Annotated in this window: 52 protein-coding genes (1 of these 52 running past the window's edge); 20 read left to right on the plus strand and 32 right to left on the minus strand. The window is 64.4% G+C overall.

The features are described 5' to 3' along the window. Positions 1-24: 24 nt before the first annotated feature. From E8E75_RS13615 to E8E75_RS13625, 3 genes are read left to right on the plus strand one after another with little or no spacing between them, the layout of a single operon-like run. Positions 25-870: a CheR family methyltransferase gene (locus E8E75_RS13615; RefSeq protein ID WP_120652568.1), complete on the plus strand. Its 846-nt coding sequence runs from the start codon at positions 25-27 to the stop codon at positions 868-870. Next, on the plus strand, positions 867-1478 hold the full coding sequence (locus tag E8E75_RS13620) for a chemotaxis protein CheD (protein ID WP_153921258.1): 612 nt from the start codon (positions 867-869) through the stop codon (positions 1476-1478). Before E8E75_RS13615 ends, E8E75_RS13620 begins: the two co-directional genes overlap by 4 nt. Positions 1479-1482: 4 nt before the next feature. Beyond that, on the plus strand, positions 1483-2529 hold the full coding sequence (locus E8E75_RS13625; protein WP_280359168.1) for a chemotaxis response regulator protein-glutamate methylesterase: 1047 nt from the start codon (positions 1483-1485) through the stop codon (positions 2527-2529). A 158-nt stretch (positions 2530-2687) separates the two neighbouring features. Here E8E75_RS13625 and dmpG read toward each other — a convergent pair whose 3' ends face one another. The 4 genes from dmpG to E8E75_RS13645 are packed head-to-tail and all read right to left on the minus strand — an operon-like array spanning position 2688 to position 6276. Then, entirely contained in the window at positions 2688-3722 is a 1035-nt protein-coding gene (gene dmpG, locus E8E75_RS13630) for a 4-hydroxy-2-oxovalerate aldolase (protein WP_153921260.1), read from the minus strand. A gap of 13 nt (positions 3723-3735) precedes the next feature. Next, complete coding sequence (locus E8E75_RS13635) at positions 3736-4644, minus strand: acetaldehyde dehydrogenase (acetylating) (RefSeq protein WP_120652575.1); 909 nt, start codon at positions 4642-4644, stop codon at positions 3736-3738. 16 nt (positions 4645-4660) lie between these two features. Further along, positions 4661-5452 carry a fumarylacetoacetate hydrolase family protein gene (locus tag E8E75_RS13640; RefSeq protein WP_120652576.1) on the minus strand — a complete coding sequence of 264 codons (792 nt, stop codon included), beginning with the start codon at positions 5450-5452 and terminating at the stop codon, positions 4661-4663. Beyond that, a complete protein-coding gene (locus tag E8E75_RS13645) occupies positions 5449-6276 on the minus strand; it encodes an alpha/beta fold hydrolase (RefSeq protein ID WP_120652577.1) in 828 nt (275 codons plus the stop codon). Before E8E75_RS13645 ends, E8E75_RS13640 begins: the two co-directional genes overlap by 4 nt. Positions 6277-6667: 391 nt before the next feature. Between E8E75_RS13645 and E8E75_RS13650 the strand changes: the two genes are divergently transcribed. After that, the gene (locus tag E8E75_RS13650; protein WP_153921263.1) at positions 6668-7441 is read left to right on the plus strand and encodes an SDR family oxidoreductase; all 774 of its coding nucleotides are present in this window, start codon (positions 6668-6670) and stop codon (positions 7439-7441) included. Positions 7442-7533: 92 nt separating this feature from the next. On the opposite strand, the gene E8E75_RS13655 is transcribed toward E8E75_RS13650, so the two are convergent. The 17 genes from E8E75_RS13655 to E8E75_RS13735 form a co-directional block, all read right to left on the minus strand. Then, on the minus strand, positions 7534-7980 hold the full coding sequence (locus E8E75_RS13655) for a nuclear transport factor 2 family protein (protein WP_153921265.1): 447 nt from the start codon (positions 7978-7980) through the stop codon (positions 7534-7536). Then, positions 7977-8366 (minus strand): nuclear transport factor 2 family protein, encoded by a 390-nt coding sequence (locus E8E75_RS13660; protein WP_120652580.1) that lies wholly within the window; start codon positions 8364-8366, stop codon positions 7977-7979. The genes E8E75_RS13655 and E8E75_RS13660 overlap by 4 nt, the downstream gene beginning before the upstream one ends. 10 nt (positions 8367-8376) lie before the next feature. Beyond that, positions 8377-9579 carry an acetyl-CoA C-acyltransferase gene (locus tag E8E75_RS13665; RefSeq protein ID WP_153921267.1) on the minus strand — a complete coding sequence of 401 codons (1203 nt, stop codon included), beginning with the start codon at positions 9577-9579 and terminating at the stop codon, positions 8377-8379. A 158-nt stretch (positions 9580-9737) separates the two neighbouring features. After that, positions 9738-10196: a MaoC family dehydratase gene (locus E8E75_RS13670; RefSeq protein WP_153921269.1), complete on the minus strand. Its 459-nt coding sequence runs from the start codon at positions 10194-10196 to the stop codon at positions 9738-9740. A 2-nt stretch (positions 10197-10198) separates the two neighbouring features. Then, positions 10199-10981, minus strand: coding sequence for an SDR family oxidoreductase (locus tag E8E75_RS13675; protein ID WP_153921271.1), 783 nt, complete (start codon positions 10979-10981; stop codon positions 10199-10201). A gap of 14 nt (positions 10982-10995) precedes the next feature. Next, a complete protein-coding gene (locus E8E75_RS13680; RefSeq protein ID WP_120652584.1) occupies positions 10996-12183 on the minus strand; it encodes an acyl-CoA dehydrogenase family protein in 1188 nt (395 codons plus the stop codon). Beyond that, complete coding sequence (locus tag E8E75_RS13685; protein ID WP_153921274.1) at positions 12180-13337, minus strand: acyl-CoA dehydrogenase family protein; 1158 nt, start codon at positions 13335-13337, stop codon at positions 12180-12182. Before E8E75_RS13685 ends, E8E75_RS13680 begins: the two co-directional genes overlap by 4 nt. Before the next feature lie 210 nt (positions 13338-13547). Beyond that, entirely contained in the window at positions 13548-14423 is an 876-nt protein-coding gene (locus E8E75_RS13690; protein WP_120652586.1) for an SDR family oxidoreductase, read from the minus strand. A gap of 158 nt (positions 14424-14581) precedes the next feature. Continuing rightward, a complete protein-coding gene (locus E8E75_RS13695; RefSeq protein ID WP_153921276.1) occupies positions 14582-15730 on the minus strand; it encodes an acetyl-CoA C-acetyltransferase in 1149 nt (382 codons plus the stop codon). Positions 15731-15878: 148 nt separating this feature from the next. After that, positions 15879-16931, minus strand: a complete 1053-nt coding sequence (locus tag E8E75_RS13700; RefSeq protein ID WP_120652588.1) for an acyl-CoA dehydrogenase family protein — start codon at positions 16929-16931, stop codon at positions 15879-15881. 10 nt (positions 16932-16941) lie between these two features. Further along, complete coding sequence (locus tag E8E75_RS13705) at positions 16942-18108, minus strand: acyl-CoA dehydrogenase family protein (protein WP_120652589.1); 1167 nt, start codon at positions 18106-18108, stop codon at positions 16942-16944. Between the two features lie 4 nt (positions 18109-18112). After that, positions 18113-18871: an enoyl-CoA hydratase family protein gene (locus tag E8E75_RS13710; protein WP_153921278.1), complete on the minus strand. Its 759-nt coding sequence runs from the start codon at positions 18869-18871 to the stop codon at positions 18113-18115. An 11-nt stretch (positions 18872-18882) separates the two neighbouring features. After that, the gene (locus tag E8E75_RS13715; RefSeq protein ID WP_153921280.1) at positions 18883-19965 is read right to left on the minus strand and encodes a nitronate monooxygenase; all 1083 of its coding nucleotides are present in this window, start codon (positions 19963-19965) and stop codon (positions 18883-18885) included. Then, positions 19965-20834 carry an enoyl-CoA hydratase gene (locus E8E75_RS13720; protein ID WP_120652592.1) on the minus strand — a complete coding sequence of 290 codons (870 nt, stop codon included), beginning with the start codon at positions 20832-20834 and terminating at the stop codon, positions 19965-19967. Before E8E75_RS13720 ends, E8E75_RS13715 begins: the two co-directional genes overlap by 1 nt. A 15-nt stretch (positions 20835-20849) precedes the next feature. Continuing rightward, entirely contained in the window at positions 20850-21662 is an 813-nt protein-coding gene (locus E8E75_RS13725; protein WP_153921282.1) for a ketoacid CoA transferase, read from the minus strand. Positions 21663-21672: 10 nt separating this feature from the next. Beyond that, positions 21673-22554, minus strand: coding sequence for a CoA-transferase (locus E8E75_RS13730; protein WP_153921284.1), 882 nt, complete (start codon positions 22552-22554; stop codon positions 21673-21675). 11 nt (positions 22555-22565) lie between these two features. Further along, entirely contained in the window at positions 22566-23459 is an 894-nt protein-coding gene (locus tag E8E75_RS13735; RefSeq protein ID WP_120652595.1) for a VOC family protein, read from the minus strand. Positions 23460-23968: 509 nt separating this feature from the next. Between E8E75_RS13735 and E8E75_RS13740 the strand changes: the two genes are divergently transcribed. The 3 genes from E8E75_RS13740 to E8E75_RS13750 all read left to right on the plus strand — a co-directional run bounded on the left by E8E75_RS13740 (position 23969) and on the right by E8E75_RS13750 (position 27214). Then, positions 23969-24259 (plus strand): hypothetical protein, encoded by a 291-nt coding sequence (locus tag E8E75_RS13740; protein ID WP_153921286.1) that lies wholly within the window; start codon positions 23969-23971, stop codon positions 24257-24259. 191 nt (positions 24260-24450) lie between these two features. Next, positions 24451-25488: a metal-dependent hydrolase gene (locus E8E75_RS13745; protein ID WP_280359178.1), complete on the plus strand. Its 1038-nt coding sequence runs from the start codon at positions 24451-24453 to the stop codon at positions 25486-25488. 118 nt (positions 25489-25606) lie between these two features. Then, the gene (locus E8E75_RS13750) at positions 25607-27214 is read left to right on the plus strand and encodes a methyl-accepting chemotaxis protein (protein WP_120652598.1); all 1608 of its coding nucleotides are present in this window, start codon (positions 25607-25609) and stop codon (positions 27212-27214) included. Between the two features lie 482 nt (positions 27215-27696). On the opposite strand, the gene E8E75_RS13755 is transcribed toward E8E75_RS13750, so the two are convergent. Together E8E75_RS13755 and maiA are read right to left on the minus strand one after the other, a co-directional pair. Then, positions 27697-29112 (minus strand): amino acid permease, encoded by a 1416-nt coding sequence (locus tag E8E75_RS13755; protein WP_120652599.1) that lies wholly within the window; start codon positions 29110-29112, stop codon positions 27697-27699. An 87-nt stretch (positions 29113-29199) separates the two neighbouring features. After that, positions 29200-29865, minus strand: coding sequence for a maleylacetoacetate isomerase (maiA, locus tag E8E75_RS13760; RefSeq protein WP_120652600.1), 666 nt, complete (start codon positions 29863-29865; stop codon positions 29200-29202). Positions 29866-30162: 297 nt separating this feature from the next. Between maiA and E8E75_RS13765 the strand changes: the two genes are divergently transcribed. Both E8E75_RS13765 and E8E75_RS13770 read left to right on the plus strand, forming a co-directional pair. Next, positions 30163-31260 carry a helix-turn-helix transcriptional regulator gene (locus tag E8E75_RS13765; RefSeq protein WP_153921292.1) on the plus strand — a complete coding sequence of 366 codons (1098 nt, stop codon included), beginning with the start codon at positions 30163-30165 and terminating at the stop codon, positions 31258-31260. Positions 31261-31413: 153 nt separating this feature from the next. Further along, on the plus strand, positions 31414-32310 hold the full coding sequence (locus tag E8E75_RS13770; RefSeq protein WP_280359183.1) for a class I SAM-dependent methyltransferase: 897 nt from the start codon (positions 31414-31416) through the stop codon (positions 32308-32310). 179 nt (positions 32311-32489) lie between these two features. On the opposite strand, the gene E8E75_RS13775 is transcribed toward E8E75_RS13770, so the two are convergent. The 5 genes from E8E75_RS13775 to E8E75_RS13795 all read right to left on the minus strand — a co-directional run bounded on the left by E8E75_RS13775 (position 32490) and on the right by E8E75_RS13795 (position 36881). Next, positions 32490-34271 carry an ABC transporter ATP-binding protein gene (locus E8E75_RS13775; RefSeq protein WP_120652603.1) on the minus strand — a complete coding sequence of 594 codons (1782 nt, stop codon included), beginning with the start codon at positions 34269-34271 and terminating at the stop codon, positions 32490-32492. Next, entirely contained in the window at positions 34264-34866 is a 603-nt protein-coding gene (locus E8E75_RS13780; protein ID WP_162945897.1) for a DsbA family protein, read from the minus strand. Before E8E75_RS13780 ends, E8E75_RS13775 begins: the two co-directional genes overlap by 8 nt. 38 nt (positions 34867-34904) lie before the next feature. Then, complete coding sequence (locus E8E75_RS13785) at positions 34905-35840, minus strand: rhodanese-related sulfurtransferase (protein WP_153921294.1); 936 nt, start codon at positions 35838-35840, stop codon at positions 34905-34907. A 212-nt stretch (positions 35841-36052) separates the two neighbouring features. Continuing rightward, positions 36053-36358, minus strand: coding sequence for a BolA family protein (locus tag E8E75_RS13790; protein WP_120652605.1), 306 nt, complete (start codon positions 36356-36358; stop codon positions 36053-36055). 13 nt (positions 36359-36371) lie between these two features. Continuing rightward, entirely contained in the window at positions 36372-36881 is a 510-nt protein-coding gene (locus E8E75_RS13795; protein WP_120652606.1) for a DUF2059 domain-containing protein, read from the minus strand. 342 nt (positions 36882-37223) lie between these two features. On the opposite strand from E8E75_RS13795, the gene E8E75_RS13800 reads away from it, so the two are divergent. The 3 genes from E8E75_RS13800 (at position 37224) to E8E75_RS13810 (ending at position 40314) form a co-directional block, all read left to right on the plus strand. Beyond that, positions 37224-38234, plus strand: coding sequence for a DUF2804 domain-containing protein (locus E8E75_RS13800; protein ID WP_120652607.1), 1011 nt, complete (start codon positions 37224-37226; stop codon positions 38232-38234). A gap of 72 nt (positions 38235-38306) precedes the next feature. Further along, the gene (locus E8E75_RS13805) at positions 38307-39701 is read left to right on the plus strand and encodes a class II fumarate hydratase (RefSeq protein ID WP_120652608.1); all 1395 of its coding nucleotides are present in this window, start codon (positions 38307-38309) and stop codon (positions 39699-39701) included. After that, a complete protein-coding gene (locus E8E75_RS13810) occupies positions 39694-40314 on the plus strand; it encodes an NAD(P)H-dependent oxidoreductase (protein ID WP_120652609.1) in 621 nt (206 codons plus the stop codon). Before E8E75_RS13805 ends, E8E75_RS13810 begins: the two co-directional genes overlap by 8 nt. Before the next feature lie 63 nt (positions 40315-40377). On the opposite strand, the gene E8E75_RS13815 is transcribed toward E8E75_RS13810, so the two are convergent. After that, positions 40378-41343: a DMT family transporter gene (locus tag E8E75_RS13815; protein WP_153921296.1), complete on the minus strand. Its 966-nt coding sequence runs from the start codon at positions 41341-41343 to the stop codon at positions 40378-40380. A 222-nt stretch (positions 41344-41565) separates the two neighbouring features. On the opposite strand from E8E75_RS13815, the gene E8E75_RS13820 reads away from it, so the two are divergent. Then, positions 41566-41775 carry a DUF6316 family protein gene (locus tag E8E75_RS13820; protein ID WP_256673232.1) on the plus strand — a complete coding sequence of 70 codons (210 nt, stop codon included), beginning with the start codon at positions 41566-41568 and terminating at the stop codon, positions 41773-41775. Positions 41776-41916: 141 nt separating this feature from the next. On the opposite strand, the gene E8E75_RS13825 is transcribed toward E8E75_RS13820, so the two are convergent. Further along, a complete protein-coding gene (locus E8E75_RS13825; protein WP_120652612.1) occupies positions 41917-43101 on the minus strand; it encodes a thiolase family protein in 1185 nt (394 codons plus the stop codon). A gap of 105 nt (positions 43102-43206) precedes the next feature. Further along, a complete protein-coding gene (gene pap, locus E8E75_RS13830) occupies positions 43207-44694 on the minus strand; it encodes a polyphosphate:AMP phosphotransferase (protein ID WP_120652613.1) in 1488 nt (495 codons plus the stop codon). 200 nt (positions 44695-44894) lie between these two features. On the opposite strand from pap, the gene mnmC reads away from it, so the two are divergent. The 7 genes from mnmC to E8E75_RS13865 all read left to right on the plus strand — a co-directional run bounded on the left by mnmC (position 44895) and on the right by E8E75_RS13865 (position 55747). Then, the gene (gene mnmC, locus E8E75_RS13835) at positions 44895-46865 is read left to right on the plus strand and encodes a bifunctional tRNA (5-methylaminomethyl-2-thiouridine)(34)-methyltransferase MnmD/FAD-dependent 5-carboxymethylaminomethyl-2-thiouridine(34) oxidoreductase MnmC (protein WP_153921298.1); all 1971 of its coding nucleotides are present in this window, start codon (positions 44895-44897) and stop codon (positions 46863-46865) included. 2 nt (positions 46866-46867) lie between these two features. Beyond that, a complete protein-coding gene (locus E8E75_RS13840; protein ID WP_120652614.1) occupies positions 46868-47617 on the plus strand; it encodes a sulfite exporter TauE/SafE family protein in 750 nt (249 codons plus the stop codon). A gap of 119 nt (positions 47618-47736) precedes the next feature. Next, the gene (locus E8E75_RS13845; protein WP_153921300.1) at positions 47737-49506 is read left to right on the plus strand and encodes an N-acetylglutaminylglutamine amidotransferase; all 1770 of its coding nucleotides are present in this window, start codon (positions 47737-47739) and stop codon (positions 49504-49506) included. A 4-nt stretch (positions 49507-49510) separates the two neighbouring features. Next, a complete protein-coding gene (ngg, locus tag E8E75_RS13850) occupies positions 49511-51256 on the plus strand; it encodes an N-acetylglutaminylglutamine synthetase (protein ID WP_153921302.1) in 1746 nt (581 codons plus the stop codon). 79 nt (positions 51257-51335) lie between these two features. Further along, on the plus strand, positions 51336-52529 hold the full coding sequence (locus E8E75_RS13855) for an osmoprotectant NAGGN system M42 family peptidase (RefSeq protein WP_153921304.1): 1194 nt from the start codon (positions 51336-51338) through the stop codon (positions 52527-52529). Positions 52530-52689: 160 nt separating this feature from the next. Next, positions 52690-55467, plus strand: coding sequence for a hybrid sensor histidine kinase/response regulator (locus E8E75_RS13860; RefSeq protein WP_153921306.1), 2778 nt, complete (start codon positions 52690-52692; stop codon positions 55465-55467). A gap of 49 nt (positions 55468-55516) precedes the next feature. After that, positions 55517-55747, plus strand: a complete 231-nt coding sequence (locus E8E75_RS13865; protein WP_120652619.1) for a YheU family protein — start codon at positions 55517-55519, stop codon at positions 55745-55747. 101 nt (positions 55748-55848) lie between these two features. Here E8E75_RS13865 and E8E75_RS13870 read toward each other — a convergent pair whose 3' ends face one another. Then, a protein-coding gene (locus tag E8E75_RS13870; RefSeq protein WP_153921308.1) for a multiheme c-type cytochrome crosses the window boundary here: on the minus strand, positions 55849-56149 show its 3' end. The gene runs 1169 nt beyond the window's last position; only the last 301 of its 1470 coding nucleotides appear in the window; its start codon lies off the right edge, out of view; its stop codon occupies positions 55849-55851.

Consider the following 56149-nt stretch of genomic DNA (forward strand, 5'->3'; position numbering starts at 1 on the left):
GCCGGGGGTCATTGAGGTAACGCAATGAATGCGCACGTCCTGGGCGAACACGAGTTCGGCTACAACGACCGCGATTTCGAGCAGGTGCGCGAGCGGCTCTATCGTCGTGCCGGCATCAGCTTGGCCACCAGCAAGCAGCAGATGGTCTACAGCCGACTGGCACGGCGCCTACGCCAACTCGAACTGCGCACCTTCTCCAGCTACCTGGCCTACCTCGACCATCATCCCGAGGAATGGCAGCCCTTCATCAATGCGCTGACCACCAACATCACCGCCTTCTTCCGTGAACGGCACCACTTCGACCAACTCGCTGCATTGGCCAAGGATCCCTCGCGCCGGAGCCGGCCGCTGCGCTTCTGGTCGGCCGCCTCCAGCACCGGGGAAGAGCCCTACTCCATGGCCATCGCCCTGCACCAGGCCCTGGGTGAGCGAGCGCAGGGCGTGCAGATCATCGCGTCGGACATCGACACCGGCGTACTGGAAACCGCACGGCGCGGCGTCTACCCGGTGGAGCGTCTCGAGCAACTGGACCCTGCCGTGAAGAAGCGTTACTTCCAGCGCGGCACTGGAGCCAATGCCGGTCTCGCGCGGGTAGTGCCCGAGCTGCGGCAGATGGTGGAATTCCGCCGCATCAACCTGCTGGATGCCGACTGGCATCTCAGCGGCGGACTGGACGCCATCTTCTGCCGCAACGTCATGATCTATTTCGACAAGCCCACCCAGGTACGGCTGCTGGAGCGAATGGTGCGACTGCTGCGGCCAGACGGCCTGTTCTTCGCCGGACATTCGGAAAGCTTCGTGCAGGCCAACCATGTGGTGAAACTGGTCAGCCGCACCGTCTACCAGCCTGTACCGGGAGCCTCATCATGAAAGGGGAAACTGCAGGCGCCATTGCCGCAACCCGCTACTTCGATCCCGATTTCCAGCTGCCGGCGGTCAAGGTGCTGCCTGGCGAGTTCTACGCCACCACCGAGGACCAGGTGCTGGTCTCAGTGCTTGGCAGTTGCGTCGCAGTGTGCCTCTTCGACCTGCAGCGCGGCGTCGGCGGCATGAACCAGTTCCTCCTGCCAGAACCCGGCCCTGGCAGCGGCCTGGCCAGCGCTGCCACCCACCACGGGGTGCGCATCATGGAGCAACTCAGCGAAGAGATGCTGCGCCAGGGCGCACGGCGGCATCAGTTGGCAGCCAAGGTATTTGGCGCCGGCAACCTGCCCAATGACTTGCTGCGCTTCGACGCCACACTGCGCACCGTGGAGTTCGTCCACAGCTACCTGGACACCGAAGGCATTCCCCTGCTGGCCGAGGACGTGATGGGAGCCGAAGCGCGCAAGGTCTACATCTTCCCCTCTAGCGGCAAGGTGCTGGTGAAGAAGCTCAAGAGCCTGCACAACGACACCATCCTGCAACGCGAACTGGAATACATCCTCTACCTCAAGCGCGGGGAGGCGCTGGGGCCATACGACTTGTTCAAGGAGTGAGCACGTGCCCATAAAGGTGCTGGTAGTGGACGATTCGGCGCTCATCCGCAGCCTGCTCAGTGAGATCGTCCGCGCCGACAACGAACTGCAACTGGTGGGCGTGGCGCCCGACGCCTATGTCGCCCGCGATCTGATCAAACAGCACTCGCCCGACGTCATCACCCTGGACGTGGAAATGCCGCGCATGGACGGCCTGACCTTCCTCGACAAACTGATGAAGGGCCGCCCCACCCCGGTGGTGATGATCTCCTCGCTGACCGAGCGCGGCTCCGAGGCGACCCTGCGCGCCCTGGAGCTGGGCGCCATCGATTTTGTCGCCAAGCCCAAGCTGGGCATCGCCGAAGGCATGCAAGCCTACGCCGAAGAAATCCGCGCCAAGCTCAAGGTGGCCGCACGCGCGAGAATTATCCGCCGTATCGCTGTGGAGCGCCCGGTCGAACGCGGCCTGCCCATCGTCGGCACTGAAAAGCTGATCGCCATCGGCGCCTCCACCGGCGGCACCGAAGCCATCAAGGAAGTGCTGCTGGGCCTGCCAGCGGACAGCCCAGGCGTGGTCATCACCCAGCACATGCCTGCAGGCTTTACCCGCTCCTTCGCCGCGCGTCTGGACAAGCTCTGCCGCATCAGCGTCAGCGAGGCCCGCGATGGCGACCGCATCCTTCCCGGCACCGCCCTTATCGCGCCCGGAGGCCTGCACATGGAGGTGGCGCGCTCCGGCGCCAACTACGTCGCGCGCCTGTCCGAAGCGCCACCGGTCAACGGCCACCGCCCAGCCGTGGACGTGATGTTCAACAGTGCCGCCCGCTGCGCCGGGCGCAACCTCATCGCCGCCCTGCTCACCGGCATGGGCAAGGATGGCGCCCGTGGCCTGCTGGAAATCCGCGAGGCCGGCGGCTACACCGTCGCCCAGGACGAAGCCAGCTGCGTGGTCTACGGAATGCCTCGGGAAGCGGCGGAGATTGGTGCTGCGGAAGAGGTGCTGGCACTGGAAGAGATCGGGCCGGCGCTGCTGGCGCAAGCCCGGAGACGGGGGAGTGGGAATCGGGTGTGAGGGCTCTGTACGGGTTGAGCCCCCTCTCCCCAGCCCTCTCCCTGAAGGGAGAGGGAGCGGTCCTTGCAGGATGGGCGGTGAGTGCCAGGCGCGAGTCACCCCTCTCCTCTTCAGGGAGAGGGGCCGGGGAGAGGGAAGCCCGACTTAACCTCGATACCTCAAGTCGGCAACACCCCACGCTGACGCGACAGGGTCAGGGCGAGGTCTTCGATCATGTCTTCCTGCCCGCCCACCGTACCTCGACGGCCCAGCTCCACCAGCAGTTCGCGGGCCTGGATGCCGTATTTCTTCTCGGCACGCTTGGCGAACAGCAGGAAGGAGCTGTAGACCCCGGCATAACCCAGGGTCAGGGCATCGCGGTCGACGCGGATCGGCTGGTCCATCATCGGCACCACCAGGTCCTCGGCCACGTCCATGATCCTGTAGAGGTCGATGCCGGTAGCCACGCCCATGCGCGCCAGCACCGCCACGAACACCTCCAGCGGGGTGTTGCCGGCACCAGCCCCCAGGCCCGCTACCGAGCCGTCGATACGCGCGGCACCCGCCTCGATGGCAGCCAGGGAGTTGGCGATGGCCATGCCCATGTTGTGGTGGCCGTGGAAACCGACTTCGGTGCCGGCGTTCAACCCGTTACGCAGCACGGCGATCTTCTCGGTCACCTCATCCGGCAGCATGTAGCCCGCCGAATCGGTGCAGTAGATGCAGTTGGCGCCGTAGCTCTCCATCAGCTTCGCCTGCTCCAGGAGTTTTTCCGCGCTGACCATGTGCGCCATCATCAGGAACCCGACCGTGTCCAGGCCCATCTTCGCCGCCATGCCAATGTGCTGGCCGGAGACGTCCGCCTCGGTGCAGTGGGTGGCGACGCGGATGGTGGAAACGCCGAGGTCATGGGCCATTTTCAGGTGCTCGACGGTGCCGATGCCCGGCAGCAGCAGGGCCGAAACCTTGGCCTGCTTGAGCTTGGGGATCACCGCATCGAAGTACTCCTCGTCCGAGTGGGCCGGGAAACCGTAGTTCAGCGAGCTGCCGCCCAGGCCATCGCCATGCGTGATCTCGATCAGCGGCACGCCGGCGGCGTCGAGGCCGGTGGCCACGGCGACCATCTCGTCCAGGCTGATCTGGTGGCGCTTGGCATGCATGCCGTCGCGCAGGCTCATGTCGTGCAGGCGCACGTGCTTACCTTGCAGGTTCATGGGGTATCTCCACTCAACGGACGGGCAATTGCAGGGCGCCCTTGTGGGCTTCTTCGGCGAACATCTCGGCGGTGCGCAGACCGGCGGCGGTCATGATGTCCAGGTTGCCGGCGGACTTGGGCAGGAAGTCGCCCAGGCCTTCGACCTCGATGAAGATCGACACCTTGCGACCGTCGAACACCGGGCCGTTGATCAGCTTGTAGCCCGGCACATAGCGCTGCACTTCCTTGACCATGTGCAGCACCGAGGTGCGGATCTCCGCCTGGTTCGGCTCGCCTTCGGTGAGGCAATGGATGGTGTCGCGCATCATCAGGGGCGGCTCGGCCGGGTTGATGACGATGATGGCCTTGCCGCGCTTGGCGCCGCCGATTTTCTCCACGGCACCGGCGGTGGTGCGGGTGAATTCGTCGATGTTCTGCCGGGTACCCGGCCCCACCGAGCGGGACGACACCGTGGCAACGATTTCGCCGTACTCCACCGGCTGCACGCGGGACACCGCCGCCACCATGGGAATGGTGGCCTGTCCGCCGCAGGTGACCATGTTGACGTTGAGCGCCAGCGTCTCGGCGTGCTCCTTGAGGTTGACCGGCGGCACGCAGTACGGACCGATGGCCGCAGGGGTGAGGTCGATCATGATCACGCCCAGCTCATTGAGCTTGCGGCTGTTCTCGGCGTGGACGTAGGCCGAGGTGGCATCGAAGGCAATGCGGATATCGTCGTCCAGCACATGCGGCAACAGACCGTCGACGCCGTCTGAGGTTGTCTTCAGACCAAACTCGGCGGCGCGCTTGAGGCCTTCGGAGGTCGGGTCAACACCCACCATCCATACCGGTTCGATCCATTCCGACCGACGCATCTTGATCAGCAGGTCGGTACCGATATTGCCCGGCCCGATGATGGCCGCCTTGAGTTTCTTGCTCATGTTCATTCCCCCGGAGTCAGTCGCGGAAGGACACCCGGGCACTGCCCAGGCCGTCGATGGTCAGTTCGAATTGGTCGCCGGCACGCGCCGGCTCCAGAGGAACCAGGGAGCCTGAGAGGATGATCTCCCCGGCCTTGAAAGGGATGCCGAAGGCGCCCAGGGTGTTGGCCAGCCAGGCCACGGCGGTAAGCGGATTGCCCTGCACAGCCGAGCCCAGGCCCTGGCTGATCTGCGTGCCGTTCTTGAATACGCTCATGCGCAGGTTGGGCAGGTCCAGCTCGCGCGGGTCCACCTGCTCGCGGCCGAGTACGAAGACACCGCAGGAGGCGTTGTCGGCCACGGTGTCCTGGATGCGGATTTTCCAGTCGTGGATGCGCGAGTCGACGATCTCGAAGCAGGGCATCACGTACTCGGTGGCATCGAGCACGTCCTGCTCGGTGACGCCCGGACCGATCAGATCGTGCTTGAGCTTGAAGGCGATCTCGCCCTCGGCGCGGGGCTGGATCAGGCGGTTCCCGGCCAGCGAGATGCTGTCGCCGTCGTCGAACCACATGTCACGGGTGATGAAACCGAAGTCCGGCTGGTGCACATCGAGCATGCGCTGCACGGCTTCGGAGGTGACGCCGATCTTCTTGCCGACGATGGCATCGCCCGCCGCCACACGACGCTCGATGCTGTAGAGGGAAATGCGGTAGGCGTCTTCGATCGTGATCTCAGGCCAGCGCTCGGTCAGCGGCGCCAGGGTGCGACCGGCGAGCAGGGCCTGGTAGAGCTCCTCGCCAAATTCACGTTGCCGGACTTCGCTCATGGCCGCCCCTCCGCGAGGAAGCCGAGGCAGGTGCGATTGAACAGCTCGCGGTGTTCCACCATCACCCAGTGCCCACACTCGCTGAGCATCACGAAGCGGACATTGCGACAGTTTTCCAGCATGGTCTGCGCACCGGAAGACGGGCAGAACTTATCGTTCATGCCCCAGAAACCGAGGATCGGGCAGGTCAGCTCGGACAGGCGCCCGGTCATATTCGGCACCTGCATGGTGCTGAGTACGCAACGCGGCTGCTGCTGGACCACCGCAACGCGCTCGTTGACGGTCTCGTCGCTGATCAGCGAGGCATCGTAGAGCTGCAGGCCGAGCAGGCGACGCATGCCATCGGCATCGTTCAGCTCGCCATTGGCGAAAGCCGCGCCCATTTTCTGGATGCCTTCCATTTGCAGGTAGTACTGCTCCTTCTCCATCAACCCGCCGGGTGCCATCAGTACCAGGCGACTGACGCGCTTGGGCGCATCCAGCGCCAGCTTGATGGCGATGGCACCCCCCAGGGAGTTGCCCACCAGCACGCAGCGCTGGATATCCAGGGCGTCCAGCAGGCCGGTCAGGGCGGCGACAAAGAAGTCCAGGCTGTAAGTGGTTTCCGGCTTGTCAGAGGCGCCATAGCCCGGCAGGTCGGGAACGATGACGCGGTAACCGGCGTCAGCGAATTCCAGATAGTTCTGCTTGAAGTTGCTATGGCCGCTGGCGCCGGGGCCGCTGCCATGGATGAACACCACCGTTTCGCCTTCTCCCGCCTCGATGTAATGCAGTCGCAGGCCATCGGGCAGCGTGACGAAACGCCCTGGCAATCGCGCGTCCATGGGACTCTCCTCGGCTTGTTGTTTGCCGGGATTATTCGGGCGGGCCGGCAGGCCAACATCGTCCGAGAGGACTAGCAGACACTGCGCCGGGTTGGGATGAAGTACTTGTAGGTGCGAACGCATTCGCTATTGCAGCGTTAGCTTTTGCGAGCGATTTACAATCGGGCCAAGAGCCTTGTAGGAGCTGGCTTGCCAGCGAAACGGGGCCATTCGCTGGCAAGCCAGCGCCTACAGGCCATGCATCTACTTGCAACACGTCATGCAGAAAGAGCCAATTCATTCGCCCCTGCAGAAATGGGCCCCAAACGTGGAAGCCCTAGTCCTCCCGGACGTAGGCGGCCCGTCCTGCCCGCCCTAGCCTCTGCCCATCGACATTTCAGAGGAAACGACCATGGGCGATGCATTGGATTTCAGCGGCAAGGTGGTTCTGGTAACCGGTGGCGGCAAGGGTGTGGGCCGGGGCATCAGCCAGCGCTTTCTCGCCGGTGGCGCCGAGGTGGTGATCTGCGGCCGCAATGCCCCGGACGTATTGCCCCGTCACGCAGGCCGCGAGGCTCTGTTCCTGCCGTGTGACGTGCGCGATATCGAGCAGCTGCAACGCATGCTGTACAACATCGTCGAGCGCTTCGGACGGCTCGACGTACTGGTGAACAACGCTGGCGGCGCACCCCATGCCGAGGCGGCCACGGCCTCGCCGCGCTTCTCCGAATCCATCATCCGTCTCAACCTGCTGGCGCCGCTCAACCTCTGCCAACTGGCCAACCGGGTGATGCAGGCCCAGCCCGAGGGCGGCGCCATCGTCAACATCTGCAGCGTCAGCGCCACCCGCCCCTCCCCTGGCACCGCCGCTTATGGTGCGGCCAAGGCCGGACTGCTCAACCTCACCCGCTCGCTCGCGGTGGAATGGGCGCCCAAAGTCAGGGTGAATGCCATAACGGCGGGGCTGATCCTCACCGAACAGTCAGAGCTGCATTACGGCGATGCCGAGGGTGTGGCACGGGTAGCGGCGGGAATTCCGCTGCAGCGCATGGCGAGCCCCGAGGACATTGGTGATGCCTGTCTGTACCTGGCATCGCGCCTTTCCAGCTACGTGAGCGGCGCGGATATCTGCGTGCATGGCGGGGGAGAGAAGCCGGCGTTTCTGGAGCAGGCGGGGGCAAATTGAACGCGCGCCTGTAAGTTGGCGCTGCGCTTGAAAAGCCCAACATCACCCGGGTCGACCTGACGATGTTGGGCCTCGCTTCGTTCGGCGCCAACCTACGAGGATGTCGAGCCGCCTTCAACCATCGAATGCGCCCGGAACACCGTCTCGACGATCTTCCACTGCCCGCCGATGCGGCGATAGCGATCCTGGTAAACCCCGCCCAGTTGTCGCGTAGCACCAGTCTCGGCATCGACATTGAAGTAGTAGAGCGCCCAGCGCCCCGCGACTTCGTCGTCAACCAGATGTTCCAGTTCGGGATTGGCGCCGTGGTGCAGGTCGATCACCCGTTCGTTGCAGGCCAGTGACTGGTAGAGCGCGACAAAGCTGTCACGCTCCTGGAAGGTGCCCACCGGGCCGTAGTCGATCGTGATCGGCCCCTCGGCAAAGCAGGCACGAATCGTCTCCACGTCCTTCAGATCGCAGGCGTTGAGATAGCGGTGCTTGAGCAGACGAACAGCCTCCAGCGCTTCGAGGCGCGCGATGCGCTGTTCAAGGTTCATGACGCGTTCCTCGCCACCAGGTTGGCCTCGCCCCAGAAGGCCTTCATCGAGCGGATGCGGCCTTCGGCGTCGAACTCCATCACATCGATCACCTGGATGGAGCACGGCGCGCCGTTCCATACCAGGTCCACGCAGAACGGCACCGCGCCGCTGCCGGCGTGGCTGGCAGATACCGGACCCGTGCGGCGGGCGCGGGCGTTGGCGCGGCCCAGCCCCTCGCGGTAGAAGCGGTCGATGGCCTCGATGCCCACATGGGGCGGGCTGCCGACGGGGTCTTCCACCGTGGCATCGGCGGCGTAGAGCGCGACGATGCCATCGATATCGCAGGCGTCCACCAGCTCGACGTAGCGGGCCATGGTTTCCTGTACCTGTTGCGGACTGATCATCAGATGCTCCTCATAGGGTCTCGAACAGGGCGGCGGCGCCCATGCCACCACCAATGCACATGCTCACCACCACGTAGCGCACACCGCGGCGCTTACCTTCGATGAGCGCATGGCCGACCATGCGTGCGCCGGACATGCCGAAGGGATGGCCAATGGCGATGGCGCCGCCGTTGACGTTCAGGCGCTCGTCGGGAATGCCCAACGTGTCGCGGCAGTGGATCACCTGGCAGGCGAACGCCTCGTTCAGCTCCCACAGGCCGATGTGATCCATGGTCAGGCCGTGGCGCTTGAGCAGCTTGGGGATAGCGAAGACCGGGCCGATGCCCATCTCGTCGGAGTCACAGCCCGCCACCGCCAAACCACGATAGAGCCCCAGGGGCTCCAGGCCCCGGCGCTCGGCCTCGCGCGCGCTCATCAGCAACGAGGCACTGGCGCCATCGGATAGCTGCGAGGCATTGCCGGCGGTGATGAAGCGCCCGGCGCCGGACCATTGACCGCCCTGCCATACGGGTTCCAGGGCGCTCAGGCTTTCGCGGGTAGTGTCGGCGCGATTGCACTCATCGCGAGTCAGGGTCACTGATTCGTGGCGGCTCTCACCCGTGGCCTTGTCCGTTACCAGCTTGCGGACCGCCAACGGCGCCAACTCGACATCGAACAGCCCTGCGCTCTGCGCCAAGGCCGTGCGCATCTGGCTCTGGTAGCTGTACTCATCCTGCGCCTCGCGGGAAATGCCATAGCGCCCGGCGACGATCTCCGCCGTCTCGATCATCGGGATATACGCGCGCGGGTCCTGCGCCAGCACCGCTTCGGACTGGTTGCGGTAGCTGTTCTTGTGCTTGTTCTGCACCAGGGAGATGGACTCCAGGCCACCTGCGATGGCGATGTCGATCTCGTCGCAGATGATGCCCTTGGCCGCCAGGGCGATGCTCATCAGACCGGACGAACACTGGCGCTCTACCGCCATGCCGGCCACGCTGGAAGGCAGCCCGCCGGCCACCGCGCAGAGGCGACCGAGGTTGTATGCCTGGGTACCTTGCTGCGCGGCGGCGCCCATGATCACGTCATCCACCTCCCCTGGCTCGACGCCGGCGCGACGCAGCGCCTCACGCACTACATGGCCGCCCATCAGCGGCGCCTCGGTGTCGTTGAACGCTCCCCGGAAGGCCTTGCCGATGGGGGTTCGGGCGGTGGATACGATTACGGCTTCTTTCATTCTGTTGTCCTCTGGATTCGCGCGGGGCAAGGGGAGACTTTGTGGGGCCGAATTCTTTCGCTATGCAGACCGCAGGTCTGCCCTGCGTGGCCTGAAGGGGGCAGCTGCGCTGCCCTTTCGCGAATGAATTCGCTCCCACAGGAAAAGCGCACCTCAGATCACGCCGGGTAATACCGACTGATGGTGTCCACCACGCAGCCCGGACGATCCTCCCCCTCGATCTCCACACTGATGCGGATGGTGGCCTGGACTCCGCCCTTCACGGCTTCGGCGGCGATAAGTTGCGCACTGCCGCGCACACGGTTGCCGGCGCGGACCACATTGGGGAAACGGACCTTCTCGCAGCCGTAGTTCACCCCCATGGAGATGCCGCGCACCTCGACTATCTGCGGCAGGAACAGGTTGACCAGGGCCAGGGTCAGGTAGCCGTGGGCGATGCAGGCACCGAAGGGGCCGCTGGCGGCGCGAACCGGGTCGACGTGGATCCACTGGTGGTCGCCGGTGGCTTCGGCGAATTGGTCGATGCGCGACTGCTCGACACTCAACCACTCGCTGTGACCCAGTTGTTCGCCCACCCGCTCCAGCAATGCAGCCGGGGTTTCGAAGATCACCTTCATGCTCAGGCCCTCTGGCTGGAAACCGACAGCACTTCGCCGGTCATGTAGGAGCTGTAGTCGCTGGCCAGGAACATCATCACGTTGGCCACTTCCCAGACTTCTGCGGCGCGGCCGAAGGCCTCGCGGGAGGCGAGCTGGTCCAGCAACTCCTTGGGTGCGGATCGCTTCAGGAAGTCATGCAGGGCGATGCTCGGACTCACCGCGTTGATGCGGATGCCGTGTTCGGCCACCTCCACCGCTGCGCAGCGGGTCAGGGCCATGACACCGGCCTTGGCGGCGGCGTAGTGGCTTTGTTCCTTCTGCGCGCGCCAGCCGAGTACCGAGGCGTTGTTGACGATCACACCGGCCTGGCGCTCGATCATCTTCGGCAGCATGGCGCGGGTCATGCGCATGGTGCCGGTGAGGGTTACGTCGAGGACGCGGTTCCATTCCTCATCGCTCATCTCCACCAGCAGGCGCGATCCACCCAGGCCAGCATTGTTGATCAGCACATCGACTCCGCCCAGCTCGCGCTCGGCCGCCGTGACCAGGGCCTGCACCTGCTCCTCGATGGTGACGTTGCAGACCTTGCCATGGACCTGATCGAGTCCGGTGGCCTCGCGAATTTTCGCCACCGCCTCCTGCAGGCGTCCTTCATGGATGTCGCTGATCATCAGTGCGCGACAGCCTTCCTCGGCAGCGCGCAAGGCGGCAGAGAAGCCGATACCAGCACCAGCCGCGGCAGTGATCAGAACCGATTTGCCGCGCAGCAGGCCGTGGCCGGGAACGTAGGTTGGAATGGTCATGCAAGGTCCTCGGATCAGGCGCGCACGCGCGGTTCGCGGGGCATGCCCAGGGCGCGTTCGGCGATGATGTTGCGTTGGATTTCGTTGGTGCCGCCGTAGATGGAATCGGAGCGGCTGAAGAGGAACATCGACTGCAGACGGCCCAGTTCATAGGGCGCGCCCTCCAGCAATTCAGCGTCGGGGCCGAGGACGTCCATGGCCAGTTTGCCCAGCTCGACATGCCAATTGGCCCAGCACAGCTTGTAGATCATCGCCTCGCGACGCAGCGCGCCATCCTGTGCACCTGAGAGCATGCGCAGGGAGTTGTAGCGCAGGATGCGCAACCCACCCCAGGCTTCGGCGATGCGCTGACGCAGCAATGGGTCACGGGCGGCACCGTTGGCGCGGGCAATCTGGATGATCTCTTCCAGTTCGTTCTGGAACAGCATCTGCTGGCCGAGGGTGGAGACACCACGCTCGAAGCCCAGCAGGGCCATGGCGATCTTCCAGCCATCGCCCGGCACGCCGAGGATGTTATCGGCGTCGGTCAGCGCGTCATCGAAGAACACTTCGTTGAATTCGGAGGTACCGGTGAGCTGCTCGATGGGGCGCACCGTGATACCCGGCTGGTGCATGGGCACCAGCAGGAATGACAGCCCCTGGTGGCCAACGCTGCCCGCCTCGGTACGGGCGATGACGAAGCACCATTCGGATTCGTGGGCGAGCGAGGTCCAGACTTTCTGACCGCTGATGCGCCACTGGCCGTTCTCCAGCACCGCGCGGGTCTTCACATTGGCCAGATCCGAGCCTGCGGCCGGCTCGGAGTAGCCCTGGCACCAGAACTCGGTGCCCGCGACTATCCCCGGCAACAGGCGACGCTTTTGCTCCTCGGTGCCGAAGGCGGCGATGGTCGGCCCTGCCAGGCCTTCACCGATGTGTCCCATGCGGCCGGGGCCACCGGCGCGGGCGTACTCCTCGTGGAAGATCACCTGCTGATTGATAGAAAGGCCACGCCCGCCATGTTCCGGCGCCCAGCCCACGCAGGTCCAGCCACCTTCGGCCAGCTTGCGCTCCCAGGCTTTGCGCTCCTCGGGAAAGCTGTGCTCATCGCCCGGCCCACCGCGAAAGCGCAGCGGCTCGAAATCGCCCCGGAGATTGTCCGCCAGCCAGCCGGCCACCTCGCGGCGGAAGGCTTCGTCCGCCTCACTGAAACTGATCTTCATGCGTATTCCCCAAGGAGGGCCACGGCGATGCGCTCGCGGTGCCAGGACGGCGCGCCGAACAGGGCCTCGCTGGCCCGTGCGCGCTTGAAGTAGAGGTGCGGGTCGTACTCCCAGGTGAAGCCGACGCCACCATGCATCTGGATCGATTCCGCCGCGCAATGGAAAAACGCCTCAGAGCAACGCGACTTGGCCAGGGCAGCGGCCAGAGGCAGTTCGGCGGCGACTTCGGGATCGCCATTACCGGCCAGGACTTCCTCGGCCACACAAGCGGCGTACAAGGCGGCCGATCGCGCGCACTCCACCTCCAGCATCATGTCGGCGGCGCGGTGCTTGATGGCCTGGAAGCTGGCGATGGCGCGACCAAACTGTTGCCGTTCAGCTGTATAGGCCAGCGTCAGGTCGAGGGCCTGCTGGGCGCCGCCAGTCTGCTCGGCGGCCAGGGCCACGCAAGCCAGTTGCAGGATTTTCTCCAGCAACTCACCGCCCTGCCCCGGCGTGCCCAGCGCGGCATCGGCACCGACATACACGTGGTTGAGTTCGACTTCGGCCAGCTTGCGGGTCTGGTCCAATGTCGGAACCAGCTTGCGGCTGATGCCGGGCGTGTCCGCCGGAATGGCGAACAGGCCGATGCCCTCGCTACCCCGTGCCGCCACGACCAGCAGACCAGCACTGTGACCATCGATCACCTGGCGCAACTTGCCGTCGAGGACAAAGCCTTTACCCTCGTCGCGCACGCTGGCCTGTACCGAATCCAGCCCGTTACGGGTATTGCTGGCGTACGCCAGGGTGGCGGTCAGGCGGCCTTCGGCCAGTTGCGGAAGCCATTTCGCTTTCTGCTCCTCGCTCCCTCCCAGCAGCAGGGCCGGGGTGGCCAGGCAGGCGCTGGCGAAGAAGGGCGAGCAGAACAGACGACGCCCCATTTGCTCCAGCAGGATCGCCAGTTCCACGAAGCCCAAGCCAAGGCCACCATAGGCTTCGGGAATGTGGATGGCCGGCCAGACCATCTCGCTGCACACGCGCTGCCAGAGCACCGGGTCGTGGCCTAGATCGCTGGCCATCGCCGCACGCACGGCGGCGGAGTCAGATACATCCGCGAGAAAACTCTCGGCGGACTCGCGGATCATCTCCTGCTCATCGCTGAATGCGAATTCCATAACGCTGCCTTCTTGTGATTCCAGGGCTGGAAAGGAGTCTGGCGAGTTGCGGAAGGCGGGGAATCGTCCGGATGGACGAAGCAGGCAGGAGGGTTGAAGGAGGGTGTGGGAGCGAATTCATTCGCCAAGCAGAATCAGAGGCCGCTGCACGGCCAATCGCGAATGAATTCGCTCCCACAAAGAAAAGAAAGCAGCAGGGACGTGCGGGGCTCAGCTGCCGTACACCTTCTGCGCCGGCACCGTTTCGGCGAGCAGGCGTTCGACCACCCCGCCCACTTCCTCCGGCTGGTAGCGTGCGCCCTTGTCGAACTCGGGGCCACGGCGCCAGCCGTCGGCGATCGAGAGCCTGCCGCCTTCCACTTCGAACATGCGCCCGGTGATGGCCTGCGAGTCCTCGGAGCCCAGCCACACCACCAACGGGGCGACGTTCTCGGGGGCGAAGTGGTCGAAGCCTTCGTCCGGTCTCTTCATCACCTCGGCAAACACTTCCTCGGTCATGCCGGTGCGGGCGGCCGGGGCCAGGGCATTGGCGGTGATGCCGTAGCGCGCCAGTTCGGCCGCCTGCACCAGCGTCAGGGAAGCGATGCCACCTTTCGCAGCTGCGTAGTTGGACTGGCCGATGGAACCCTGCAGGCCGGCGCCGGAACTGGTGTTGATGATTCGGGCCTTGACCGCGACACCGCCCTTGGCCTGTTCGCGCCAGTGCTTCACGGCATGGCTGGCGAGACAGAAATGGCCCTTCAGGTGTACCGCCATCACGGCGTCCCAGTCGGCCTCGGTGAGGCTTGCGAACATGCGGTCGCGGCAGATACCGGCGTTGTTCACCAGCACGTGAAGGTCGCCAAAGGCTTCGATGGCCTGGCGCACGATTTCGCCGGCAGCGGCGTAGTTGGTGATATCGCCGTTGCTGGCGACAGCTTCGCCGCCCTTGGCGCGGATTTCGGCGACCACCGCTTCGGCGGCCGGCAGGTTGATATCATTGACCAGTACGTTGGCGCCTTCGGCGGCGAAGGCCAGTGCATAAGCACGGCCCAGCCCGCCGCCGGCGCCAGTGATGATGACGGAGCGGTTCTGGCAGATTGGCATTTGGGGTTCTCCGGTGAGTTCGAATGGTGGTGACGGCCCTCACCCCAAGCCTCTCCCAGAGGGAGAGGGGGCGGTCCGTGCAGTGGTCGAGTTCGGCACAGACTGCGTTGCTCCCCTCTCCTATTCAGGGAGAGGGGCCGGGGGAGAGGGGAGCGAGGTCAAAGGCGCTCGATGATGGTCACGTTCGCCTGCCCACCGCCTTCGCACATGGTCTGCATTCCGAAGCGGCCGCCGCTGCGTTCCAGCTCGTGCAGCAGCGTGCACATCAGCCGGGTGCCGGTGGCGCCCAGAGGGTGGCCGAGGGCGATAGCGCCACCGTTGACGTTGGTGCGTTCATGGGGGTAGCCGGTTTCCTTCAGCCAGGCCAGCGCGACCGAGGCAAAGGCTTCGTTGATTTCCACCCGATCGATGTCGTCCAGCTTCATGCCGGCACGCTTCAGCGCGTACTCGGTGGCCGGAATGGGCGCGGTGAGCATCCATACGGGGTCGTCGGCACGCACGCTGATGTGGTGGATGCGCGCACGGGGTGTGAGGTTGTAGCGCTTGAGCGCCGCCTCGGAGACCACCAGCAGCGCACTGGCGCCATCGCAGGTCTGGCTGGAAACCCCTGCAGTGACGCGGTCGCAGCCGAACAGGGTTTCAAGCTCGGCCATCTTGTCCAGGCTGGTCTGGCGCGGGGTTTCGTCGTGCTCGACGCCGGCCAGTGGCACGATCTCGCGGGCGAAACGGCCCTGCTCGATGGCGCGCAAGGCGCGGCGGTGAGATTCCAGGGCGTAGGCCTCCAGCGCCTGGCGGGACAGGCCCCAGCGTTCGGCGATCATCTGCGCAGAGCGGAACTGGGTCGGCGGCACCTTGCCATAGCGCTTCACCCAGCCTTCGGAGCCGGAAAATGGGTCAGTGAAGCCCAGCGGTTCGGCGGCGGTCATGGCCGAAGAAATCGGAATCTGCGTCATGGTCTGCACGCCACCGGCGATAACCACGTCCTGGGTGCCGCTCATCACGGCCTGGGCGGCGAAGTGCACCGCTTGCTGCGAAGAACCGCACTGGCGGTCGATGGTGGTGCCGGGCACGGCCTGGTCGAGGCCGGCGGCAAGCCAGCAGGTGCGGGCGATGTCCCCAGCCAGCGGGCCGATGGTGTCGACGCAACCGAAGATCACATCGTCGTAGTCGGCGTCGGGAATGGAGTTGCGGGCGACCAGTTCGCGCAATACGTGGGCGCCCAGGTCAGCGGCGTGGATCTGGCTCAGGCCACCCTTGCGCCGGCCGGTGGGCGTGCGCAGGGCGTCGACTATGTAGGCTTCGGGCATTAGGTGGTCTCTTTGTAAGGTTGAAGTCGGTAGCCCTCTCCCCAGCCCTCTCCCTGAAGGGAGAGGGGGCTGTCCGTGCACGGTATGGCAGGCGCGAGTCACCCCTCTCCTCTTCAGGGAGAGGGGCCGGGGGAGAGGGCGCTATCAATCAGAACGTATTCCCCGCCCCCGGCTGGACGGTGCCCGAGAACAGCGCCTGGCGAATCCGTGCCTTGTGCCAGCCACGATCACCCCAGACCTTGTCCAGGGCCCAGGCGCGTTTCATGAAAAGTTGCAGGTCCACTTCCCAGGTGTATCCCATGGCGCCGTGGGTCTGGATGGCGTTCTTGGCGGCCAGCAGTGCCGCTTCGGTACAGGCGATGCGGGCGTGGGAAACCTGTACGTCCCGCTCCGGCAGGTTCTGCGCGACGGCATGGGCGGCGCGGTAGAGCGGGCCCTTGGCGAACTCGATCTGCACCGCGACGTTGGCCATCAAGTGCTTCACCGCCTGGAAGGAACCCACCGGCTTGCCGAACTGCTTGCGCTCGAAGCTGTAGTCCACCGCCAAATCCACCATGCGCTTTGCCAGGCCCAGCAGTTGGGCGGCGGTTCCCAGCGCCCCACGGTTCTTCGCGGCGGCCCAAAGTGCCCTGCCCTGCTCGCCTTCGGCCACGCGGGTCCCCGCGGTCGGCTTCCAGTCGACGCGGAACAGCTGCCGGCTCGGGTCCACTGATTCGTTGCGGGTAAGCTGAACCTGCTCGGGCAACACGGCGTGCACTTCATCGCCGTGGGGTAGCAACAGCAGACCGGCCACATGGGCGTCGGCCACCAGAGGGTTGCCCGGCTCGCCGACGGCGAGGCGGGCCTTGCCTTCGGCGATTCGGGTCAGCCATTCGCCTTGCAGGTCGAGCTGGTTCGGCAGGGCGGCAAGCAGCGGCACGCCGATGAGCATGGTGTCCACCAGGGGCTCGGGCAGGCCGGCGTAGCCGCACTCCTGGGCGAGGAGGATGAAGTCCAGCTCATTCATGTCCAGGCCGCCGAAGCCGTCCGGCACGGTCAGGGCGGTTAGGCCGAGTTCTGTAAGTTGGCCCCAGAGTTCGTCGCTGCGGCCGCTCCCGGTCTGCCATAACTCGCGGATGCGCTCCGGGATCACTTCGTTGGTAAGGAAGGCGCGCACGTTGTCCTGGAACAGCAGTTGGTCATCGCTGAAGGTGAAGTCCATGGCGCGCTCCTCAGGCTCGCGGCATGCCGAGCATGCGCTCGGCGATGATGTTGCGTTGGATCTCGTTGGTGCCGGCGTAGATGGGCCCGGCCTGGGCGAACAGGAAGCCGTCCAGCCAGTGCCCGACATCACCCGCATCCGGTGCTTCCGGCAGCAACTCGCCGCGCAGGCCGAGGATCGACAGCGCCGTCTCGTGCATTCGCTGGTCCAGTTCGGACCAGAAGATCTTGTTGGTGGAGGATTCCGGACCGATCTTGCCGCCCTTCACCAGCCGCGACGCCGTCATGTAGGTGTTCAGGGTGTAGGCCTCGGCGTCCATCCAGGCCCGCATCACCGCTTCGCCGATGGCCGGGTCCAGGTCCGCCTGTTCCCGGTTGGCCAGGTAGAGTTGCACCAGGCGCCGCGCGGTTTCCTGGAAGCGGGCCGGCGAGCGCAGCATCAGGCCGCGTTCGAAGCCGGCAGTGGACATCGCCACGTGCCAGCCCATGCCCTCCCCGCCCAGCACGTTATCCACAGGCACTTCCACGTCGTCGAAGAAAATTTCGGCGAAGCCCGGCAGGCCGTTGAGCTGCGGGATCGGGCGCACGGTGATACCGGGGCTGTTCAGCGGCAGGAGGATGAAAGTCAGTCCGTGGTGGCGGCTGGATTGCGGGTCGCTGCGGAACAGGCCGAACAGCCAGTCGGCCCAGACGGCGCGGGTGGACCAGGTTTTCTGGCCGTTGATCACATAGACGTCGCCCTTGCGCTCGGCCCGGCAGCGGATGGCAGCCATGTCCGAGCCGGCGTTGGGTTCCGACCAGCCCTGGGCCCAGATTTCCTCGCCCGTGGCCATCTTCGGCAGGAAGCGCTCCTGCTGTGCGGCGGTGCCGAACTCCATCAGGGTTGGGCCGAGCAGGAAGATGCCGTTCTGGTTGACCCGTGCCGGTGCGCCCGCGCGGTAGTACTCCTCTTCGAAGATCAACCACTGGATCAGGTCGCAGCCGCGTCCACCGAGTTCCTTTGGCCAGGTCACCATGCCCCAGCGACCCTCGTTGAGTTTCGCTTCCCAGACGCGGTGCTGGCGGAAGCCTTCCTCGCAGTCGAAGGATTGCAGCGGTTCAGCCGGCACATTGGCCGCCAGCCAGGCGCGGACCTCCTCACGGAAGGCCTGCTGTTCAGGTGTGTAGGTCAGGTCCATGGGCTCATCCCTTGAAGGTGGCGGTGCGCTTGTCGACGAAGGCATCGCGGGCTTCCTGGGAATCCAGCGAGCGGTAGGCCTGCAGGGTGAAGCCCTGCTCCCAGCGGTATTTGTCTTCGAGGTTGCCGTCTTCGATGCCGGTCAGCGCCTCCTTGGCCAGGGCGATCATGGCCGGGCTCTTGGCGGCGATCTTGCGGGCGATCTCCAGGGCCGCCTCGCGCAACTCGGCGCGGGGTACAACACGTTCCACGGCACCCAGGCGATAGGCCTCGGCGGCGTCGATCATCTCGCCGGTGAAGTACATGTGGCGCACCTTCTGCACCGGGAAAAGGCGCTGTAGGTGGGCGCCGCCGCCCATGGCACCACGGTCCACCTCGGGTACGCCGAAACGCGCGCAGTCAGAGGCGACCAGGATGTCCGCCGCGCCACACAGGCCGATGCCGCCACCGAGGACGAAACCGTGCACAGCGATGATCACTGGCTTGGGATTGCGGTGGACGGCCTTGAAGCTGTCGTAGTTGCCCTTGTTCACCGCGACTATCAGGTTGCCGTCGGCTGCCAGTTCCTTGATGTCGACGCCAGCGCAGAACCCCCGGCCCTCGGCGCGAATGACGATGACCCGAACCTCGGGCGACTCGCCCAGGTGCTCGAGCTCGGCGGCGATGGCCGCCCAGCCTTTACTGTCGAAGGCGTTCACCGGCGGATGGTCGAAGACCATCTCGGCAATGCCGTTATCGATGCTCACGTGAAATGGACTGCTCATCCGGCTACCCCTTAGTTGTTCGATTTGTCGGTCACGCGGCGGCACAGCTCGGCGAGCCGTTGCTCGGCCTGCTGCACGATGGATTCGATGAGTTCGGCACAGCCCGGCAGGCTGTCGATGCTGGCGGCGATCTGCCCGGCGGGAAGTACGCCTGCCGCCGGCAGGCCCTCGACCATGGCCTTCTGGATCACCATCGGCGCGTTGGCGGCCATCAGCATTTGCGCGGCGCTGAGACCGTCGCTACCGCCGAGCTTCAACGCGCTGCCCAGCAGCTGGGCGATACTCGCGCCGCTGTGACGGCGGTAGGCCAGTGCACTGCGCAGGGCCAGCAACAGGCGTTTCAGGCCGCCGGAGCGTTCCAGGCTGTCGAGCAATTCGTTGCGGATCATCCGTTGCGGCATGCCATCGATGGCGCGACTGATGATGATGGCGGCTGGGTCGCGGACTTTCAGGTAGCGATCCAGGGTGGCCGGGGGCACAGGACTTTCGGCACTCATCAAAAAGCGCGTGCCCATGGCGATGCCTTCGGCACCGAGCGCCAGGGCCGAGACCAGGCCGCGCCCGTCCTTGAAGCCGCCGGCGGCGACCACCGGAACATCGACGGCGTCCACCACCTGGCCGAGCAGAATCGAGGTGGGCACCGAGCCGGTGTGGCCACCACCCTCCTCGCCCTGCACGGTGACGGCGTCGGCGCCCATCTCCACCGCCTTCACTGCATGCTTGAGCGCACCCACCGTGGGTATGCAAACCACACCGGCATCCTTCAGGCGGGTGATCATCGCCTTGCCGGGCGAACGGCTGTAGCTCACCGCACGCACACCGTGCCTGAGCACCAGCTCGACGATCTCGCCGGCATTGGCCTGGTACATGTGGAAGTTGACGCCGAATGGCTGATCGGTGAGCGCCTTGGTTTCGAGGATGGCGGCTTCCATGCGCTGCGGTTCGATGGTGGCGCCGGCCAGGAAGCCAAAGCCGCCGGCGTTGCCGGTGGCCGCTACCAGTTTCGGATCGGCCACCCAGCCCATGGCGGTCTGGATGATCGGATAGCGACAACCCAGCAGTCGGGTCAGGCGAGTATCGAGTGAAATCGCCATCACGCCTCCGATGAGTTGCGCTGGGACTGCGCCATGCCGCGGGCGTCGTAGCCGCCGAGCTTGTCGCCGCTGACCAGTTCGTTGTGCACATGGGCGAAGTGATGGAGGCCGAACACCATGTCCATGGTGGCGCGCTTGCCCATCAGGTCCTCGGCGTTGTTCACCGCCTGCTTGGTCAGTTGCAGGCCCAGGCGCGGCATCTGCGCGATGCGCCGGGCTACGTCCAGGGTCACGTCTTCCAGCACGTCGCGTGGCACCACCTTGTTGACCATGCCCATCTGGTAGGCACGATCGGCGCCCATGCGCTCGCCGAGGAAGAGGAACTCCTTGGCGATGCGCGGATTCAGTTCGTGCACGTGGGCGAAGTACTCGACCCCCGGAATCCCCATGCGCACCACCGGATCGGCGAAATAGGCGTCCTCCGAGGCGATGATCAGGTCGCAGACCCAGGCCAGCATCAGTCCGCCGGCGATGCAGGCGCCCTGCACCATGGCGATGGTCGGCTTGGGCATGTCGCGCCAACGCCGGCACATGCCGAGATAGACCTCCTGCTCGCGGGCGTAGAGGAACTCTCCGCCTGGCTTGTTCACGTGGTCGTACCAGAGGCTGGTGCGTTCGAAGCTCTGGTTCACGTCGCGACCAGGCGTACCGATGTCGTGCCCGGCGGAGAAGTGCTTGCCGGCACCGCGCAGGACGATGACCTTGACCGCGTCGTCATCGCAGGCGCGACGGAAGGCGGCGTCCAGGGCGTAAGTCATGCGCGAGTTCTGCGCGTTGTGATACTCGGGGCGGTGCATGGTGACCAGGGCCAGCGGGCCCTGAACCTCGTACTGCACCACGTCTGCTTCTGCGGCCTGTTCGTGGCTCATGTGGGCGGCTCCGCCTCAGTGGGTCATGGCCCGGGCGCGCACGCCCGGCGGATTGTCCTTGAGCTGGCTGGCGCGCAGGTTGTGCGGGTCCAGCTGCTGGATGAGGATCAGTTGCTCGAGGGTCGGTGCGGCAGTGGTGGGAATCGCGTTCGGCACATGCAGCGGGAAGCTGGTGGCGGCCTGTACCTCTTCCACGCTGACACCGGGGTGCAGGGAGCGAATGCGCATCTGCCGACCGGGACCCTGGAAGTCGAGCACGCAGAGGTCGGTGACGATCATGCGGATATCGATCTCGTCCAGCGACCAGCCACGGGCGAGGCGCTCGGGGTTGTAGCCAACGGAGGCCACCACATCCACTTCGCCATCGACGAACACACGTTTGTTGTGGCTGGGCACCATGAACGAGTTCGCGTGGCTGATGGAATTGCCGGGGAAGCCACGTACGCCGAGCATCTGCGATTTGGGCTTGGCGTGTTCGCCGATGCAGGAAATGTTGGCCTGGCCGAAGCGGTCGATCTGCACCGGTCCCACCAGGGCATGGCGCTTGCCACTCCAGACATTGTCGAAGATGCGCGAAAAGCCCATCCAGCTGTCGAGTTTCGGCTGGTAGCCGCCGCGCGGCCCGACCGGCACCGGCTCGGCGACCATGAAGGCTTCGGAGTCGGTCATCATCAGTTCGGCATTGCAGTTGAGCATCGCCAGCGACGCGGCCAGGCGCTGCAGCACGCCGATTCCAGTGGCGAGCACTTCACCGTCACCGGCGAACGCTTCGGAGGCGGCGCAGATCATCAGTTCAGCGAGGCTGTAGGGTTGTTTGGTGGCAGTCATCTCAGCGTCCTCAGAAAACCGGGAGCGGCAGTTGGCGGATGGCGTCCAGGCCACCTACACGCGCGAGGTACTCCGCTTCCCCGCAGTTCACGTAACGCTCCATGTAGGCCTGCCAGCCTTCTGGCTCGGCGGCCGAGGCGTTGTAGGCCCTGAAGTGAGCGGTGTCGAAGCCGTAGAGCGGCGCACAGGACGACGGGTGGGCGCCGCCTGGCAGATGAACGACGGCACTGGTGCGGTTGCGTTCCCAGAACACCTGGCGGGCGCGGGCCGGGTCCTCATGGAACCAGGCGCTGTCGACCAGCTCGTCACAACTGACAAAAGCCTTCTGTGCGGCACGCACGAAGAGGTCGTCCATATAGTGGTCGGGACCAGCGATCTGGCAGACGCCGCGGACATCGGCGCGGTCGACGTGAACCAGCGCCGCATCGAGCTTCAGCGCGGGCATGGCAACCCAGTCGCGACTGTCGTCGTAGGGGGAACTGACCAGCTTCAGTTCCGGGTTGATGCTCAGCACGTCGGTGCCCAGGCCCACGGCAGTGGGAATGAACGGCACGTTCATGGCGGCGGCCCTGAGGCCGAGCAGTAGCATGCCTTCGTCGATCTCCATCACTTCCACGGCGCCTTCCTGGCGGGCCTTGCGGAAGTAGGGTTCGAGCGGGATGAAGTCCAGCGAGACGAAGGCGTAGACCAGCTTCTTCACCTTGCCGGCGGCACAGAGCATGCCGACGTCGGCGCCGCCATAGGCGACCACCGTGAGGTCCTTGAGGCCGGAGCGCAGAATCTCGCGGACCAGGGCCATGGGCTTGCGCCTCGGGCCCCAACCGCCGATGCCAATGGTCATGCCGTCGCGTAGCTGTCCGACCACGTCGGCAGCGGTCATGCGTTTGTCCATGGGGCGGCTCCTTATTGACGGCCGACGCTGAAGTCATGGCCCCAGTGGCTGACCACGGTGCTCTCGAAGGGGGTATGGCGCTCCCAGTCCATGACCTTGCCGCCACAGCCGTACTCCAGGTCGAAGCCGCCCGGGGTCTGCATGTAGAAGCTGGTCATGTCGTCGTTGGTATGGCGACCGAGGGTGGCGGAGAGCTTCACACCGCTGGCGTGCATGCGGTCCAGCGCGCGGCCGACGTCATCCAGTTCGTGCACTTCCACCATCAGGTGCACGCAGCCCGACGGGATCGGACACTCGAACAGCGCCAGGGAGTGGTGGCGGCCGTTGTTGCAATGGAGGAAGTGGATGCGCTTTTCCGGTTCGGCCGGATCGGGGGTGAAGCGCACCTTCATCAGGTCGGAAAGGCCGAAGCCCATGACGCGCTCGTAGAAATCCAGGCAGCGGTCGAAGGCCGGTGCCGGCAGTACGGCATGGCCCATGCCGAGGTCGCTGGTGACGAAGCCGGAAACACCGACCGGGGACATGAAGGGAGCGAAGTCCTGCAGCGGACCCCAGAACAGCTCGTGACGGTTGCCGTCCGGATCAGCGAATCGCGCCAGTTCCTGCACCTTGCGGCTGACGGCATCGGCCGCGCTACCGCGCTGGACTTCCACATCGGCCTGTTGCAGCTCGGCAATGGCCTGCTCGAAGGCAGCCTTGCCGGCGACCTCCCAACCGCAGGCGCCATATCCGTCATGGTCGGCGCGCTCAACCAGGATGCGGTAGGGACGTTCGTCCATTTTCAGGTAGAGCCGCTCGCCCGCTACGGCATCCACCATCATGCCGAGCACCCCGGTGGCGTAATCGCCCCAGCGCTTCAGGTCTGTCGAGGCTACGGTGACGTAACCCAGGCCACGGATATCCATGCGGTCCTCCTCATTGTCGTTATCGCCGCGTACTCGGGGCACGGGGCACTATGGGGAGGGATTAAATCCGCAGGTCAGGAGGTGGACATCGTCCAATGGGACTAGCGCGAAAGGCGCGTGGGACGGGGCTCTGGCGTTTGCGTCAAGGCTCATCGATTGGAACGCGAGCGCGTATTTCATGGCGGCATTGAATTGCAGCCGGCGATGCCGATCAAAAGTCGGACCAACATCCTCTTTCATTGAACTTGTTTTGTTTCTGAAGTGTTTCAATGAAACCCGACAGAAACAATTCAATTACAGCCGATTACATACATACAAACAGTCCGTTACATGCACTTAAAAAGAGCATTAACCACGGAATACTCCATGCCAATCAGCACCTTATAAAACTACCAATCATCTTTAAATTTGCCATTTGTCAGGCACCACAAAATAGTACTGGCGACGTTTTAGTTCTTCCTTAACATCCGGCATCGGGGGTTGTTCAAGTGTTTAAACGAGGAAGAAACATGAAATCCGCAATTTGCACCACTGCCTTCTCCAGCCTGTTGTTCTCTCTTGTCGCGCTGACTTCTTTCCAGGCCACAGCTGAAGGAGGCAGTGATCGCCTCATCCAGTACCGGGAATATCAAGTGCGCCAGCAGACGACCGAAGACGAAAGCGAGCGTTTCGCCCAGTTGGTCGAGGAAAAACCAACTGCGGCCGGTTCAGGCGCAGCCAGAGAAGCGGCTGAACCGGCCATGAAATCCTCAAATCGCTATCAATCTCGCATCCACCATCAACGCGTGGTGTACGAGTAATCGGCCTGCAACACCCTCCCTTCCTGGTGCGTCCCGTCCCGCGCCAGGAAGGGAACAGGGCGCTTGAACTCTCTTCCGAAGCCAATACTCAACTCTTCTCCATCGCTCGAAAAATCTGGTGGGAATTTCCCGCTGCCGGGATGGCTGTCGGCGCAGTAATTTAGCCGGCGGATCACCTTCGAGAGACGGCAATGGACTCACTCACCCAGGCGGTGCTCGGCGCTACCATCCAGGGCGCGCTGCTCGGACGCTGGCAGGGGCGCAAGGCGCTGCTCTATGGCGCCATGCTCGGCACCTTGCCGGACCTGGACGTGGTGATCCGCTACACGGACGCGGTGGCGGCGATGACCTACCACCGTGGCTTCAGCCACTCCATCTTCGTGCTCAGTGCCCTGGCGGCACTACTGACCTTGCTGGTACGACGATGGCGCCCCAATCCGGGGTATTCCACCCAACGCCTGTTCCTCACCCTCTGGCTGGTGCTGGTGACCCATCCCTTGCTGGACGCCTTCACCAGCTATGGCACCCAACTGCTCTGGCCGATGCAGACCCCACCCATCGCCTGGTCGAGCATCTTCATCATCGATCCGCTGTACACCCTGCCCCTTTTCGCAGCGGTGATCGGTGGACTGCTATTCGGACTGCGCGGGCGCACCCCTCGCCTGCCCGTGGCGGCGCTGGCACTGTCGAGCCTCTACCTGCTTTCAAGCCTGGGCGGCAAGTTCATGGCCGAACAGCGGGTTCATGAGGTGCTGGAACGGGAAGGCATCCGTCCGCAGGCCATCTTCAGCGCCCCGACGCCCTTCAACATACTGCTCTGGCGCGTCACCGTGCTGGACGGCGAGGACTATCACGAAGCGCTGGTCAGCTGGTTCGACCATGAGCCGCCCAGGCTCGAGCGCATCCCCCGCGGCACCGACCTGGCCCGGCGCCTTCGGGATTCGCCACAACACGTACGCCTGGCCTGGTTTACCCACGGCATCCTGCGCTACGACCAGATCGACCAGATGCTGGTGGTCACCGACCTCCGCCTGGGCATGACCGGTTTCCATCCTTTCCGCTTCATCCTCGCGGAGCAACGCGACGGCCGCTGGCAACCGGTGGCGCAAGCGCGGCGCTGGCCGACGAGCCGGGGCGACCTGGCGCGCCTGAAGCTGCTATGGCAGCGGATCTGGCATGAGGATCAGGTGATTCCCTTATCCAGTTGGGCGGGAATGCTGCAGCGCTAGGGAATTTACTGAGTCGCGCCTCTCTCATGACGCTCGCACAGCGGCCGATAAACTCTCCAGCGCCACTTGTTGCTGGACTACCCTTGCCAGCATCGGGCCAATCCAGCGGGTACAGGACATGAAAATAAGACAGAAAATGGTCGCCTCCGGGGCAATCAGCGTCGTGGCCGCCGCCCTCCTGGGTGGCATCGGCTACTGGGGACAAACCGAGCTGGCCGACGCTCTGGCCGAGAACCAGCTCAGCGTCAGCGCACTGCGCAATCATCTGGAGGGCGACATGATGCATGACGCCCTGCGCGCGGACGTTCTGGCCGCCCTGGTGGTGCAGCCGGGTGACCAGGCCGGCGCCGATCAGGTGCGCAATGACCTGCGCGAGCACAGTGAATGGTTCCGCCGCACGCTCGGCGACAATGCCAAGCTGCCGCTCACGGCGGACATCCGCACCGCAATCGCCGAATCCCAGCCTGCCCTGGAAAGCTACATCGGCGAAGCCGAGCGGATCGTCAATCTCGCCCTGCGCGATCCGCAGGCGGCCCGTGCCGAACTGCCCTCCTTCGAGCGCAGTTTCGGCGAGCTGGAAGAGAAGAACGAAGCCCTCAGCAGCAAGATCGAATCCCACGCGGCCCAGACCCGCGCCGACGGCGAAGCTGCCGTCAGCAGTGCTGCCGCCTGGCTCGTCGGCGGCATCCTGCTGGTGATCGGCCTGCTCTGCGTGGTCACCAGTCAATTGATGCGCGCCGTGCTACGGCCGCTGGAGAAGACCGTCGGCGTGGCGCGAGCCATCGCCCAGGGCAACCTGCTCACCCAGGTCAGCATCGACAGCGACGACGAGGCCGGCCAGTTGCAGCGGGCGCTGGCCGAGATGCAAGTCAACCTGCGCCAGATGATCACCACCATCCGTAGCGAAAGCGAAGAGCTGCGCGGCACCGCGCACCGTCTCAGCAAAACCTCGCAAAGCATCGTGGATGGCGCCAGCGAGCAATCCGACAGTGCCACCAGCATGGCCGCGGCCATGGAACAGATGATCACCAACATCGGCCAGATCGCCGAACACGCGCGCAATGCGCAGAATATTTCCGCCCAGTCGGAAGACCTCGCCGGCAGTGGCGGCAAGGTGATCCTCGGGGTGGTTGAAGGCATGAACCGCATTGCCGACGCGGTCAACCAGTCTTCCAGCACCATCACCGCGCTGGGCCAGTCGTCGGAGGAGATCCACTCCATCATCCAGGTGATCAAAGGCATCGCCGAACAGACCAACCTGCTGGCGCTGAACGCCGCCATCGAGGCCGCCCGCGCCGGGGAAGCCGGGCGGGGTTTCGCCGTGGTGGCGGACGAGGTACGCAACCTGGCGGCGCGCACCGCGCAGTCGACCCAGGAAATCACCGGGATGATCCAGCGCATCCGCGAGTCCACCCAGAACGCGGTGGACAGCATGCAGACAGGCGTGGAGCGGGTGCAGGATGGCGTCGGCCTGGCGCGCCAGGCGGGCGAGTCGATCAGCGAGATTCGCAGCGGCGCTCACCGTGCCGCAGAAGTGGTGGAGGAGATTTCCCACACCATCGGCGAGCAGTCCAAGGCCAGTAACGAAGTAGCCCAGCGCGTCGAACTGATCGCCCAGATGTCGCGCAACAACAGTCAGGCAATGCTGGACCTCGCCCAGGCCGCCGACCGCCTGGATGCCGTGGCCAGTTCGATGCAATCGTCGGTGGCGCGGTTTCAGATCTGAGGTCGACGCCCCATCTTCTGCCCCTCCGCGCTGAACTGGAACCACCCTCACCCCCGCCCTCTCCCGGAGGGCGAGGGGTGACTCGCGCCACATTTCTGAAGCAGACAGCGGCCTGAAACTGAGCACTCGAGGTGAGGCAGCGACTCCGCCCCTTCAGGTGGCCGAGCGGAATCGTTGTGCAGGGGGACGAGCGGCATGAATGCCGCGAGAGGCGTGCGGGGCCATGGATGGCCTAACTCTCCGTGCCCCCGGCGCAACGATGGAAGGGAGGGCACCCGACGAAGTCGGGCCGGATGGTGGGGCAAGCGTTTGGGGTTACTTTTGCCGCGATTGGCAAAAGTGACTCGCCCGTAAAGGCGAAACAGAAAGCCGAAGCCCGCTCGGCAATGAACTGGAAACCAATCTCCAAGCCGACTCACACCGTGAACAACCAAAAGAAAACCCCGGCACTTGGCCGGGGTTTTCTTGGCAGCAACGGATTATCAACCCGCCTCGTATCCAGCGACCTTGCTGGCCTGGGCCTTGCCGCCCAGCTTCAGGCGGTAGCAGCCCCACATCACCAGCAGCCAGACCGGGATGGCGTACACGGACACCTGGATGCCCGGGATCATCAGCATGATGCCGAGGATGAACAGCACGAAGGCCAGGCACAGGTAGTTGCCCATGGGGAACCAGAGCGCGCGGAAGCCGGTGCGGACACCGTCCCGGTCCATGCGCTGGCGGAACTTCAAGTGCGAGTAGCTGATCATCGCCCAGTTGATCACCAAGGCAGCCACCACCAGAGACATCAGCAGCTCCAGGGCATTGTGCGGTACCACGTAGTTGACGATGACGGCCAGGAACGTCACCCCGGCCGACACCAGCAGCGAGCGTACCGGTACACCACGCTTGTCGACCTTGGCGAGGGAACGCGGGGCGTCGCCCTGCTCGGCCAGGCCCAGCAGCATGCGGCCGTTGCAGTAGGTACCGCTGTTGTAGACCGACAACGCGGCGGTGAGCACCACGAAGTTCAGCAAGTGAGCAGCGGTATCGCTGCCGATAAGAGCGAATATCTTCACGAAGGGGCTGCCGCTGTAGGCGTCACCGGCGCTGTTGATGGATGCCAGCAGCGCATCCCAGGGGCTCAGCGAGAGCAGCACTACCAGGGCACCGACATAGAAGATCAGGATGCGGTAGATCACCTGGTTGATCGCCTTCGGGATCACCTGCTTGGGCTTGTCCGCCTCAGCTGCGGTGAAGCCAAGCATTTCCAGGCCACCGAAGGAGAACATGATGAAGGCCATGGCCATCACCAGGCCGCTGACGCCATTGGGGAAGAAGCCGCCATGGGCCCAGAGGTTGCTCACGGCCGCCTGCTCGCCGCCGCTTCCGCTGAACAACATCCAGCACCCCAGGACGATCATGCCGACGATGGCGACCACCTTGATCATGGCGAACCAGAATTCGGCTTCGCCGAACAGCTTCACGTTGGCCAGGTTGATGGCGTTCACCACCAGGAAGAACACCGCGGCGGTGGCCCAGGTGGGCACTTCCGGCCACCAGTAATGAATGTACTTGCCCACAGCGGTGAGCTCGCTCATGCCTACCAGGATGTAGAGCACCCAGCAGTTCCAGCCGGAAAGGAAGCCGGCGAATCCGCCCCAGTATTTGTGCGCGAAATGGCTGAATGAGCCGGCAACCGGCTCTTCGACGATCATCTCGCCGAGCTGGCGCATGATCAGGAAGGCGATGAATCCGCAGATGGCATAGCCAAGGATCATCGAAGGACCGGCGGACTTGAGCACCCCGGCGGAGCCGAGGAAAAGACCGGTGCCGATGGCGCCACCGAGGGCAATCAACTGGATGTGGCGATTCTTCAGGCCGCGTTTCAGCTCGCCTGAGTGTTGCATGTCACTCATTGCGTCACCTTTTGTTGTTGTCGTGACGGGATTTCACCCGCCGGACTTGTGGTCCGGCGGAGGTTTGCAAGGCAGGTGGGTAAACCTTTACTGCGCGTCTGGCTGTACCTCCGGAGCAGCATTCCTGAATGCTTCGAGGGCGTCGCAGCGCGCTGCGATATCGAGGATGCGCGGATAGGCCGACAGGTCACAGTCGAAGCGTCTGGCGTTGTAGACCTGAGGCACTAGGCAGGCCTCCAGGTAACCCGGCCGGCTACCCAGGGAGAGCTTGCCGCCGAGGGGCTCCAGGCCCTTTTCCACAGCCGCTAGGCCGAGGGCGACCCAGTGGCGGTACCAAGCGTCCTTGGCCTCGTCTGCCACGCCCAGTTCGGCCTTGAGGTACTGCAGCACGCGCAGGTTGTTCAGCGGATGCACGTCGCAGGCGATATGCATGGCGAGGGAACGCACCAGCGCACGTTGGGCCGGATCAGCCGGCAGTAACGCCGGTACGGGAAAGACTTCATCGAGGTATTCGAGGATTGCCAGGGACTGTGCAATGCGGATTTCGCCACCAGCATTACCCGAATCCACCAGCAGTGGCAGGAGGCCTTGGGGGTTGAGATCGCGATAGGCCGCCTGGTGCTGCTGGCCACCATCCTTGACCAGGTGCACGGGTTCCTGGCGATAGGCCAGGCCCTTGAGGTTGAGGGCGATACGCACGCGGTACGCAGCGCTGGAGCGCCAGTACCCGTAGAGGGTGAGTTCAGTATTCATGGCGTCGGGCCGATTTTTTGTTTGCGCCATCTCACTCTGGCAGCGCCTGGCGAACAAGGCGCGAGATTGCGCTTGGCGCGGCGCCGAACGGTCGATCCGGAAAGTTTTCCTTACGCCACCCCGGGTGTGTCGATACCGCCTGCCAGGCGCACCACTCGCGTAAGGATTTCTTGACGGGGCGTTCATCCAGGCTTCCAGGTGCGATCCCTCCTGGCCGACCAGCGGCGATAGGCAAGAAGTTCTGGCCTGTGCCATATGAAAGCAATGCGCCACCAATCCTCGCAGGGAAGCTGCCTGATGCCGCACCTGAACGACCTGTACGACAACCTGGTTAACCTTTGCTACGAGTGCGTCCTCGACGAGGGCGCGTGGCGCTCGCTGCTGGAGGGGCTGGCGAGCGCGACCGGCCACCAGATGGGTGCCCTGTTGTTCGTCGACCAGCGCGACCAGCGACCGCAGGTCACCGCCATCAATCTGTGCGACCCGGCCAGCGTCGAGGCGTACAACGCTTACTACCACCAATACGACCCGGCCAAGGCGGTGCTGGTACCGCGCCCGGTGGGCAGTTGGTATCACGACCTGGAAGACCTCGGCCCGCAGCGCATTCGCCGCGACCCGTACTATCAGGAGTTTCACATCCCCTTCGGCATGAACAACATCTCCTGCATCAAGCTGCACGAGCAGGATGGCTCGGGCATCTACCTGTCGCTCCTGACTGCGGTGGGAGCGGCTTTGCCGGAGATGCTGCAGCGCGACCTACTGCAACGCCTGAGCCCTCACCTGCTGCGTGCGGCACGGATGAGCAATCGACTCCAGGAGCTGAAGCTGGACGTGGCACGCCGCGACCTGCTGCTGGAGCGCCATCCAGCGCCCGTCTGGCTGCTGAATGGCGAGGGGCGGGTACTGTTCTGCAATCGCGAGGCGGAACGACGCATAGGCCAGGCGGCCTTCGCTCTGCAGGACCGCCACGGACGCTTGCATGGCAAGACCCTGGACGGGCGCCTGCAAGCGCTCATCCGCCAAGCTACCGGGTCCGACGGCAAGCGCCGCGCTGGTTGGCTGAACCTGGCCGGCGATCCACCCGCTCGCCTGTTGGTGACGCCGGTCCCCGAAGCGTCCGGACTGGCGCCCCGACACAGCAGTCCCCTGGCAATGCTGGCACTGCTGGAAAACCGGCCAGGAAGCCAGTGGCTCGCCGATCTGTTCCAGCTCAGCCCAGCTGAGCAGCGTCTGGCCGAACTGCTCCTCCAGGGACTGACACCGGAGGCGTGCGCCGAGAAACTCAACGTCTCGATCAACACCGTGCGCACGCAACTGCGCGCACTTTTCCGCAAGACCGAAACAGAACGCCAGGCGGAACTGGTCACCCTCCTCACTCGCTTGCAAGGGCTCTGAATAGTGCTGTCCAGTCGTGCCGAAAGCACGATTTCATCTATATGGATGATTGCAGGCAGATAGCCATCAACTAAGGTTCAACTCGAAGTGAATACCTGCCTTCATCCCGCGTGACGGGTCTAGGAATCCACGTCTGGCCAGAGGAGATGGCAAGTGGAAGAGATCAGTGATCCGGAAGAGTTGAACAAAGGCATAGAACAACAACGGCGACTTCACGACGAGCTGGAACAAATCAGGGCCGAACGTGAGCAGTTGCGCCTCGAGAAGCCGACGCCTCCCCGCGAGGCGGAGCCGCCACCGAGCAATATCCTGCCGTTTCCCTACCGTAAATTGCCGAGCCCAAGTCTGCGCTGCGGCAACGCCTTGCTGCAGGACTATCTCTATGGCGTGGAATCCGACGCTTTGCGCACCCTGCCGGAAGAGCGCACCCGCCAGTTGTTCGACTTCGCCACCGGCGCACCTGCGGCCCGTGCCCTGCGCTGCCGACGGCGCATGTTGGCCCGCGCCCTGGATGACACCTGCCTGCGCGCCGGCAAGGCGGCTCGCATGCTGTGCATCTCCGGCGGTCATTTCCGCGAGGCGGAACTAGCCCGTGAACTGCGCCATGGACGCTTCGGCGAAATGATGGTGTTCGATGACGATGCGGCGCGCCTGGAAACCGTGCGCAGGAGCTATGGCGCGCTGGGCGTACTCACGCGTCACGGCACTCTGGACCAGTTGCTGGCAGGCGAATGCGGATTCGAGGGCTACGACCTGGTGTACTCCGCCGGAGTCACCGAGTTGCTGGATGACCGCCGTAGCGAGCGCCTGGTGAATCGGCTGTTCCAGGCCTTGCGGCCGGGCGGACGCCTGTTGCTGGCCAACTTCCGTCCCGGGGTCAACGGCATTGGCTTCCTTGAGGGGCTGCTGGACTGGCGCCCGCAATACCGCCACGACGTGCAGATGCTCAGCCTGCTGGACGGCGTCGACTACAACCAGATCGCCTCGGCGCGCGTATTCCACGATATCGGTCAGCGCGTGGTGTTTCTGGAAGCAGTGAAGTACGGCTAAGAGGATGGGCGTTGCGGGTCGGGTGCACCGAGCGCACCAGCAATGTCAGGCCCCACGACTGTTCCGCTTGTGACGCCGAACCGGTGCGCATGGCGCACCCTACTGCTACCGATTGGCGTCGCCTTCTTCAGCCTGGGCGTGGGAGCGGATTCAGTCGCGATTGAAATCGCTCCCACCATTCAGCCCTGTTGCAGGTGCCCGTAAAGCTTGGCGTAGAGACCACCTTCAGCGATGAGCTGCTGGTGGTCGCCGTCCTCGGCGATGTGGCCGCCGTCGAACACGAGCACCCGGTCGGCCTGCTTAACCGCAGACAAGCGGTGGGCGATGATCAGGGTGGTGCGTCCGTTGAGGAAGGTGCCGAGGGCCTGGTGCAGGGCGTACTCGGTGGCGGCGTCCAAGGCTGAGGTGGCTTCGTCGAGGATCACCACCTTCGGCTGGGCCAGCACCATGCGGGCAATGGCCAGCCGCTGCCGCTGGCCGCCGGAAAGGCGCACGCCGGATCGACCCACCACGCTGTCCAGCCCCATGGGCAGGTTACGGATGGTTTCGGCCAACTGGGCGATTTCCAGGGCGCGCCAGCAGGCCTCGTCGCTGCGCTCGCGGCCCATGGTCAGGTTGGCGCGCACGCTGTCGTTGAACAGCGCCGGGTGTTGCAGGACCACCGCGACGTTGTCGCGCACTTCGGCCAGGCCGATCTCGTCCAGCCGGCTGCCGCCAAAGCGGATCTGCCCGGCCTGGGGCTGGTAGAGCCCCAGCAGCAATTGCACCAGGGTGCTCTTGCCGCCACCGCTGGCGCCCACGATGGCGACCTTCTCGCCAGGGGCAATGGACAGGTTGAGGCCATCCAGCACCGGTTCATCGCCATAGGCGAAGCGCAGCCCCTTCACTTCGATCCCCACGGTCTCGCGGCCCCGGAACGGATCGACGCTCGGGTTGTACTGGGGCTCGTCGGCACGGGCCAGCAGCTCGTTGATCCGGCCGAGCGCGGCGCCGGCTGCATAGTAGGAATACTGCAGGCCGAGCAACTGCTCCACCGGACCGATCATGAACCAGAGGTAGCTGAACACCGCCAGCATCTGGCCAATGGAAAGGTCGGAGAAGAGCACCGTGAGCATGGCCGCGGCGCGGAAGAAATCGATACCGAACTGGAACAGCAGGCCACTGGTGCGCCCCGCTGCGTCGCTCTTCCACTGGGACGCGACGGCATAGTCACGGACTTCCTGGGCGCGCTGGCCGAGGCGGCCGAAGAAGAAGCCCTGGCGGTTGCTGGTACGCACTTCCTGGATGGCTTCCAGGGTTTCGGTGAGCGCCTGGGTGAAGCGCGCGGTGCTGTCGTTTTCCAGCTTCTTGAGGTGCTTGACCTTCTTGCCCAGTTGCACCGTGGCGTAAATCACCAGCGGGTTGAACAACAGGATCAGCAGCGCCAGCTGCCAATGCATCCAGACCAGGATGGCTGCCGTGCCGGTGAGGGTCAGCACTGCCACGAGGAAACGGCTTAGCGTCTCGCCGACGAATTTGTCCAGGGTATCCAGGTCGGTCACCAGGTGAGCGGTGACGGTCCCACCACCGAGGCTCTCGTATTCGCCGAGGGATATACGTTTCAAGCGTTCGATCAGGCGGGTACGGATGCGATAGACGATGTCCTTGGCCAGTCGCGCGAACAGGCGTGCCTGCAACACGTTGAACACCAGGGCCATGCCACGCAGCAGCAGGGTCACGACCAACATCAGGCCGATGTAGCCGACGGCGCTTTCCCAGGGCTGGGGCAGGAAGTTGTCCATGAAGCGCAGGGCAGCATCGCCGCGCTGCAGCAGCACTTCATCGACCAGCAACGGCAGCAGCAATGGAATGGGCACGCTGCAGAGTGTGGCCAGCACGGCGACCAGATTGGCCAGCCAGAGGGCCCTCTTGTGGTGCAGGGCCAGACGACGGATTTCCGCCCAGCTCAGGCGATCAGGCATGGGCACCCCGCTCCAGCCAGCGGCCCAGCAAAGGCGCGAGTTCATCAAGTGGCTGGTAGCCGTTGGTCAGTAGCGCAAGCTGGCCGTCACGCTCGGCCAGCAGGGTAGGAAAGCCGGCGATACCGAGGTCCTGCACCCAGGTGAAATCGGCGACCGTCGCCTCATGGCTGGTGGCGGCATCGAAAGCGGCGGCGAACTCGATGCGCGGAATGCCGATCTGTTCGGCCAACTCCACCAGGACGGCGGCCTGGGTCACGTTGCGACCCTCCGCGTAGAAGGCGTGCTGGATTCGCTTCACCAGCGGCCAGGCCAGCTCCGGCGCCAGGGAACGGGCAACCACCAGGGCGCGGCAGGCCGGCTCGGTGTCGTAAATGAAGCCGTCGGGCATAGCGCCTTCGAAACGGAAGGGCTGCCCGGTGGCCTGGTTGACCGCCTGCCAATGTTCGAGGATGTAGCGCTTGGTCTGGGCATCCAGTGCAGCGCCCTGGCCGGTACGCAGGCCACCGGCCACCAGGTGCAGCTGAATTCCGGCTGCAGCAGCCTGCTCGGCGAGCGCCGTGACCACCGGGGCGAAGCCCCAGCACCAGGAACACATCGGGTCCATCACATAGAGCAGGCGGGCGTTAGGCAAGCTCAGTCCTCCAGGGCTTGACGCGGGTCTCGGCCGATCGGGTGAGGCAGATTGCGGGCCTTGGCCAGTTCGATCTGCTTCTGCCGCTCGATGGCACTGGCACGGGTCTTCTCACTCAGGCTATCCCAGCAGTGCGGGCAGCTGATGCCGGGGGCGTAATGCTCCGACCGGCGATCTTCCACGGAAATCGGGTTGCGACAGGCATGGCACTGGTCGAAATCCCCTTCCGAGAGATCGTGACGCACGGTGACACGGTTATCGAAGACGAAGCAGTCGCCACGCCACAGGGTTTCTTCCTGGGGCACTTCTTCGAGGTACTTGAGAATGCCGCCCTTGAGGTGGAAGACCTCTTCGAAGCCCTGGCCGAGCATGTAGCTGGAAGCCTTCTCGCAGCGGATGCCGCCGGTGCAGAACATTGCGACCTTCTTGTGCACCGCAGGGTCGAAGTTGGCCTTGATGTAGTCGGGAAACTCGCGGAACGACTTGGTCTCGGGGTCGATGGCGCCCTCGAAGGTGCCAATGGCCACCTCGTAGTCGTTGCGTGTATCGATCAGCAGCACTTCGGGGTTGCTGATCAGGGCGTTCCAGTCCTTGGGGTCGACGTAAGTGCCGACATTCTGGTTAGGGTCTACGCCGGGCACGCCAAGGGTGACGATTTCCTTCTTCAGCTTGACCTTGGTGCGATAGAAGGGCTGCTCATCGCAGTAGGACTCCTTGTGGTCCAGGTCCACCAGGCGCGGATCGATCCTGAGCCATGCAATAAGCGCGTCGATGGCTTCACGCGTGCCGGACACAGTGCCGTTGATGCCTTCCTCAGCCAGCAACAGGGTACCCTTGACGCCATTGTCGAGCATGGTCTTGAGCAGGGGTTCACGCAGCGCGACGTAGTCCTTCAGGGTGACGAACTTGTACAGCGCCGCAACAACGATCTGGGTCATGCGGTACTTCCTCCAGTGGTCGCCCGCGTAAAGGGCGGACCGGGTGACAGAAACGACAGCGCCGGCTGGGCCGGCGCTGTGCGAAGTCTATCAAAAAGCCGCGGGCCGGAGGCTGCGTGAAATGGTCTCAGGCGCCGAATGGAAGTTCGAAAACCTCGGCGAGGCCGCCGCGACCAGACGCAACACGGTATTGGCAACTCAGACAGTTTTACTCAGTGATCGTGCTTGCTGCCGCCACGGCAGGTCGGCGAATCCGGCGCGGCGCCCTGCGCGGCCCACTCCTCGGGGGTGTAGGTATGCAGGGCCAGGGCATGGACTTGCCCCATCAGGTCGCCGAGGCTGGCGTAGACCTTCTGGTGGCGCTTGACGGCATTCAGCCCGGCGAACACCGGGCTGACGATCACCGCCTTGTAATGGGTTTCCAGGCCACGACTGTGCATGTGGCTCTCGTCCAGCACGTCAAGGTGCTGCGGTTCGAGGGCCTGCAAGGCGTTCAGGATGCGGTCACGCATGGACATCGATCGACTCCGCTTACTGCTTCTTCTTGTCCTGGGGCGCCAGTTCGCTGGTCATGTCGCTCAGCAACTTGTTGACCTCGGGTACGGCGGCTTCCAGGCGGCCCTGGGTGAGCTGGGCGGATTGCTGGGTCAGAGACGGCATCTTTTCCAGCACTTTCTTGCCCAGGGGGGATTCATAGAAGGTGATCAGTTCCTTCAGTTCGCTCTCACTGAAGTTGCTGGTGTAGATCTTCACCAGTTCAGGCTTCAGCTTGTCCCAACCGACGGCCTTGTCCAGGGCAGCATTGGCCTTGGCCTGATAGCTCTCAAGGGTGGCCTTCTTGCTCGCGGGCGCCTGGGTCTGCTGGAAACGCTGTTCGAACATCTGCTGCACCTGGGCATAGACCGGAACGGTCAGCTTGTCGGCACGGGCGAGCTTGAGGAAGCGCTCGGCATCGGCGGCATGGCTGGCGGCATCGGCCAGGACCTGGCCACTGGCGCAAGCCAGCAGTACGGCGGTGCAGAGAACGCGAAGCTTGGTCATTGGGTTTCCTTGTCTGGGCTCGGATGACGGGGTGCTGCCCCGGGGCTGGTCATTCTGCGCTCAAGCGGAGATCGGGCTCAAGCAGCGGCTTTTTTCGACAACCGTGTGGCAAAAATGTGCAATACCGCACTCCACGAAGATGTTGTCAAAATGCCATCACTTGCTCATGCTTCCGCCCACTGGGCATGCTTTGGCGACTAGGAAATCTGCCGGCCCCATCGACGGAATTTCCGATGAGGTGCAATCAGTTTCAACAAGTTCCGTACGAAAAGTCACCAAGCGCAGACCGATTTCGTCGAGAAACTGAAGTGCCCAGGCTTCGCACACACATGGACGTGCCCGATGAACAGCCATATATCCACCCTGCCGCCGGGAATTCCCGCGCTCTGCGATGCCCGCGGCAAACTCGCGCCCGCTGCTGTCGGCTGGTCAAGTCGACCACGCTTGAACTGCGCGATCCCCGGTAACTTCGGTCGTCGCAAGCGCTGGAACCACTGGTGCATCACCACCCCGCGCTGGATGCTCTCGCTGACCCTCGCGGACCTGGATCTCCTGGGCTACGGCGCCGCGTACTTCCTCGATCTCGATACTGGCCAGGCGGTCGCCCATACCCAGTTGCGGCCATTCGCCCTCGGCTGCCGCCTTCCGAATACGCCGCTGGAAAGCCACAGCTTCGATCATCCCCATCTGCAGATCCGCGTCGACGAGCACCCCGGCCGCCTGAGCCTGCGAGTGGAAGCGCCAGACCTTGGAGGCCAGCCGCTGCACGTCGCCCTGGATGTCCTGCGTCCGGCTCATCTGGATTCTGTGAATCTGGTCGCCCCCCTCCCCGGCGGCTGCTTCCATGCCAGCAGCCGCCAACTCGGCCTGCCCGCCAGCGGCAGCGTGCAACTGGGAACACGGCATTACGACTGCATTACCGGCCATAGCTTCGCCGCGCTCGATTTCGGCCGTGGCGTCTGGCCCTTCCATAGCCAATGGACCCGCGCCGCTTTCGCCGCCCCAGGTGGTATCGCCGGTAATTTCGGTGCCGGCTGGACCGACTCGAGCGGCCTGACCGAGAACGCCCTTTGGTTCGGCGGCAGCCTGTCCAAGCTCGACCGTCCCGTGCAGATCGAACAGGCACCGAACAACCCCCTGGCGCCCTGGCGCCTGTCCACCGCCTGTCGCCGGGTAGAGCTGACATTCACGCCGCGACAGCTGCACCAGGCCCGTCCGCGCCTGGGGCTGTTCTATGCCAACACGCGGCAATGGTTCGGCCGCTTCGACGGCGTGCTGCGCAGCCCGGATGGTGAATGCGTGCCAGTGACCAACGCCCTCGGCTGGTTGGGGGCCACCCACGCGCGCTGGTAATTGCCCGAACGGTTGAACCGAGTGCGGGAGAGAGAGCCTAAACTGCGGAATCAATAGCCGGAGCCAACCCAAATGAGCCGCACAGAAACCGACAGCCTGGGGCCAGTCGAAGTCGCCGACGACGCCTATTGGGGCGCCCAGACCCAACGTTCGCTGGAGAATTTCGCCATTGGCGGCGAACGCATGCCCCTGGCGCTGGTGCACGCCCTGGCCCTGATCAAGAAAGCCGCCGCGCGGGTCAACGGCCGCGACGGCGACCTGCCGCCGGACGTCGCACGGCTGATCGAACAGGCTGCCGACGAAGTGCTGGCCGGCAAGCATGACGACCAGTTCCCCCTGGTGGTCTGGCAGACCGGCAGCGGAACCCAGAGCAACATGAACGTCAACGAGGTGATCGCCGGCCGCGCCAACGAACTGGCCACCGGACAGCGCGGCGGCAAGAGCCCGGTCCACCCCAATGACCACGTGAACTTCGCCCAGAGCTCCAACGATTGCTTCCCCACCGCGATGCATATCGCCATCGCCAAGGCGGTGCAGCAGGAGCTGCTGCCGGCCATCGCCGAACTCTCCGGTGGCCTGGCCGAGCAATCGGCGCGCCACGCGCACCTGGTGAAGACCGGCCGTACACACATGATGGATGCCACGCCGATCACCTTCGGCCAGGAACTCTCCGCCTTCGTCGCACAGCTCGACTACGCGGAGAAGGCCATTCGCGCCGCCCTGCCCGCGATCCTGCAACTGGCCCAGGGTGGTACCGCCGTCGGCACCGGCCTGAATGCCCCCCACGGTTTCGCCGATTCCATGGCCGCCGAGCTGGCGGCGCTGTCGGGGCTGCATTTCGTCTCGGCACCGAACAAGTTCGCCGCCCTCGCCGGCCATGAGCCGCTGGTGAACCTCTCCGGCGCCCTCAAGACCCTGGCCGTGGCCCTGATGAAAATCGCCAACGACCTGCGCCTGCTGGGCTCCGGTCCACGTGGAGGCCTGGCCGAAGTGCGCCTGCCGGCGAACGAACCGGGCAGCTCGATCATGCCCGGCAAGGTCAACCCCACCCAGTGCGAGGCGCTGTCGATGCTGGCCTGCCAGGTGATGGGCAATGACGTCACCGTCGGTTTCGCCGCCAGCCAGGGGCACCTGCAACTGAACGTGTTCAAGCCGGTGATCGTGCATAACCTGCTGCAGTCCATTCGCCTGCTCGGTGACGGTTGCCGAAACTTCCAGCAGCACTGTGTGGCCGGCATGGAGCCGGATGCAGCACGCATGGCCGACCACCTGGAACGCGGCCTGATGCTGGTCACCGCGCTCAACCCACACATTGGCTACGACAAGGCTGCGCAGATCGCCAAGAAGGCCTACACGGAAGGGACCACCTTGCGTGCAGCGGCTCTGGCGCTGGGCTACCTGACCGAAGAGCAGTTCGACGCCTGGGTGAGGCCGGAAGGCATGCTGGAGGCCGGTCAACATGGTTGAGACGGTCAAGCACGGCGCCACGCCGCTGGAAGGTGATGGCAAGCGCATCCTGATGATCCTCGGCACGCCCAAGGGCGGCAGCCTGTGCCATGCCTTGAGCGAAGCCTACGCACAGGGTGCACGCAGCGAGGGTCACGTGGTACGCCTGCTGAAGCTCGGCGAGATGCATTTCGACCCGGTGCTGCGCGAGGGTTATGACCAGAGCCAGAACCTGGAGCCCGACCTGCTCGAAGCGCAGCGGCAAATCCACTGGGCGGAACACCTGGTGTTCGTCTACCCGGTCTGGTGGGGCGGCCTTCCGGCGCTGCTCAAGGGCTTCTTCGACCGCGTATTCCTGCCCGGTTTCGCCTTCCGCTATCGCGGTCAGTCACAGGCCTGGGACAAGCTGCTGACCGGGCGAACTGCCGACCTGCTGGTGACCCTGGATACGCCGCCCTGGTACTTCCGCTGGATCTACGGCGCGCCGGCGCACAGGCAGATGGTGCGCACGATCCTCGGCTTCTGCGGCATCAGGACGCGCCGCCTGACCGAGTTCTCCCCGGTGCGCCCCTCCTCGGAGGAGCAGCGCCAGACCTGGTTGCGCAAGGCGGAAACGCTCGGCACCCGCTGCTAGGCTCCTGCTGCCTTTGGAAGTGGGAGCGAATTCATTCACGAATGAATCCGTTCCCAGCGTCCATTATTCCCCGCCCATCAATGCCGCCTGACGACGCGCGCGCCAGCTGCGCACCAGCGAAGGGGCCAATGCGGTGAGGGCCGAACCCAGCACGACGAACAACGCGCCGGCATAGGCGATCAGGTTGATCTCTTCCGGCTGCACATGATCCGGCCAGAGTGCCGCGCAGGCGGCGACGCTGGCGAAGGTCACCAGCGGGGTGATGGCCAGGGTGGCACTGACCCGCGAGGCTTCCCAGTGGGCCAGGGCTTCGGCGAAAGCACCGTATGCCACCAGTGTGTTCAAGCAGCAGGCCAGCAGCAGCCAGCCCTGCAGCGGGCTGAGGTTGAACAGTTCCATGGGGTGCGCCCAGGGCGTCAGCAAGGCGGCGCAGCCGAGGTAGATCACCATCATCACCTGCGCCGAGCTCCAGTGACTCAGCAATTGCTTCTGAGCCAGGCCATAGAAGGTCCAGACGAAGGCCGACAGCAGGATCACCAGTACGCCCAGGGTGTACTCGCTCATGGAGGTCAGCAGTTCTTCCAGTCGCTGATTGAAGAACAGACCGAATCCGAGCACCGTCACCACCAGGCCGAATGCCTGCCCAAGGCTGAAGCTCTCCTTGAAGACAAACAGGCTGCTCAGCAGGAACAGGATGGGCGCTACCTGGATCACCAGTTGCGTGGTGCCTGGGCTCAGCATGCGCAGGCCGATCAGGTAGCACACGTAGTTGCCGGTGAGTCCTCCCACCGCCAGCACCACCAACCAGCGTCCCCGCGCACCCAGCGGGCGAATGGCCGGCAGCCTGCGGTTGGCGCCCAGGTAGAGGAACAACAACGAGCCCGCGACGACCAGGCGGTACCAGGTGACAGTCACCGGGTCCATGCTCTGCAGGACTTCCTTCAGCCAGATGGGCAGGACGCCCCAGAGCACAGCCGTGACCAGGGCAAGGAACAGGCCGTAGACCCAACGGCCGGAGGAGATATGCATGGGGACCTCAGGAGGAGCCCGCTGGCGCCGGCAGCGGGCGAAATGGAAGAGGCCATTCTAGAAGGGTCCGGTTCAAGGGCACAGGAACAGTTTTGGTCCTGTCGGTGACACAACTGTACCTGTCGCACCGGCCCCAGTTCCGGCAGCCGCCTGTCGAGCCCCGGAGCAAGCGCGCCAGCGCTGATTAGACTCAAATAGCCAATGCATGACGGAGGTGGTCCGATGTTCGGTCGACGTGCGTGCGACGTGGCCTCAAACACTCACTATCGGAGTGAGCGGGTCAGCGCCGTGAACGGTCAGTACTTCTTTTCCACCCGAGAGGGAACGCTGGAGGGGCCCTATTTCACACGAGTGGATGCGGAGCGGGAAATCTCGCTGTACATCCGCCGCATCCAGCAATCCAACGCCCTCCTCGCGCTTCGGGGCCGATGAGTACCCCGCAATGAAAGAACCCGCGCCAGGCGCGGGTTTTTCTTGTTTGGTCGACTCCGTCTGGCTTCCTGCCGCTGTGGGAGCGATTTCAATCGCGAATGAATTCGCTCCCACAGGTTGCCCCGACAGCGAGCCCAGGCCTTAGCGGTAAGCCTCGAACAGCCCGGTGGCGCCCATGCCGCCGCCGACGCACATGGTGACGATGCCGAAGCGCTTGTCGCGACGCTGCAGTTCGCGCACCAGGTGGCCGACCTGGCGTGAACCGGTCATGCCGAATGGGTGGCCGATGGAGATGGAGCCGCCATTGACGTTGTACTTCTCGTTGTCGATCCCCAAGCGATCACGGGCATAGAGGCACTGGGAAGCGAAGGCTTCGTTCAGTTCCCACAGATCGATATCGTCGACAGTCAGGCCCTTGGCCTTGAGCAGCTTCGGCACCGAGAACACCGGCCCGATGCCCATTTCGTCAGGTTCGCAACCGGCAACGGTGAATCCGCGGAAGTATGCAATCGGTTTCAGGCCCAGCTCCAGCGCTTTGTCCAGGCTCATAAGCAGGGTCATGGAGGCACCGTCGGACAGCTGCGAGGAGTTGCCGGCGGTCACCGAACCGTCCTCGGCAAATACCGGTTTCAGGGACGACAGGCCTTCCAGGGTGGTGTCGGCGCGGTTGCAGTCGTCGCGATCCACCACGCCGTCCAGGATGTTCTTCTGGCCGGTGGCCTTGTCCTCGACAAAGTACTTCACGCTCATTGGCACGATTTCATCGTTGAACAGCCCCGCGGCCTGGGCGCGAGCAGTGCGCTGCTGGCTTTGCAGGGCATAGAGGTCCTGCGCTTCGCGGGTGACGTTGTAACGGCGCGCGACGATTTCGGCGGTCTGCCCCATGGGGTAGTAGATGCCGGGGTGTTCGAGCTTCAGGCGCGGGTTGACGAAGTTGTCCTGGTTGATGCTCTTGAGCGTCAGGGTGATGGACTCGACTCCGCCGGCCACCATCACGTCGCTGCAACCCGAAGCGATCTGGTTGGCAGCAATGGCGATGGCCTGCAGACCCGAGGAACAGTAGCGGTTGAGGGTCATACCGGCGACGCCGACGCCCAGTCCCGAAAGGACTGCCACGTTGCGGCCGATATTGTGGCCCTGGGCGCCTTCGTTGGAGCCAGCACCGACCACGCAATCGTCCACCAGCGCCGGGTCGATATCGTTGCGCGACAGCAGTGCGTTCACGCAATGGGCGGCCATGTCGTCCGGCCGGGTCATGTTGAACTTGCCGCGGAAGGACTTGGCCAGGCCAGTCCGCACGCTGTCGACGATCACCACTTCACGCATGACGCACCTCGTTCCAGTTGGGAGGGATAGTGGGGGCGAGAATAGTTCCGGCCCATATTCTGGCACCACGATCATTCACCTCGCGTATGCGCGCCCATCCTCTGCTCAGTCCTTCTTGAAGGCGGCCTCCAGCGCATCGTTGATGGTGCGCAGAACCTTTACCCGGGCGTAGCGCTTGTCGTTCGCCTCCACCAGGGTCCAGGGCGCGATCTCGGTACTGGTACGGTCGACCATGTCGTCGACGGCGTCGACGTAGTGGTCCCATTTGTCCCTATTGCGCCAATCCTCCTCGGTGATCTTGTAACGCTTGAAGGCCACCTCCTCACGCTCCTTGAAGCGCTGCATCTGGGTGTCCTTGTCGATGGACAGCCAGAACTTCACCAGCACGATGCCGTAGTTGTGCAGTTGTTCCTCGAAGTCGTTGATCTCGCTGTAGGCACGCATCCAGTCCGCCTGGGAGCAGAATCCCTCGACCCGTTCCACCAGTACGCGGCCATACCAGGAGCGGTCGAAGATGGTGAACTGGCCGCGACCCGGCACGTGCCGCCAGAAGCGCCAGAGGTAGGGCTGAGCTCGTTCTTCTTCGGTGGGTGCCGCAATCGGTACCGTACGGTACTGCCGTGGATCCAGCGCGCCGGTCACGCGGCGGATAGCGCCGCCCTTACCGGCCGCGTCGTTACCCTCGAATACCGCCATCAGCGCGTGGCCGCGCATCCGCTTGTCCCGCAGTAGACCGTTCAAGCGGGCCTGTTCGGTGGCCAACTGCTCCTTGTAGTCGTCCTTGTCCAGCTTGAGCGAGAGGTCGAGGCTGTCTAACAGGCTGCGTCTGTCCAGGCTGGACATGAGCGGCGCCGCGCGGGTGTTCGGCTTGCGCCCGGAATCCTGTTTGAGCGCAGCCTGCAGCCCTTCGAGAATGATGCGGCCGACACTGAGGCTGCGGTAATTCGGGTCGACCCCTTCGATCACGTACCACGGGGCATAGTCGCGGCTGGTGCGGCGCAGTACACGCTCGCCGAAGCGTACGAAGCGGTCGTAGACCTCGCTCTGTTTCCAGTCCAGGGGATTGATCTGCCAGCTGCGTTGGGGGTCCTTTTCCAGAGCCTTGAGGCGCTCCTTGAGTTGTTTCTTCGAGAGGTGAAACCAGAACTTGAGGATCAGCGCCCCCTCGTCGCAAAGCATGCGCTCGAAGTCTTCCGCGTCATTGATAGCCTGGTCCAGGCGGGCGTCCTTGATATCGCCCTCGACCCGGGCATGCAGCATCTGGCTGTACCAATTGCCAAAGAAGATGCCGATCCGTCCCTTGGGCGGCAGCTTGCGCCAGAAGCGCCATTGCGGCGGGCGGGAAAGCTCTTCGTCAGTCGGCCGCAGGAAGCTCTCGACGTTGATCAGGCGCGGGTCCATCCACTCATTGAGCAGCTTGACCGTCTCGCCCTTGCCGGCGCCTTCGATGCCATTGATCAGGATGAGCACCGGGAATCGCGCCTTCTCCTTCAGCTCGAACTGCGCCTCCAGCAAGGCCTCGCGCAACTCGAGCACGGCTTTTTCATAGGTATCCTTGTCAATGGAATGGCCGATCTCGGCGGATTCGAACATGCAGACCTCCTTGGCTTGATTGGGAAAAGGTAGCGGACAGACTCACGAAGGAGCGAGCTCTGTTCGCGAAAATCTCGATGAACCGATTCGCGAGCAGAGCTCGCTCCTACCCTTGCATCGACGCGCTCCGCTGTTTCGGATCAAACCGAAGCGGCCTTCCGATCAGCTACTATTCGCGCTTCGCAGTCTCGGAAACCTCCATGTCCGACTTCCACCACGCCCAACTCGACTGGGACGAACAGGGCCAACCGCTGTCGCGGGAATTCGATGACGTCTACTTCTCCCCGACCTCGGGTATCGACGAAACCCACCATGTTTTCCTCAATGGCAACGACCTCGCCCGGCGCTTCACTGAATTGCCGGCCGGTGGGCGTTTCTGCCTTGGCGAAACGGGCTTCGGCACAGGACTGAACTTCCTTTGCGCCTGGCAGCTGTTCGAGCATCACGCCCCCGCAGACGCTCGGCTGCACTTCGTCAGCGTGGAAAAATTCCCTCTCTCCCGCGATGACCTCCAACGCGCCCTGGCCCTCTGGCCGGAACTGGCCCCCTTGGCCACTGAACTGATCGATCAGTACGTGGCCGTGCATCCCGGCTTCCAGCGGTTCAACCTGGCCCAAGGCCGTGTCGTGCTGACCCTGCTGGTGGGGGATGCGATGGACTGCCTGCCCGAACTGGACGCACGCATCGACGCCTGGTTCCTCGACGGTTTCGCCCCGGCGAAGAATCCGGAGATGTGGAGCCCCAGCCTCTTCGCCCAACTGGCGCGCCTGTCCGCCCCCGGCGCCACGCTCGCCACCTTCACGTCCGCCGGCTTCGTACGCCGCGCACTGAAGGAGGCTGGCTTCGCCATCAAGCGCACACCCGGTTTCGGCAAGAAATGGGAAATGAGCCAGGGCCGCTTCGAGGGGCCTGCCAGCATCGATGCCAGCAAACCCTGGTTCGCCCGCCCGCGTTTCGTACCAGAGTGCCGTGAGGCACTGGTGATAGGCGCAGGGCTCGCCGGCTGCGCCAGCGCCGCCAGTCTGGCGGCCCGTGGCTGGCGGGTAACCCTTCTGGAGCGCCACGACGCCCCGGCCCGCGAGGCCTCGGGAAACCCCCAGGGGGTGCTCTACCTCAAGCTATCCGCCCATGGCACGGCACTTTCACGGCTGATCCTCAGTGGCTTCGGCCATACCCGCCGACTGCTGCAGCGGCTGGAACAGGGCTACAACTGGCAGGCCTGCGGCGTACTGCAACTGGCCTTCGACGACAAGGAAGCACAGCGCCAGGCCAAGCTGGCCGAAGCCTTCCCCGCCGACCTGCTGCACAGTCTCGACCAAGCTGCGGCGGAAGCTGTGTCCGGAGTCAGCCTGCCCGCCGGGGGCCTGTTCTATCCCGAGGCCGGCTGGGTCCACCCGCCGGCTCTCTGCCAACTGCTGGCCGGGCATCCGAATATCCATCTGGTCACTCATGCCGAAGCCCTGGAACTGCGTCAGGAAGGCGGTCTCTGGCACGCCCGCAATAGCGAGCGCACCCTGGCCTCCGCGCCAGTGGTGGTGCTGGCCAGTGCCGCTGAAGTGTTGCGTTTTCCACAAGCTGCCGGGCTGCAGCTCAAGCGTATCCGCGGCCAGATCAGTCGCCTGACAGCCACCGCTGAAAGCGCGGGGCTTGGCACCGTGCTCTGTGCCGAGGGCTATGTGGCGCCGCCGCGTGATGGCGAACACACCCTGGGCGCCAGTTTCGACTTCCACAGCACGGACCTGCAGCCGACCGCTGCGGAACATGCGGGCAACCTGGAACTGCTGGAAGAGATTTCCCCCGACCTGGGACGCCGCCTGCGCGCAGCCGAACTCCAACCGGAGCGCCTGGAAGGCCGCGCCGCCTTCCGCTGCACCACGCCGGACTACTTGCCCATCGTCGGTCCGCTGGCGGATGCCAAGGCCTTCGCTGAGACCTATGCGGTGCTGGCCAGGGACGCGCGCCAGGTGCCGGAAGCAGCCGCGCCCTGGCTCGACGGCCTGTATGTGAACAGTGCCCACGGCTCACGCGGGCTGATTACCGCTCCACTTTCCGGTGAATTGCTGGCTGCCTGGCTCGATGACGAGCCGCTACCGGTTCCCCGAGCCGTGGCCGAGGCCTGTCATCCCAACCGTTTCGCTTTGCGCCGCCTGATCCGCGGCGGGAACGCCTGAGCATGGACTTGCTCCTGATCGAAGCCCTGGCAATCGGTAGCGTGCTCGGCCTGCTGCTGGGCCTGACCGGCGCCGGAGGCTCGCTGGTAGCGCTGCCCCTGCTGCTCAGCCTGCACTTGCCACTGCGCGATGCCATTGGCGTGAGCCTGGGCGCGGTCGCCCTGTCCGCAGCCATCGGCGCCATTCCACGCGCGCGCCAGGGATTTGTGTCCTGGCGCCCAGTGCTGTTGCTCGCGATCAGCGGGCTGCCCGGCAATGCCGTCGGTCAGTGGCTGGGCCACTACATTCCGGAGACGGTGTTGATTCTCGGCTTTTGCCTGCTGGTGCTCTGGTCGGCATGGCGCATGTGGCGCGGCGCGTCTCTTCCCAAGCGCAATGCCGGCCCGTTGCGAATTGCTCCGCTGGTAATGATTGGTGCCGGCGTCGGCCTGCTGTCCGGGGTAATGGGTGTGGGTGGCGGTTTCCTCGTGGTGCCGGCGCTGCTCTGGTACACGCCGTTGTCGATGCTGGCCGCCACCGCTACTTCGATGGCGGTGATTGCGCTGGTTTCCGGTGGAGGCTTCCTCCTCTACCTCACCGGTGCCCAGCCCCCCATGGCCCTGCTCGGCGGTCTGGCGGCCGGCGGTGCGGTCGGCGTGCTCTTCGGTAACCAGTTGGCCACGCGCCTGCGCGGCGCCACCCTGCAACGGCTATTCGCGGTGATGCTGGTGGCAGTCAGCCTGTCCCTGGCCGCCCAGAAACTTCTCTCCTGACAGGCCAAGCTATATAACCAAACGATATAAAACTCACAGAACTGCACAGGGGTCGGACCCTTTAGTGCCTTCTGCAAAAGTCGGCACGAACTCCCCAACGGCAACACCGGTAAGGACTTATGTGCGGCATTTCTGGAGAACTTCGTTTCGACAAACAACCGGCCGATCTGGCCGCCCTCGACAAGATCACTCACCATCTCGCACCCCGTGGCCCAGACGCCTGGGGCGTGCACAGCCAGGGACCGATCGCCCTGGGCCATCGACGGCTGAAGATCATGGACCTGGCCGAGGCCTCCGGGCAGCCCATGCTGGACCCCGAACTGGGCCTGGCCATGGTGTTCAATGGCGCCATCTACAACTACCCCGAGTTGCGCAAGGAGCTGCTGACCCTGGGTTACCGTTTCCATTCTGACGGTGACACCGAGGTACTGCTCAAGGCATGGCACGCCTGGGGCAAGGACATGCTGCCCAAGCTCAATGGCATGTTCGCCCTGGCCATCTGGGAACGCGACGAACAGCGCCTGTTCCTCGCTCGCGACCGCCTCGGCATCAAGCCGCTGTACCTGGCGCGCAACCACCAGCGCCTGCGCTTCGCCTCCAGCCTGCCGGCGCTGCTCAAGGGCGGCGACCTGGATAACGGGTTGGACCCGCAAGCGCTGAACTTCTACCTCAACTTCCATGCCGTGGTGCCCGCGCCCCTCACCCTGGTCAAGGGTGTGGAGAAACTGCCACCGGCCAGCTGGATTCAGATCGACGCCGACGGCAACTGCAGCCAGGGCATCTGGTGGCAGCTGGAATACGGTCCGCACGAGAGCGAACAGGGCCTTGGCATGGATGACTGGCGCGACCGTCTGCTGGCCAGCCTGCGCGATGCCGTATCGATTCGCCAGCGCGCCGCCCGCGAGGTCGGCGTGCTGCTCTCCGGCGGAGTGGACTCCAGTCTGCTGGTGGGCTTGCTGGCAGAAACCGGCGTGGAACAGCTCGCTACGTTCTCCATCGGTTTCCAGGATGCCGGTGGCGAGCGCGGCGACGAGTTCGAGTACTCCGACCTGATCGCCCGCCACTACGGCACTCGCCACCAGCAACTACGAATCGACGAGCGCGAGGTGCTGGATCAGCTCCCGGCAGCCTTCACGGCCATGAGCGAGCCCATGGTCAGCCACGACTGCATCGCCTTCTATCTGCTCTCACGCGAAGTGTCGAAGCACTGCAAGGTAGTGCAGAGCGGCCAGGGTGCCGATGAACTGTTCGGCGGCTACCACTGGTACCCGCCCCTGGCCGATACCACGGATCCGTTCAACAGCTATCGGGCGGCCTTCTTCGACCGCGCCCACACCGAATACCAGGCCACGGTACAGCCAGCCTGGCTCACCGATGACCTGGCCGGCGACTTCGTACGCCAGCACTTCGAGCAACCCGGCGCCCTCGACCCCGTCGACAAGGCATTGCGCCTGGACAGCACCGTGATGCTGGTGGACGACCCGGTGAAGCGAGTGGACAACATGACGATGGCCTGGGGGCTGGAAGCGCGCGTGCCCTTCCTCGACTACCGAGTGGCCGAACTCTCGGCGCGAATTCCCTCCCGTTTCAAGCTCGGCGATGGCGGCAAGGCGGTGCTCAAGGCTGCCGCGCGCAAGGTCATTCCCCATGAAGTGATCGACCGGCCCAAGGGCTATTTCCCGGTGCCCGGCCTCAAGCACCTGGAAGGTCGGACCCGCGACTGGGTGCGCGAGCTGCTGCTGGACCCGAGCCAGGACCGCGGTCTGTTCCAGCCAGCGATGCTCGAGCGTCTGCTTGCCAGCCCCACGGAAGACATCACCCCGCTGCGAGGCTCGAAGCTCTGGCAGATGGCTGCTCTCAATCTCTGGCTCAACCAACAGGGACTCTGAATCAATGAAAGCCCATACCCTGCACAGCCAGCGTCTCTTGCGTGGCCAGGCGCCCTCCTATCAGCGCCTTCAGGCCCAGTTGGCCGAAGGTCACCAGGAGCCTCACGATGAACCGCAGATACTCCACTGCGGTTGGGGTCGTCTGCTGCTCGGCCACACCTTTCCCGACCCGACCAGTCTCGCCAGCGAGCTTTTGGCCGAACAGCCCGGCGAACGTGACATCGCCCTCTATGTCGCCGCTCCCCAGCAAGTGCTGGCCCAGGCTCCCCAGCAACTGTTCCTCGATCCCTCCGACACCCTGCGTCTCTGGTTCTCCGACTATCGCCCCGCACGCCGGGGTTTCCGCGGATTCCGCATCCGCCGCGCACAGAACGAGGCCGACTGGCAGGCAGTCAACCAGCTCTACCGCTGTCGCGGCATGCTGCCGGTGGACCAGGACGCCATCACCCCACGCCACCTTGGCGGGCCGGTCTACTGGCTGGCCGAGGATGAACGCGACAACCAGGTAATAGGCGCTGTGATGGGCCTCAACCATCGCAAGGCCTTTCACGACCCGGAGTGCGGCTCCAGCCTCTGGTGTCTGGCAGTGGACCCGCAGTGCAGCCGCCCCGGCGTCGGCGAAGCCCTGGTACGCCATCTGGTGGAACACTTCATGAGCCGCGAGCTCAACTACCTCGACCTGTCGGTGCTGCACGACAACGCCCAGGCCAAGGCGCTCTACGCCAAACTCGGTTTTCGCGAGCTGGCCACCTTCGCGGTGAAGCGCAAGAACAGCATCAACCAAACCCTGTTTATCGGCCCCGGTCCGGAAGAGAAGCTCAACCCCTACGCGCGCATCATCGTCGACGAAGCCCTGCGTCGCGGCATCGAAGTGCAGGTAGACGATGCCGAGGGTGGGCTTTTCAGCCTCAATCACGGAGGCCGGCGCATCCGTTGCCGTGAATCCCTGAGCGATCTCACCAGTGCCGTGAGCATGACCCTCTGCCAGGACAAGCACCTCACCCATCGCACGCTGGCCCGCGTGGGTATCCGGCAGCCGTTCCAGCGCCTGGCCACCAGCGATGAGGCGAACACCGAATTCCTCGCCGAGCACGGCAGCATCGTCGTCAAACCAGTGAATGGCGAGCAGGGCCAGGGGGTGGCCGTCGACCTGCGCACCCTGGACGAAGTGAAGACCGCCATCGCCAGGGCCGAGCATTTCGACAGCCGCGTGCTGCTGGAAAGCTGCCACCAGGGCTTTGACCTGCGAGTGGTGGTGATCAACTACGAAGTGGTGGCTGCCGCTATCCGCCGTCCTGCCGAGGTAGTGGGCGATGGCCAGCAATCCCTGCGCTTGCTGATCGAGCACCAGAGCCGACGACGCCAGGCCGCCACCCAGGGCGAAAGCTGCATCCCGCTGGATGCCGAAACCGAGCGCACCCTGCAAGCCGCCGGCTACACCTATGACGATGTACTGCCCGCCGGCACCCGCCTGGCCGTGCGCCGCACCGCCAACCTGCACACCGGCGGCACCCTGGAAGACGTCACCGCGACCCTGCACCCGGCCCTGGCCGAGGCGTCGATCCTTGCCGCGCGCACGCTGGAAATCCCGGTGGTCGGCCTGGACCTGCTGGTGTCTTCCGCCGACCAGCCGGACTACGTGCTGATCGAAGCCAACGAACGGGTTGGCCTTGCCAACCACCAGCCGCAGCCCACGGCGGAGCGCTTCATCGACTTGCTGTTCCCGCTGACGCGAGTGCCCTTGGCCTGAAACCTGTGGGAGCGAACTCATTCGCGAATGAATTCGCTCCCACGATCAAGTCGCGCCTTGGCCTCAGAAAGGAGATGTCATGAGCAAGAGACTCCCCGAACCCGACCTCGCCTACCTGCAACAGGTCCTGCTGGAGATGCTGGCCATTCCCAGCCCCACGGGGTTCACCGACACCATCGTGCGTTACGTTGCCGAGCGCCTGGATGAGATCGGCATTCCCTATGAACTGACCCGTCGCGGCACTATCCGCGCCACGGTCAAGGGCCGCCAGAACAGTCCGGACCGCGCCGTGTCGGCGCATCTGGACACCATTGGCGCCATCGTCCGCGAGATCAAGGACAACGGCCGACTCGCCCTGGCACCCGTGGGTTGCTGGTCCAGCCGCTTCGCCGAAGGTAGCCGTGTGAGCCTGTTCTGCGACAGCCGGGTGTTGCGCGGCAGCGTCTTGCCCTTGCTGGCTTCAGGACATGCGTTCAACACACAGGTGGACAGCCTGCCGATCAGTTGGGACCACATCGAACTTCGCCTGGATGCCTACAGCACCACGCGCGCCGATTGCGAAAGCCTGGGTGTCTCGATCGGCGATTTCGTTGCCTTCGACCCCCTGCCGGAATTTACCGAGAGCGGCCATATCAGCGCGCGCCACCTGGATGACAAGGCCGGCGTCGCCGCCCTGCTCACCGCGCTCAAGGGCATCACCGAAGCCCGGCTGGTGCCGCCGATCGACTGCCACCCGCTGTTCACCATCACCGAGGAGATCGGCTCCGGCTCCGCTGCAGCGCTACCCTGGGACGTCAGCGAATTCGTCGGCATCGATATCGCCCCGGTCGCCCCCGGCCAGCATTCCAGCGAACACGCGGTCAGCGTGGCCCTGCAGGATTCCGGCGGCCCCTACGATTTCCACCTTTCCCGGCACCTGTTGAAGCTGGGCGATGAGCATTCCATCCCGCTGCGCCGCGACCTGTTCCGTTACTACCACAGCGACGCACAGTCAGCGGTCACCGCCGGGCATGACATCCGCACCGCTTTGCTGGCCTTCGGCTGCGATGCGACCCACGGTTACGAGCGCACTCATATCGACAGCCTGGAGGCCCTGACCCGGCTGCTCGGTGCCTACCTGATGAGCCCGCCGGTGTTCGCCACCGACGCGGTCACCAGCCAGCAGTCCCTCGAACCATTCAGCCACCAGTTGGAGCATGACGCGCAGATGGAGAGCGAGACACGCGTCCCGACCGTGGAAAGTCTCGTAGGAAAGGGTGACCCCGGCCCTTGAAGGGCGAACCCGCCAGGAGCAAAGTGCCACCTATGCTCAATACGAAGGCTACGCGGGTGCGGTGAGGCCGTGTCGAACATCGATTTCTGCCTGGCATCGCCGCCCCTCGGCTACCTTTCGTAGAGGGACAAAGGACGAATAACAACGCGGGTGGTCACCCATGCTTCACCTCTCAGGCTGTGTGAAAACTGTCGCACTCGGTCTGGCCTTGCTCCTGCTCCTGGTCTGCCGGCCCGCCTTCGCACTGGAGGCCGCGCCTCTCGATCAGGATCAGCTGCGCCTTTCCCTCGGCCACTGGGTCGGCTACCTGGAAGACCCCAGGGGCGAACTCGACCTGGAACAGGTACGTAAGCTCCCCGACCCGGCGTTCCAGCAGGTTCGCGGCGAGCAGGCCAACCTCGGCAAGAACCGTTCGGTCTGGTGGTTCAAGGTGCATCTGGACAACAGCCGCGCCCATGCGCTGGACGGCTACCTGGAAGCCAACTACCCGCTGCTGGATAACATTCGCCTCTACTACCTCACCCCCGACGGCCGGGTGCAGGCGCAGGAGACCGGCGACCATTTCGCCTTCTCCCAGCGTCCGGTGCAGGTGCGCAACTTCTGGTTCCCCCTGCACGTCGAGCCCGGGCAGAGCACACTGATCCTGCGGGTGGAAAGCACCAGCACCATCTTCGTGCCGCTGGTGTTCAGCACCTTCGACGCCAGCGCCGCGGCCCAGGAGAACCTCATGGGGTTCAACGGCGCCTTCTACGGCGTGCTCTTTGCCATGTTCTTCTACAACCTGTTCCTCTACCTGTCGCTACGCGAGCCGGCCTACCTCTGGTACCTGGCCTACAACCTCAACGTCGGCCTGCTCGCCGCCTGCTTCGACGGCATGCTGTTCAAACTGCTGCCCGACCACGTTGTGCTGCAATCGGTGGCGATCTACATCTTCATGTACCTGCATTGCCTGACGGCATTGCAGTTCAGCCGTCGCTTCCTCCATACCGGGTTGCACTTCCCACGCCTGGACAAGGTACTGCGGGGGCTGATGGTGGCGACTCTGGTGGCACTGCTGAGTGCTCCGCTGATCGGCCTGCAGAGCTGGAACATCCTTGCCAGCCTCACCGTGTCGGGCATCTCCGCCTTCCTGCTGCTCACCGGCCTTTATGTCTGGCGCAAGGGTCTGCGCTACGGCTCCTACTACACCCTCGCCTGGGGCGTGCTGCTGTTCGCCTTCATCCAGATCACCACCGGTTCCCTTGGCGTCGAAGTGCTCGGACTGTTTGGCGCGACGGTAGTGAAGATCGGCGTCACCATCGAACTGATCACCCTCTCCATCGGCCTGGCCGACCGCATCAACACGCTCAAGGAAGAAGGCTTCCGCTCACGCCAGGCCGCCGAGCAGGCAGACTTCGAGAACCAGGCCAAGAGTCGTTTCCTGGCCACCATGAGCCATGAGATCCGCACCCCGCTCAATGGCGTGCTGGGCATGCTGCAACTGCTCAAGGAAACCCCGCTGGACCGCAGCCAGCGCTTCTACGTCGACACCATCTCCAGTTCCGGCACGGCGCTGATGGCGGTGATCAACGACATCCTCGACTTCGCCCGCATCGAATCCGGCAAGCTGGAACTGGAGCACATAGAGTTCGATCTGGAAGACCTGGTGTCGGAAACCCTCGGGCTGTTCACCGCCCAGGCCATGGACAAGCGACTGGGGCTGCACCTGAGCCTGGACGCCGGCGTCCCCCGGCGCATCCTCGGCGACCCGACGCGGCTCAAGCAGGTCCTGATGAACCTGCTGGGCAACGCCCTCAAGTTCACCGCCGAGGGGCATGTCGCCCTCCACCTTTCTCTACGCCGCAGAACCGATGGCAATTCGCGCCTGGTGTTCAGCGTCAGCGACAGCGGCATCGGCATCCGTCCCGAAGCCCTGAGCCAATTGTTCGACTCCTTCGCCCAGGGCGACTCCAGCACCACCCGCCGCTATGGCGGCAGCGGTCTGGGCCTGGCCATCAGCAAGGAGCTGGTGGAAATGATGGGCGGGCACATCGAAGTGCAGAGCACGCTGCACCAGGGCACCCGCTTCAGCTTCGATATACCCTTGCAGCCCGGAGAATTCAGGACCGATGAACTGAACCGGTTGCTCGATGGCCGCACCGCCCTGCTCGCCTGTCAGGACGCGCTCGGCCTGGATGCCCTGGGGCGCCTGCTCGGGCGCTGGGGCATGCGCTGCGAACGTTGCCAGGATCCGGACAGGCTGATCCAGCATCTGGACGATTTCGCCGTACCGCCGCTGCTGGTGCTGCAGTCTCCCTGGCCCGGCGACCCTGAACGCTGGATGGACAGGCTGCGGCCTCATCTCGAGCACGGCCAGCGCATCATGTTGATCTGTCCGCCGGAGTACTGTCAGAACCTGCCCGCGGGCGCCGGCCTGCGTCTGCGGGCCGTGGCCCAGCCGCTGACCCTGGCGCAGTTGCGCGACACCTTGCAGGAGCTTTACCGCGAGCGGCGCCTCGAAGAACGGACCCAGCAGCAGGAGGAGCGTCGCCGGGTGAGCGCGACACCCTGCATCCTGGTGGCCGAAGACAATCCGGTGAATCAGATGGTGGTGCAGGGTTTCCTCAAGAAGCGCGGCTACCTGGTACGTACCGTCGCCAATGGCGTGGCAGCAGTGGACGAGTACCAGCGCGATCCGGAAGGTATCCAGTTGATCCTGATGGACTGCGAAATGCCGGAAATGGACGGCTTCGAAGCCACCCGGCAGATCCGCCGACTGGAACACGCTCGCAACTGGCTGCCGGTGCCCATCGTCGCCCTTACTGCGCATATTCTGGAGGAACATCGCCAGGCCGGTGCCGACGCCGGCATGGATGACTTCCTCGGCAAACCCCTGGACAGCGCCCTGCTGTTCGCCACCCTCGAACGTTTCATCCAGCGCCAGAGCGTGGATGGATGACGGCGCCCGGCGGCGGCGTTAGCATTCCGCCCTCGCCGGAGATACCTCGATGCTCATCCCCTTTGACCTGCTCGAAGCCGAAACCCTGACCCGCCTGATTGAGGACTTCGTCACCCGCGAAGGTACCGACAATGGCGACGATACCCCGCTGGAGACCCGCGTCGAGCGTGTGCGCAAGGCGCTGAAGAAAGGCGAGGCAGTAATCGTCTATGACCCCGACAGCCAGCTCTGCCAGCTGATGCTCAAGCTCGACGTGCCCAAGGAGTGGCTGGAGGAGTAGCCCATCGCCCGACCACTGTAGGGGCGAATTCATTCGCCAAGGGCGGCGCAGTTGCCCCCCCGGAAGGCCGAATGGACCCTCCAGAAGAGCAGCGTCGATCTTCACAATTTCGCGGCCTGCACGGGCGGCCCCAGCGGGAGTTCGCGCACCACCTGCCCCATGCGCGTCACTTCCACCTTCAGCTTGTTCGCACCCAATAGGTAATCCACCAGGCGCTGCGGGAATGGCCAGTAGTTCAGCTCTGCCGTCAGGGTGACGGGACCAACCGCGTCCGCCGGCACTACGAAGGAGAATTCGCGGACATCGTAGCCTTTGGGCAGGATGCGGTTGTCCGAGAGGATCTGCGTGGCGTTCCAGACTTCGATGTCCAGCTCCTTGCCATCCTTGTCGCCCAGATGAACC

Source organism: Pseudomonas sp. BN606, from assembly GCF_029873115.1.
In the GTDB taxonomy this organism is placed as follows: domain Bacteria; phylum Pseudomonadota; class Gammaproteobacteria; order Pseudomonadales; family Pseudomonadaceae; genus Metapseudomonas.

What these genes read in the sequence shown, in the direction of transcription:
- E8E75_RS13615 (WP_120652568.1), top strand. Translation starts at nt 25, where the DNA reads ATGAATGCGCACGTCCTGGGCGAACACGAGTTCGGCTACAACGACCGC.
- E8E75_RS13620 (WP_153921258.1), top strand. Translation starts at nt 867, where the DNA reads ATGAAAGGGGAAACTGCAGGCGCCATTGCCGCAACCCGCTACTTCGAT.
- dmpG (WP_153921260.1), bottom strand. Translation starts at nt 3,722, where the DNA reads ATGAACCTGCAAGGTAAGCACGTGCGCCTGCACGACATGAGCCTGCGC.
- E8E75_RS13635 (WP_120652575.1), bottom strand. Translation starts at nt 4,644, where the DNA reads ATGAGCAAGAAACTCAAGGCGGCCATCATCGGGCCGGGCAATATCGGT.
- E8E75_RS13640 (WP_120652576.1), bottom strand. Translation starts at nt 5,452, where the DNA reads ATGAGCGAAGTCCGGCAACGTGAATTTGGCGAGGAGCTCTACCAGGCC.
- E8E75_RS13645 (WP_120652577.1), bottom strand. Translation starts at nt 6,276, where the DNA reads ATGGACGCGCGATTGCCAGGGCGTTTCGTCACGCTGCCCGATGGCCTG.
- E8E75_RS13650 (WP_153921263.1), top strand. Translation starts at nt 6,668, where the DNA reads ATGGGCGATGCATTGGATTTCAGCGGCAAGGTGGTTCTGGTAACCGGT.
- E8E75_RS13655 (WP_153921265.1), bottom strand. Translation starts at nt 7,980, where the DNA reads ATGAACCTTGAACAGCGCATCGCGCGCCTCGAAGCGCTGGAGGCTGTT.
- E8E75_RS13660 (WP_120652580.1), bottom strand. Translation starts at nt 8,366, where the DNA reads ATGATCAGTCCGCAACAGGTACAGGAAACCATGGCCCGCTACGTCGAG.
- E8E75_RS13665 (WP_153921267.1), bottom strand. Translation starts at nt 9,579, where the DNA reads ATGAAAGAAGCCGTAATCGTATCCACCGCCCGAACCCCCATCGGCAAG.
- E8E75_RS13670 (WP_153921269.1), bottom strand. Translation starts at nt 10,196, where the DNA reads ATGAAGGTGATCTTCGAAACCCCGGCTGCATTGCTGGAGCGGGTGGGC.
- E8E75_RS13675 (WP_153921271.1), bottom strand. Translation starts at nt 10,981, where the DNA reads ATGACCATTCCAACCTACGTTCCCGGCCACGGCCTGCTGCGCGGCAAA.
- E8E75_RS13680 (WP_120652584.1), bottom strand. Translation starts at nt 12,183, where the DNA reads ATGAAGATCAGTTTCAGTGAGGCGGACGAAGCCTTCCGCCGCGAGGTG.
- E8E75_RS13685 (WP_153921274.1), bottom strand. Translation starts at nt 13,337, where the DNA reads ATGGAATTCGCATTCAGCGATGAGCAGGAGATGATCCGCGAGTCCGCC.
- E8E75_RS13690 (WP_120652586.1), bottom strand. Translation starts at nt 14,423, where the DNA reads ATGCCAATCTGCCAGAACCGCTCCGTCATCATCACTGGCGCCGGCGGC.
- E8E75_RS13695 (WP_153921276.1), bottom strand. Translation starts at nt 15,730, where the DNA reads ATGCCCGAAGCCTACATAGTCGACGCCCTGCGCACGCCCACCGGCCGG.
- E8E75_RS13700 (WP_120652588.1), bottom strand. Translation starts at nt 16,931, where the DNA reads ATGGACTTCACCTTCAGCGATGACCAACTGCTGTTCCAGGACAACGTG.
- E8E75_RS13705 (WP_120652589.1), bottom strand. Translation starts at nt 18,108, where the DNA reads ATGGACCTGACCTACACACCTGAACAGCAGGCCTTCCGTGAGGAGGTC.
- E8E75_RS13710 (WP_153921278.1), bottom strand. Translation starts at nt 18,871, where the DNA reads ATGAGCAGTCCATTTCACGTGAGCATCGATAACGGCATTGCCGAGATG.
- E8E75_RS13715 (WP_153921280.1), bottom strand. Translation starts at nt 19,965, where the DNA reads ATGGCGATTTCACTCGATACTCGCCTGACCCGACTGCTGGGTTGTCGC.
- E8E75_RS13720 (WP_120652592.1), bottom strand. Translation starts at nt 20,834, where the DNA reads ATGAGCCACGAACAGGCCGCAGAAGCAGACGTGGTGCAGTACGAGGTT.
- E8E75_RS13725 (WP_153921282.1), bottom strand. Translation starts at nt 21,662, where the DNA reads ATGACTGCCACCAAACAACCCTACAGCCTCGCTGAACTGATGATCTGC.
- E8E75_RS13730 (WP_153921284.1), bottom strand. Translation starts at nt 22,554, where the DNA reads ATGGACAAACGCATGACCGCTGCCGACGTGGTCGGACAGCTACGCGAC.
- E8E75_RS13735 (WP_120652595.1), bottom strand. Translation starts at nt 23,459, where the DNA reads ATGGATATCCGTGGCCTGGGTTACGTCACCGTAGCCTCGACAGACCTG.
- E8E75_RS13740 (WP_153921286.1), top strand. Translation starts at nt 23,969, where the DNA reads ATGAAATCCGCAATTTGCACCACTGCCTTCTCCAGCCTGTTGTTCTCT.
- E8E75_RS13745 (WP_280359178.1), top strand. Translation starts at nt 24,451, where the DNA reads ATGGACTCACTCACCCAGGCGGTGCTCGGCGCTACCATCCAGGGCGCG.
- E8E75_RS13750 (WP_120652598.1), top strand. Translation starts at nt 25,607, where the DNA reads ATGAAAATAAGACAGAAAATGGTCGCCTCCGGGGCAATCAGCGTCGTG.
- E8E75_RS13755 (WP_120652599.1), bottom strand. Translation starts at nt 29,112, where the DNA reads ATGAGTGACATGCAACACTCAGGCGAGCTGAAACGCGGCCTGAAGAAT.
- maiA (WP_120652600.1), bottom strand. Translation starts at nt 29,865, where the DNA reads ATGAATACTGAACTCACCCTCTACGGGTACTGGCGCTCCAGCGCTGCG.
- E8E75_RS13765 (WP_153921292.1), top strand. Translation starts at nt 30,163, where the DNA reads ATGCCGCACCTGAACGACCTGTACGACAACCTGGTTAACCTTTGCTAC.
- E8E75_RS13775 (WP_120652603.1), bottom strand. Translation starts at nt 34,271, where the DNA reads ATGCCTGATCGCCTGAGCTGGGCGGAAATCCGTCGTCTGGCCCTGCAC.
- E8E75_RS13780 (WP_162945897.1), bottom strand. Translation starts at nt 34,866, where the DNA reads ATGTGTTCCTGGTGCTGGGGCTTCGCCCCGGTGGTCACGGCGCTCGCC.
- E8E75_RS13785 (WP_153921294.1), bottom strand. Translation starts at nt 35,840, where the DNA reads ATGACCCAGATCGTTGTTGCGGCGCTGTACAAGTTCGTCACCCTGAAG.
- E8E75_RS13790 (WP_120652605.1), bottom strand. Translation starts at nt 36,358, where the DNA reads ATGTCCATGCGTGACCGCATCCTGAACGCCTTGCAGGCCCTCGAACCG.
- E8E75_RS13795 (WP_120652606.1), bottom strand. Translation starts at nt 36,881, where the DNA reads ATGACCAAGCTTCGCGTTCTCTGCACCGCCGTACTGCTGGCTTGCGCC.
- E8E75_RS13800 (WP_120652607.1), top strand. Translation starts at nt 37,224, where the DNA reads ATGAACAGCCATATATCCACCCTGCCGCCGGGAATTCCCGCGCTCTGC.
- E8E75_RS13805 (WP_120652608.1), top strand. Translation starts at nt 38,307, where the DNA reads ATGAGCCGCACAGAAACCGACAGCCTGGGGCCAGTCGAAGTCGCCGAC.
- E8E75_RS13810 (WP_120652609.1), top strand. Translation starts at nt 39,694, where the DNA reads ATGGTTGAGACGGTCAAGCACGGCGCCACGCCGCTGGAAGGTGATGGC.
- E8E75_RS13815 (WP_153921296.1), bottom strand. Translation starts at nt 41,343, where the DNA reads ATGCATATCTCCTCCGGCCGTTGGGTCTACGGCCTGTTCCTTGCCCTG.
- E8E75_RS13820 (WP_256673232.1), top strand. Translation starts at nt 41,566, where the DNA reads ATGTTCGGTCGACGTGCGTGCGACGTGGCCTCAAACACTCACTATCGG.
- E8E75_RS13825 (WP_120652612.1), bottom strand. Translation starts at nt 43,101, where the DNA reads ATGCGTGAAGTGGTGATCGTCGACAGCGTGCGGACTGGCCTGGCCAAG.
- pap (WP_120652613.1), bottom strand. Translation starts at nt 44,694, where the DNA reads ATGTTCGAATCCGCCGAGATCGGCCATTCCATTGACAAGGATACCTAT.
- mnmC (WP_153921298.1), top strand. Translation starts at nt 44,895, where the DNA reads ATGTCCGACTTCCACCACGCCCAACTCGACTGGGACGAACAGGGCCAA.
- E8E75_RS13840 (WP_120652614.1), top strand. Translation starts at nt 46,868, where the DNA reads ATGGACTTGCTCCTGATCGAAGCCCTGGCAATCGGTAGCGTGCTCGGC.
- E8E75_RS13845 (WP_153921300.1), top strand. Translation starts at nt 47,737, where the DNA reads ATGTGCGGCATTTCTGGAGAACTTCGTTTCGACAAACAACCGGCCGAT.
- ngg (WP_153921302.1), top strand. Translation starts at nt 49,511, where the DNA reads ATGAAAGCCCATACCCTGCACAGCCAGCGTCTCTTGCGTGGCCAGGCG.
- E8E75_RS13855 (WP_153921304.1), top strand. Translation starts at nt 51,336, where the DNA reads ATGAGCAAGAGACTCCCCGAACCCGACCTCGCCTACCTGCAACAGGTC.
- E8E75_RS13860 (WP_153921306.1), top strand. Translation starts at nt 52,690, where the DNA reads ATGCTTCACCTCTCAGGCTGTGTGAAAACTGTCGCACTCGGTCTGGCC.
- E8E75_RS13865 (WP_120652619.1), top strand. Translation starts at nt 55,517, where the DNA reads ATGCTCATCCCCTTTGACCTGCTCGAAGCCGAAACCCTGACCCGCCTG.